Here is a 57,671-nt window from a genome sequence, read left to right as displayed (position 1 = left end):
CAGCTCGATCCGGCAGTGTTTCTGGGCAAGACGCTGGAAGCGGCTGCTACCGGTGACAAGGCTGTGGCCCGCCGTCTCGACGACATGGATACCCGCGTGCTGACCGCGATCTATGCCAGTGGGCTCGATAAGTATCCGGCCAATCCGGGCGGCGCGATCGATTTCAAAGCCGATGGCGATGTCGCGTTCGATGCGGCCAAACAGGGCATCGTGCTGCTGAAGAACGATGCGGGCGTGCTGCCGCTGGCGGCCAGCGCCAAACGCATCGTGGTGATCGGCGGCTTTGCCAGCGTCGGTGTGATGTCGGGCGCCGGATCGAGCCAGGTGCAGGGCGATCGCGGCCCCGCTTTGACAATCCCGGCGGGCGAGGATGGCCCGTTTGCCGCGCTGACCGCGCGATCATACCACCGTTCGTCGCCGCTCAAGGCGATTCGCGCGCTGGCCCCCGCCGCCACCGTGACCTATCGCGACGGCTACGAACTGTCCGATGCCGTGGCGCAGGCCCGAAAGGCCGATGTGGTCATCGTGTTTGCCACCAAATGGGCCACCGAAGGGCTCGACCAGGCCGATCTGGCGCTGCCCGAAGGACAGGACGCGCTGATCGCCGCAGTCGCCGCAGCCAACCCGCACACGGTCGTGGTGCTCGAAACCGGCAATCCGGTGACGATGCCGTGGCTCGACAAGACGGCGGCGGTGCTGGAGGCATGGTATCCCGGCGCGCGCGGGGGTGAGGCGATCGCCTCTGTGCTGTTCGGCCAGACCAATCCTTCGGGCCATCTGCCGGTGACGTTCCCGGCCGGCACCGACCAGTTGCCGCGCCACGACATCGATGGCTATGCCACGCTCGAACCCAATTTTGCCGGTGATCCGCCAACGCCCGATGCCAGGCTGTCGGCCAATTACGACATCGAAGGGTCAGATGTCGGCTATCGCTGGTTTGCCCGCACCGGGGCAAAGCCGCTGTTTCCGTTCGGCTATGGCCTCAGCTATACCACATTTGCCAGCAGCGGGCTGACCGTCGATGGCCTCCATGCCAGCCTGACCGTGACCAACACTGGCGCCAGGGCCGGGGCGACAGTGGCGCAAGTCTATCTGGTCAGCCGCAACGGCGCGGCCAAACAGCGCCTGGTCGGGTTTCAGCGGGTCGACCTGGCCGCCGGTGAAAGCCGCAAGGTCAGCCTGACCATCGATCCGCGCCTGTTGGCCGACTGGACCGCCAAGGGGTGGCACCTGAACGCTGGCCGCTATGGCTTTGCAATGGGAGACGATGCCGCGCATCTGTCGGCACCGGTCACCGCGACCGAGCCTGCCCGTACCTGGCGTGATTGAACCGCCGCATCGTCAGGCGGGTTCGATCGGCAAAGTGCGGCCCAGCCGCGCCGAGACTATGGCGGTGTCGAGCACGGTTTGCACCGCCAGGATCTGATCGGGGGTGGTCGGCGGCGCGCCCTGGCCCAGACAAGCCTGCGCCATCATCGCATAAAATGTCGGCTGGCATCCGCGCGGGGCCATGATCATGTGCCGGGCCCCGGCGGCATCCCAATGGTGCAGGGGTTCGGGATCGCGGCCCCAATCGGGCGCATCGGGGGTAAGCCCGGCGACCGATTGCGCCTCTTGCGGGTCGAGGCCATGCTTGATCAGCGAACCGGCCAGCCCGTGCACGGCAAAGCGGGGCGTGCCGCCTGCCACGCACATGCTGGCCCCCAGCACCACCCGCCGGTCGGGATAGTGCAGCGTGACGTGCGCCCAGTCGTCGGCGCGCCCACCGGGGCGCAGCGCGGCCAGATCGGCGGTGACGGCGGTGGGAGTGCCGAACAGCAACAGCGCCTGATCGATCAGATGCGGCCCCAGATCGACCCATACGCCCGATCCTGGCCCGCCATTTTCGCGCCAGCGGTCGCGCGGGGCGGGGCGAAACCGGTCGAACCGCGATTCGAAATGCACCACGGGGCCGATCAGGCCACTGGCGATGGCCGCGCGCACCGCCAGGAAATCGCTGTCCCAGCGGCGGTTGTGAAACACCGCCGCGATGCGCCCGCGCGCGGCGGCAAGTCCGGTCAGTGCGCGGGCTTCGTTCAGATCCTGCGCAAACGGCTTTTCCACCACCACATGCCGCCCGCTGTCGAGCGCACGCCGCGCCAATTCGGCATGGGTGCCGCTGGGCGTGGCGATGACCACCAGTTCGATTGCCGGATCGTCGAGCAGCGCCGCGATATCGTTGACCAGCGCAACCCCGGGCACCGGCGCGGCGGCATCGGCGTGCCGCGACACCACCGCGCGCAGATCGAGCGCCGGCACCGCGCGGATATAGGGCGCATGGAACACCCGTGTGGCCATGCCATTGCCCACGATCCCGACCCCGATCCGTTTCACGAAAGTGCCTCCTTGTTGTCGAGCCGCCGTGGGGGCTTTTATGAGTGGTGCTGTCCGGTATCATCTGTGTGCCGATACTGGTAGCCGCGATGGCCGTGCGGATGGGTGAAGGAGCGCGTTAATGGGCAGGCGGTTGCTGCGGTGGGGCTTGATCATGCTGGCGGTTGTGGCGCTGGTGGTGGGCCTGCGGGTCTATGTCGAACAGGCGCGCAAACCCGATTATGCCAATCTTGCCTATGGTCGCGCATCGCCCGGGCAGCGTCTCGACATCTATCTGCCGCAAGGGGCAGGGCCATTTCCCGCGCTGATATTCGCCCATGGCGGTGCCTTTGCGTTTGGCGACAAACGTCTGTCGGGGCGCGGCTTTCGCGATGACGTCAATGCCCTGAACGCGGCGGGCATCGCGCTGGTCAGCATCGATTACCGGATGAGTGGCGAGGCGCATTTTCCGGCGGCAGTGCGCGACATGAAATCGGCGGTGCGCTTCGTCAGGGCCAATGCGCCGCGCTATCGCATCGATCCCGCGCGGATCGCGTTGTGGGGCCAGTCGGCGGGGGCCAATATCGCGCTCGATGCGGGCATGAGCCATGGTGTCGGCCTGTTCGACGATCCCGCCGCGCGCGCGCCCGGCGCCGATGACCGGGTCAGCGCGGTGGTGTCGATGTATGGCCCGACCGATTTTCTGGCGATGGACCCGCAATTGCGCGCCGCCGGGTGCAAGGCGTCGGCCCAGACCCACAGCGCTGCCGACAGCCCGGAATCGCGCTATCTGGGCGGCCGTATCACCGCCGTTGCGCTCCTGGTGGCGCAGGCCAATCCGCTGACATACGCCAATCGCGCCACCCCGCCGCTGTTGTTGCAGCATGGCAGCGCCGATTGCGTCGTGCCTCCGCTGCAAAGCCGCATTCTGGCCGACCGGGTCAACGCCGTGGCGGGGCCGGGACGTGCCATTCTGCAAGTGCGCACAGGCGCTGTCCATGCCGACAGCGCATTCGACACGCCCGCCAACATGGCGGTTGTGATCGATTTCCTGCGGCGGGCGTTTGCCGCGCAGCCTGTCGGTTGATGTTTATTGCCCCGCCAGCAACCGCTGTCGATGCTGCATGACCAGATCGCCGAGCCAGGCCTTGAACACTTGCACGCGGGCCAGATTGTGGGTGTCCTTGTGCGTCACCAGCCAGAACGTGCGGGTGATCAGGCGTTCGGGCAGCACCGGGCACAGTGCGGGATCGGCATCGCCCAGGAAACAGGGCAACACGCCGATGCCCGCGCCGGCGGCGATCATGCGCTGTTGTGTCAGCACCGATGTCGATCGCACGGTTGCCGCCATGCCCGGCTGAAACTCGGCCAGATAGCGCAGTTCGGGCGCATAGAGCAGATCGGGCACATAGCCGATCAGGGTGTGATCGCGCGCCAGCGCCGCCGGGCTGTCGGGCATGCCGCGCGCCTCGCAATAGGTGCGCCGGGCATAGAGCCGCAAGGTATAGTCCGACAGCTTGCCCGCGATCACCGGCCCGGCGCGCGGGCGCGACAGCGTGACGGCCAGGTCTGCCTCGCGCTTTGACGGGCTGAGCAATCCGGTCGAGGCGACCAGATCGACCATCAGGCGGGGGTGGCTGGCCGCAAAATCGCCGATTGCGGGGGCAACGATGGCGGCGGCAAACCCCTCGGTCAGGCTGACCCGCAACAGCCCGGCGGGGCCTGCGCCGACTGTCACGTTGTCGGCAATGCGGTTGGCGGCCTGCGCCATTGCCTCCACTTCGGCCAGCAGCGTTTCGCCCGGTTCGGTCAGGATCTGGCCCTCGCGCGTCTGTTCGAACAAAGTGACGCCCAGCCGCGCCTCCAGCCGCCGCAAACGACGCCCGACCGTGGCCGCATCGACCCCCATCGCCACTGCCGCACGCGCCATCTGACCGGCGCGCGCGATGGCCAGAAAGGCCTGATAGTCGTTCCAGTCGGATACTTGCATAATTGCAAGCATGAGTGGCATTTTCAGGGCTTGCGTGCAAGTCTGGGCGCGTGCAGGCAGCATCTGGCGCCGTGACGGCGGGAGAGAAGGAATTCGATATGCGCGTGATCGATCATTTCATCGCCGGCGGCACCGGCGGCCATTCGGGCAGCCGTCAGGCCGAGGTGTTCGATCCCAATACCGGCGCGGTTCAGGCGCATGTCGCGCTGGGTGATCAGGCCGTGCTCGATCGCGCAGTGGCGGCGGCCGAGGCGGCGCAGCCGGCCTGGGCGGCGACCAATCCGCAGCGGCGCGCGCGCGTGATGTTCCGGTTCAAGGAACTGGTCGAGGCCGAAATGGACACGCTTGCCCATCTGTTGTCGAGCGAACACGGCAAAGTGATCGCGGATTCGAAGGGCGATATCCAGCGCGGGCTGGAAGTGGTGGAATTCGCCTGCGGCATCCCCCACGCTCTGAAGGGCGAATATACCCAAGGCGCCGGGCCGGGCATCGATGTCTATTCGATGCGGCAGCCGGTCGGCATCGGTGCGGGGATCACCCCGTTCAATTTCCCCGCGATGATCCCGCTGTGGATGTCGGCGGTGGCGATTGCGTGTGGCAATGCGTTCATCTGCAAGCCTTCGGAACGTGATCCTTCGGTGCCGGTGCGGCTGGCCGAACTGTTCATCGAGGCCGGACTGCCCGAAGGCATCTTCCAGGTCGTGCATGGCGACAAGGAAATGGTCGATGCGATCCTCGATCATCCTGCGATCGGCGCGGTCAGCTTTGTCGGATCGTCGGATATTGCCAACTATGTCTATCAGCGCGGCGCGGCCAACGGCAAGCGGGTCCAGGCGATGGGCGGGGCCAAGAACCATGGCATCGTCATGCCCGACGCCGATCTGGATCAGGTGGTCAAGGATCTGGCGGGCGCCGCGTTCGGTTCGGCGGGTGAACGCTGCATGGCGCTGCCGGTGGTGGTGCCGGTGGGCGCCGACACCGCCGACCGGTTGCGGTCCAAACTGATCCCGGCGATCGAGGCGCTGAAAGTCGGCGTGTCGACCGATGCCGAGGCGCATTATGGCCCGGTGGTCACCGCCGCGCACAAGGCCAAGATCGAAAGCTGGATCGCGCGCGCGATCGAGGAAGGCAGCGAACTGGTTGTCGATGGACGCGGGTTTGCCTTGCAGGGCCATGAAAACGGCTTTTTCGTCGGGCCGACATTGCTCGACCATGTCACGCCCGACATGGACAGCTATCACAACGAGATTTTCGGCCCCGTGCTGCAGATCGTGCGCGCCGATGATTTCGAGACGGCTGTCTCGCTCGCCAGCAAGCACCAGTATGGCAATGGCGTGGCAATCTTTACCCGCAACGGCCATGCCGCACGCGAATTCGCCGCGCGGGTCAATGTCGGCATGGTCGGCATCAACGTGCCGATCCCGGTGCCGGTGGCCTATCACACGTTTGGCGGTTGGAAGCGTTCGGCGTTTGGCGATACCAACCAGCACGGCATGGAAGGCGTCAAGTTCTGGACCAAGGTCAAGACGATCACGCAGCGCTGGCCCGACGGGTCGGTCGATGGCGGCAACGCCTTCGTCATCCCGACCATGGCCTGATCGCGCAGGACATCCCCAGACAAAGGCCGCCAGACATGCGTATCGGGTTTATCGGATTGGGCAACATGGGCGGCGGCATGGCCGCCAACCTGGTCAAGGCCGGGCATGCGGTGCAGGCGTTCGACCTGTCGGCCGAGGCCCTGGCGCGGGCACGCGAAGCGGGTTGCACCACGCATGATGCTGCCGCCGACGCGGTCGCCGATGCCGATGTGGTGTTGACGATGCTGCCCAACGGCGCAATCGTGCGCGCAGTCTATGCCGACGCAGTGCTGGGCAAGGCCCCGGCAGGCGCGCTGCTGATCGATTGTTCGACAATCGACGTGGCCAGCGCGCGCGATGTCGCAGGCGCGGCCACCGCGCAGGGGTATCGCTTTGTCGATGCCCCCGTTTCGGGGGGCATCGCGGCGGCCAATGCCGGCACGTTGACCTTCATGGTCGGCGGCGCGGCAGACGATTTCGCCGCCGCGCAACCCGTGCTGGCGGAGATGGGCAAGGCGGTGATCCACGCCGGGGATGCTGGCGCGGGGCAGGCGGCCAAGATCTGCAACAACATGCTGCTGGGCGCCTCGATGGTCGCGACGTGCGAGACGTTCGCCATGGCCGAAAAGCTCGGGCTCGACTTGCAGACCTTTTTCGACATTTCGTCAAAGGCGTCGGGACAGTGCTGGTCGATGACGAGCTATTGCCCGGTGCCCGGCGTCGGCCCGGTGACACCCGCCGACAACGCCTATCAGGGCGGATTTGCCAGCGCGCTGATGCTCAAGGATTTGCGGCTGGCGATGCAGGCCGCTGGCGATGTCGGCGCAACTGTGCCAATGGGCGAAAAGGCCGAGGCGCTCTATGCCGCATTCGTTGAATCCGGCAAGGCGGGCCTCGATTTTTCGGCGATTATCGAGACCTTTTGACACGATGACGATACCCTGGGATCAACCCGCGACGATGATCGATCTCGACGGCAAGACGCCGATCATCGGCACCATCCGCGATTGCGTGATGCATTTTGCGCTGTTCAAGCCGTTTGCCCGCGAACAGGCGCGCATCCTGTTGACCCAGCCCGTGGCGCGCGCGGGTCGCAAGACGCGCACCTGGATCCTTAACCCCGACGAGATCGAGGCGCTGGTTGTGCGCATGCAGGCCGAGCGCGAAAGCCTGAACTAGCACGCCTGATCCTCCCCGGCACGGGGAGGATCAATCCGCGTCGGGCTGGTTGGCCGGGTGGGCGCGTTCGAATGCGGGCAGATGTGCGCAGTGGGCGTCGATGGCGCGGATGCGCGGAAAATCCTTCAGATCGACGCCAAACCGGCGCGCGGCATAGATTTGCGGGATCAGGCAGCAATCGGCGATCGTCGGCGTATCACCATAGGCGAAACGGCCGCCATGACGCGCGATCAACGTTTCGATGGCGGCAAAGCCGGGCGCCGCCCAGCGGGCAATCCAGGCGCGGACTTGGTCTTCATCCGCACCAAGGTCCTGGCGCAAACTGTTAAGCACACGCAGGTTTCCCAGCGGATGCAAGTCGCAGGCCACGGTCAGCGCGATGCCGCGCACATGGGCTCGGGCGGTCGGATCGGCGGGTAGCAGCGGCGGATCGGGATAGCGCTCTTCCAGCCATTCGAGCATCGCCAGTGACTGGGTGAGCACCGCGTCATCAACGATCAGCGCGGGCACCATGGCTTGCGGGTTGATTGCGCAATAGGCGGCATCGGCCTGTTCGCCCCGGCGCAAGTCATGCGCGACATCGCGGTATTCGCGCGCTTTCAGATTGAGCGCGATGCGCACCCGCCAACTCGCGCCCGAGCGCCAATAGCCATGCAGCGTGATCACCGCGCGCCCGCGATTATGCCGCGACAGGCCCCAAAACCGATGCTGCGATAGCCGTCGCGGGTGGCGCGCGCACTCAGGCCCACTTCATCGCCATCTTCGAGAAAGGCGCGTGTTTCGCCATTGGGCAGCATGATCGGCGCTTTGCCGCCGTGCGACAGTTCCATCAGGCTGCCCGCTGCCGACGGATCGGCGCCCGACAGCGTGCCGGTGCCGATCAGATCGCCCGCATGCAGATCGCACCCGCCCGAACCGTGGTGCGCAACGATCTGCGCGGCGGTCCAATACATCGCCTCGGTGGCGTGGCCCCGGCTCAGCCGGTGCGGCGGCACGCCGTTGGCGCGCATCGCTGCGGTCGACAGCGTGGCCTCCAGTGTCAGCGCCAGCGCGCCATGGTGTTGATCGTCGGCGTCGTACAAATAGGGCAGAGGGGCCGGATCATCCGCCGCGCGGGGCGGTTGGGCCACGCGGAACGGCGCCAGCGCATCGCTGGTGATCACCCAGGGCGACACGGTGGTGGCAAAATTCTTGGCCAGAAACGGCCCGAGCGGCTGATATTCCCAGGCCTGGATATCGCGCGCCGACCAGTCATTGAGCAGGCACAGCCCGCCGATGCGATCCCACGCCCCGGCAATCGGCACCGTCTCGCCCGGCGCGTTGTCGCCCGCAATCCACAGGCCGAGTTCCAGCTCGTAATCGAGCCTGCGGCACGGGGTATAGATCGGGTTGTCGGTGTCGGGCGCCTTGATCTGGCCATGCGGGCGGACAACCGGCACATCGCTGATCCGCACCGACGAGGCGCGCCCGTGATAGCCGATCGGCACATGGCGATAATTGGGCAACAGTGGATTGTCGGGCCGGAACAGCCGGCCGATCGCGGTGGCATGGTGAATACCGACATAGAAATCGGTGTAATCACCAATGCGGAACGGCAGGTGCAACGTGCAGGCATCGGCGGGGTGCAGGAACGGCAGCACGCGCAGCCGCATGCCGTCGCTGGTCAACAGCGCAAACAGCGCATGGCGCAGCGCGCGCCGGTCGGCGGCGGGCAGGGCAAACAGCGCATTGAGCGTGGGCTGGGCCAGCGCGTCGCGCACCGCGCCGGGCAAATGCTCTGCCAGCCCGGTCAGATCGAGCACCTGGTCGCCGATCGCGCTGCCTATGCGAGGCTGGCCATCAGTCAGCGCAAACACCCCCAGCGGCAGGTTCTGCACCGGAAAGTCGCGATGGCCATCGGCGCCATCGACCCAACTGCGCGCGGCCGGCGCGTGGGTGTGGTCGATCACGCCTGCGGCTCCGTGTGCAGCCAGGCGGCGTGGCGCGGGGCGCGTTTGGTCTGGCTCCATTCGTCGAGCATGCGCGGGGCCAGATCGCGCAGTTCGGCATTTTGCGCCGCCGTGCCGATGTTGCACGCCAGCTCCAGCCGGTGGCCATTGGGGTCGAAGAAATAGATCGATTTGAAAATGCCGTGATAGGTCGGCCCCAGCACATCGATCCCTTGCGCCTGCAGGTGCGCCTTGGCCGCGATCAGCGCGGGCTCATCCGCCACTTCGAACGCGATATGCTGCACCCAGGCCGGGGTGTTGGGGTCGCGGCCCATCTCGGGCTGGTTGGGCAATTCGAAAAACGCCAGCACATTGCCGCCGCCCGCATCGAGAAAGACATGCATGTAGGGATCAAATTCGCCGGTCGATGGCACATGGTCTTCGGCAAAGGCGGTGGTGTAGGCCATGCCGAGCATGCGCTGATACCAGGCGACAGTTTCGGCCGCATCGCGACAGCGATAGGCGACATGGTGGATGCGGGTAAGCGTGGGCGCGGTCATCATGCCACCCCTTCGACATGCAGCGCGCCACGGCGCATCTGGTCGCGCTCCATGCTCTGGAACAGCGCAGTGAAATTGCCTTCGCCAAACCCTTCGTCGCGCTTGCGCTGGATGAATTCGAAAAACACCGGGCCGATCTGGGTTTCCGAAAAGATCTGCAGCAACAGGCGCGGATCGCCCGCTTCGGTCGATCCGTCGAGCAGGATGCCGCGCCGCTGCAATTCCGCCACCGGTTCGCCATGGCCAGGCAGGCGCTCTTCGAGCATTTCGTAATACGTAGCAGGGGGCGCGCTCATGAACGGCGTGCCGAGGTCTTTCAGCGTGTCCCACCCGGTGATCAGATCGTCGCAGGCAAACGCGATATGCTGGATGCCTTCGCCGTTGTAGGCGCGCAGGAATTCCTCGATCTGGCCGCCGCCCTGGCGTGCCTCTTCGTTGAGCGGGATGCGGATCTTGCCATCGGGCGCAGTCATCGCGCGGCTGGTCAGCCCGGTATATTCACCCTTGATGTCGAAATAGCGGATCTCGCGAAACCCGAACACGCGCTCGTAGAAACCCGCCCAATGCGCCATGCGCCCGCCATAGACGTTGTGGGTCAGGTGATCGATGGTGTGAAACCCGGCGCCCACCGGGCGCCGGTCGACACCGGGCAGATAGGTGAAATCGATGTCATAGATCGACAGATCGTCGCCATAGCGGTCGATCAGATAGATGATCGAACCGCCGATCCCCCGGATCGCGGGTAGCCGCAGTTCCATCGGGCCGGTCTGCACATCGACCGGTTCGGCCCCGCGTTCCAGTGCCAGCGCATAGGCCCTGGCCGCATCGCGCACACGCCAGCCCATGCCACAGGCCGAAGGCCCGTGTTCGGCGGCGAAATAGGCGGCGGGGCTTTTCGGTTCGTAATTGGCGATCAGGTTGATCCCGCCCTGGCGCCACAGTTGCACGCGTTTGGCGCGGTGGTTGGCGATATGGGTAAAGCCCATCCGCGCAAACACCGGTTCGAGCATGCCCGGCTCGGGCGCTGAAAATTCGACGAATTCAAACCCGTCGAGGCCAAGCGGATTGTCGAACAGATCGGTCATGGCGTCCTCGTTCCCGGATAACTGTTATGGTGCGATGATACGGCAGACCGGGTGCAAATGGCGTGCGAAATTGGGCGAATTTCGGGTCATGATGCAATCGTGTTGCGCGTTTGACGGCAATCATGCATAATTCGTGCATGCTGCTTGACCGCTTTGATTTGCGCATCCTGGCCGCGTTGCAGGACCACGGCGACATGGGTCCGGGTGATATCAGCGCGCTGGTCAATCTGTCGCCTTCGCAATGTTCGCGCCGGATGCAGCAATTGCGCGCCTCTGGCCATATCCGCGCGGTGCGCGCGGTGCTCGACGCGGCACAATTGGGCATCGGCATCAGTGCCTATGTCATGCTGACGATGACCAGCCACGATCCGCAACGCGCCGCGCAATTCCGCGCGCGGCTGTGCGAAATGGCCGAAGTGCTGGAATGCCAGTTGCTGACCGGATCGCCCGACATGATCCTGAAAGTGGCGACGCGCGATCTGGCCTCGCTCAACGACCTGCTGACCCGGCACCTGCTCGCGGCCCCGGAGGTCGCCACCGCGCGCACCAGCATCATCCTGCAGGACGTGAAAAGCACCTCCAGCCTGCCGCTGACTTTCGCGGGTCAGAGCTGAACGGGCAGCGCCGTCGTATATTTGGTCATCGCCAGCGCGAAATGGGATGAGGCCTGCGCCACCGCCGGATGGGCCAACAGCACCTGCATCAGAAACCGGTTGTAGGCCGCAACATCGGACACCACCACGCGCAACAGATAGTCCCATTCGCCCGACATCGAAAAGCATTCGACGATTTCGCCGCGCGTGTCGACAAATGCCTCGAACGCAGAGCGGCTGTCATGCGCATGGCTGCGGATGCGCAGCGAACACATCACGTTGACGCCCAATCCGACGCGCGCGGGGTCGATCAGCCGCACCGTGCGCACCAGTATGCCCGCCGCCTCCAGCGCCTTGATCCGCCGCCAGCACGATGCGGTCGAGGCGCCGACCAGTTCGGCCAGGTCGGCATGGCTGATGTCGCCGCGTTGTTGCAGGACCGACAGGATTTTTCGGTCTATCGCGTCGATATGATCGATCTGTTCCATCATTTACGCATATGACGATCATCGATTTCGCTCAAGCCACACAATTGGCGAAATCTGGAATCCGGTGATCATCCCTTTCTGGTATAGTTTGCGCGATAATGACGGGAGAAATGCCATGGCCGTACACGCGCAGCGCCCTGCCGGGGCCGCCGTTGACTGGACAGTGCCGCAGAACCACGCGGCCTATTCCGCGCGCGACCACGCCACCTGGGATCATCTGTTCGACCGCCAGGCGCGCCTGTTACCGGGCCGGGTCGCACCCGAATTTCTCGACGGGCTCGATTTCCTGCGCCTGGCAGAGCCCGGAATTCCCGATTTCGAGGCGCTGTCCGAACGGCTGATGCGGCGCACCGGCTGGCAAGTGGTCGCGGTACCGGGGCTGGTGCCCGATGATGTGTTTTTCGACCATCTGGCCAACCGTCGTTTTGTCGCGGGCAATTTCATCCGCCGCCCCGACCAGCTCGACTATCTGCAGGAACCCGACGTGTTCCACGATGTGTTCGGCCATGTGCCCCTGCTGGCGAACCCGGTGTTTGCCGATTACATGCAGGCCTATGGCCAGGGCGGGCAACGCGCGGGCGGGCTGGGCGCGTTGACCAATCTGGCGCGGCTCTACTGGTATACGGTCGAATTCGGGCTGATCAGGGGCGGTGAGGGCCTGCAACTGTTTGGCGCGGGCATCGTTTCGTCGCACAGCGAATCGCTGTTTGCGCTCGATGATCCATCACCCAACCGCCTCGGTTTTGATCTGCGCCGGGTGATGCGCACCCGGTACCGCATCGATGATTTTCAGCAGAGCTATTTCGTGATCGACAGCTTTGAAAGTCTGCTCGATGCGACATTGAACACCGATTTCGGCCCAATCTATGCCGAACTGGCCGTGACCGATGATCTGGATGCCGCGGCAGTCTTGCCCGAAGATCGCGTCCATACCCACGGCACCCAGGCGCGCGTTCAGCGCTAAACTCAGGCGGATATGATCATATATGATCATTATGTATCGATCGGTGTCTAAATAAATCTATATTGATCACCAGATATGATCATGTTACGCCGTTTGTGTTCCGGGGGCACATCCGGACCACACGAGGATGTCTGGAGAAAACGATGAGGAAACCCACGATCGGGCTCGGCCTTGGCGTGTCGGCGTTGTTGCTGGCGGGCACGAGTGGCACCGCGCTGGCGCAAGCCGCCGATGCCAACGCAACCGACAAGAATGCCCAGGCTCAGGCCGAAATCGTCGTTACCGGCGTGTTCAGCGCCAAGCGGATCGAGGCGGCACCGATTTCGATCAACGTCGTCACGTCCAAGGAATTGTCGGAACAGAGCGCGGTGTCGTCTGCCGATCTGCTCAAGAACATTCCCGGCGTATTCGTCAATTCGGCGCTGGGTGAAATTCGCAACATCGTCTTTTCGCGCGGGATTTCGGCCAACTCGCTCGATGGTGCGACGGGTTATTACTATGTTTCGTTGCAGGAAGATGGCCTGCCGGTCGATCTGGTCACCTCAAGCAACTATGGCCCCGACTATTACCTGCGGTCCGACATCACGTTGAGCCGACTGGAAGGTTTGCGCGGGGGCACTGCGGCGATCACCGGGCCCAACGCGCCGGGGGGCATCTTCAACTATATTTCCAAGACCGGAAAATCCGATCCGGGCGTGGAAATGGACGTCAAGTTCGGTTTGCAGGGCAATGGCAAGCTGCCGTTGTACCGTACCGATCTCTATGCCGGCGGGCAACTTGCGCCCGACCTCTATTATTCGATCGGCGGCTTTTTGCGCACCGATGATGGCACGCATGATGCGGGCTATGCGCTGGACAAGGGCGGCCAGGTCAAGGCCAACCTGCTCTATGAATATGGCAATGGTTCGCTGGAATTGACCGCAAAATACTTGAACGATGCCAACGACTGGAACGAATTCACGCCTGCGCTCGGCGGCACGAAGATCGCGCCGGGATTTTCCAATGTCTCGTCGGATCTGCAACCGGCCAGCGCGGCGCATTGCGGGGCCTCGGTCTATGGCGGTTCGACCTGCTGGAACCCCACCAATCTGGTGCACAACCGCTCTTACGCGTTCGGGTTGACGTGGAAACAGGATCTGGGCAGCGGGTTCCATATCGACAACAAGCTGCGCTATTCGCACAACCAGTCTGACTGGAACACCGGCGCGGTGCTGTCGGTGGTGTCGATCAACGATCCGATCGTCAATATCCTGCTGGGAACAGCATTTCTCAGCCCCGGCACGCTGAATTATTACAACGTGCAGACCGGTGCGCTGGCGGCATCGATGAACGTCACCGGCAACGGGCCGGGCAGCCTGACCACAGCGACCAACAATCTGCCCAATCAGGGGATTGTCGCCAACAGCGGCTTTGGCGGCGCGCCCGGCGTCTATGTCGGCGCCTCTGATACGCAGAATGTCTATACCAACGAATTTGAAGACCAGTTCACGCTGACCGGCGAGCTGGGCAATCATCACCTTGCGCTCGGTGGGTTCATCGGGTTGACCAAGCTCAATCTCGATAACAGCGGCGAACCCGGCATCGGCCTGATGACCCTGCAACCGCAACCGCAGATGTTGCGCGTGACCTATACGCCAACCGGCAGCAGCAGTGTCTATCAGGTGACCGATCCGACCGGGTTCGGCACATATGGCGCACCAGAGCAGGACAGCTATTGGGGCACCCAGCGGCAATATTCGGTGTTCTTTGGCGATAGCTGGAAAATCTCCGACAAGCTGTCGCTCGAAGCCGGGGGGCGCTGGGAAGCGGTCGATTACGACATCAGCAACCAGTCGTGGAATTCCAGCCCGTTCAACGCGGTTCCGCAATTCAATGCGTCCGGTGGGGTCGATGGCAACCCGCTGACGCTGTATGACAACGCGGTCTCCTCGGTTGGCCCGGTCTATGAAACCAGGCGCGATTTCAGTTATTTCAACTACTCGCTGGCCGCCGATTATGATGTCAGCAGCAACCTTTCGACCTACATCCGCTTTTCCAGCGGGCGCAAGGCGCCGGACTTTGGCGGCATCGAAAGCATCAACACGCCGGGCCAGATTGCCACCGGTTTTCCCTCTCCGCAAAAGATCGAACAAGTCGAACTTGGCATCAAGTATTTCGCCAGCGGGGTCAGCCTGCAATTCTTCCCGTTCTATTCGTTGTTGCAGAACGTCAATGTGCCGACGATCTTCACTTATACCTCGGGCGCGCAGATCGGACAGAACTATACCGAACCGGCGTTTGACGGGCAGATCCGCACGTATGGCATCGAAGTCGCCGCCGCCGTCAGGATCACCCCGACCTTCAACGTGCATGGCAACCTGACGCTGCAAAACCCCCGGGCGAGCAAGTTCTACACCTGGACGCAAGGGCCCAGCGGCAACGGATCGGACGATACCAAGTCGCTGATCCCCAGCGGCGATGCCGACAACAACCCCAAGATCATTTTGCGCAGCGGGTTTGACTGGTCCGTCGCGCCCAAGGTCAAGCTGTTCGGCGATCTCGACTATCTGGGCAAGCGCGCGGCCAATGCCGACGATGCGTTCTATCTGCCCGGCTTTGCCACCGTCAATCTGGGCGCGGCGTGGAACGTGACCGACAAGATCAAAGTGCAGTTCAACGCCAACAACGTGTTCAATTCGGTCGGGATCATGTCGTGGTCGTTGACCGGGTTTCTGGCCAGCCTCAACCGTCAGGGTCTGACCCAGGCGCAATACAATCCGCAGGCGATCTATCCGGTCGTGCCCAGCCAGGCCCGCGCGTTTTTCTGGACCGCGTCGGTCAAGTTCTGAACCGGCAGACCCCCGATCCGCCCGTGTTGAGGCACGGGTGGATCGGGTTGCACGTTGGTCAAGAACGTTGATTTCATGCATCACTCTGTGATCTTTCGACCTGCCAGTCTTGCATGCGCACGCGCGCTGGTGCAGCGTCCGGCGCAGCAAAAAAGATTTCAAAGGGAATTGACATGAGGTTGAACGCACGTGGGGTCGGTCGGGCGGCGCTGGTTTCGGCACTGTTGGGCGGATCGATGCTGGCCGGGACGCAGGCATTTGCCGCCGATGGTCAGGCCCCTGCGGCCAGTGCCGCCACCGCCACCGATGCCAGCCCGGAAATCGTGGTGACCGCGCAAAAGCGTGCGCAATATCTGCAGGACGTGCCGATCTCGATCGAGGCGTTCAATTCCAAGAAACTGGAAGAAAACCAGATTTCCAGCTTTGACGACTATGCCAAGCTGTTGCCCAGTGTCAGCTTTCAGTCGTTCGGCCCTGGCCAGTCGCAGATCTATTTCCGTGGCGTGTCGAGCGGGTCGGACGCCAATGGCAGCCATTCGGGGCCGCAGCCGACCAGCGCGCTCTATCTCGATGAAATCCCGCTGACCACGATCGGCGGCGCGCCCGACCTGCATATCTATGACATGGAACGGGTCGAGGCGTTGTCAGGGCCGCAAGGCACGCTGTTCGGATCGTCGTCGCTGTCGGGTACGCTGCGTCTGATCACAAAGAAGCCCAACGCCGACAAACTCGAAGCCGGTTTCGACGTGACCGGCACGACCTATGGCAAGGGCAGCAATTCGTCGGGCGGAACGGTCGAGGGCTTTGTCAACGTGCCGCTGGCCGCGGGCGTGGCCTTGCGCGCATCGGCGTTCTATGAACGCGATGGCGGCTATATCAGCAATGTGCCCGGCACGCGCACGTATCAGGTGCTCGACCAGAACGGCAATCCTGCCACGTATGGGCCGGTGTCCAACGCGCAATATGTGAAGAAGAATTTCAACGACACCGAAACCGCCGGGGGCCGTGCCGCGATCGGCATTCAGCTTGGCGACTGGTATCTGGAACCTTCGGTGGTCTACCAGCACCAGAACAGCCACGGCACCTATCTCTACGACCCCAGCGTCGGCGATCTGCAAGTGCAGGACTACACGCCCGAATATGGCAGCGACGAATGGGTCCAGGCCGCGCTGACCATCAAGGGCAAGATCGGCACCTGGGACGTGACTTATGCGGGCGGCTATTTCGCGCGCACCGCCAAAGTCGTGCAGGACTATTCGGCCTATACCGTCGCCTATGATGCCGTGTCGCCGCAATATGCCACGTTCTTCGATGGCAAGGGCAACAACCTCAACCCGACGCAGAACTATACCGGCAAGGACATCTATTCAAAGTTCAACAATGAATTGCGGGTGTCGTCGCCGGCGGGCCTGGCCTGGCATGTGACCGGCGGGCTGTTTGTCGAGCGCCAGACCGACAAGATTCTGGCGGATTACACCATCCCCGGCCTGTCGGGCGAACCGACGGCGATTTCCGGAACGGGATCGGTGATCGCGGCCAACGGCAATGCCGATGCGGCCTCGGTGCCGACCTGCGGCGATGATATCTATTGCACGCGGGTCTATCGCGTCGATCGTGACTATGCCGCATTCGCCGATGGTTCGTATGATCTGACCGGCAATCTGACACTCGATGCGGGCATCCGCTATTTCATCACCCGCAATTCGCTGTCGGGCTTTTCCGGCCTGGCGGGCGCGGTGACCGACGACAGCACGCAGGTTTCACCAGGTTCGAAATGTCTGCTCGGCACCGGGGCGACCGCGCCGTGCGAATTGTTCAACCGCACGATCAAGCAGAATGGCGAGACGCACAAGGTGAACCTGAGCTGGAAGGTCCAGCCCGACAAGATGGTCTATTTTACCTACTCGACCGGGTTCCGTCCGGGCGGCACCAACCGCCTGCCCGGGGTGGCGCCATACGGTGCGGACAAGCTCGACAACTTTGAAGTCGGCGCAAAGACGCAGTGGTTTGGCCGCAAGCTGACCATCGATGGCGCGGCGTTCCTCGAAAACTGGCACAACATGCAGTTCGGGCTGGCACCGCAGGGCGATGACGGGGTTGTCGCGACGTACAATGTCGGCGAATCGCAGATCAAGGGGATCGAGGGCAACTTCACCTTGCGCCTGTTGCCGATCACCCTGTCGGGTTCGGGCACCTATATCGATGCCCAGCTCAAGACCCAGTTCTGCAACTACAATTCGGACGGGTCGCAGGATTGCGCCCCGGTCGGCACGCATCTGCCGATCCAGCCGCGGTTCAAGGGCAACCTGACCGTGCGGTATGATTTCGATGTCGCCAGCGCCAAGGCCTGGCTGCAGTTGACCGGCAGCCACCAGTCCAGCTCCAGCTCGTACCTGCTGATCGATCACAACACCGGGCAACCGTTCCTGCCCGATACGGCGGCATTCTCGACGCTCGATCTGAGCGCGGGGGCCAAATTCAGCCGCTATACGATCGAGGCGTTCATCCAGAACCTGACCGACGAACGCGGGATCATCAGCATCAATTCGATCTGCGTCCCGTCGATCTGCGGCGCCTATGCGCGCAACTATCCGATCAAGCCGCAGCAATTCGGCCTGAAACTGAGCGCGCGGTACTGATCCCGGCGGCGTCGCCTGTAAATCCTCCCCGGCACGGGGAGGGGGACCACGCGAAGCGTGGTGGAGGGGCACCGCCGGATTGCGCAGTCCGGCGGTGGTGGGATGCGCCATCGGGCATGTTTCGCGTATTTTCAAGGTCTTACCAAGCCGAAAACCCGCTCCACCACCCTTCGGGCGGTCCCCCTCGCCGTGCCGGGGAGGATTGAAAACGGCGCGGTTCGGCGCTTCGGTCGTCGCTCCAAACGAAATCAGATATTCTAATGTCTATAATTCGGAAAATGGATTGAAAAATATCTATCAAGACATTGAAAAGGATGATCTAATTTCAGGTGCGCCGCGTGACTGCGGAAATTCCGTCGGCCTTGATGGCGGCGCAGAATATGGCACGATGTTGCGATCACCATAATCCCGGATTGACACGATGCCATCTGATGAACCGCAGTATGACTATATCGTGGTGGGCGCGGGCAGCGCGGGGTGCGTGCTGGCCAATCGCCTGACCGAAGACGGCAAGACCCGCGTGCTGCTGCTCGAATTCGGCGGGTCGGACCGGTCGATCTATATCCAGATGCCGGCTGCGCTCGCCTATCCGATGAACACCAAGCGGTGGAACTGGCACTACGAAAGCGAGCCCGAACCGCATCTCAACAACCGGCAATTGCATTGCCCGCGCGGCAAAGGACTGGGCGGATCATCGTCGATCAACGGGCTGGTCTATGTGCGCGGCAATCCGCTCGATTTCGAACGGTGGGAAGAAGAGGGCGCGCGCGGCTGGGGTTATGCGCAAGTGCTGCCCTATTTCAAGCGGTCGGAAACGCGCAAGGAGGGCGGCAATGCCTATCGCGGCGGCGATGGCCCGCTGTCGACGACATATGGCACGCTCGACAATCCACTGCACCAGGCCTGGCAGGACGCCGCGGTCGAGGCGGGATATGAATTGACCGAGGATTACAACGGGTTCCGCCAGGAAGGGTTCGGTCGCATGGACATGACCGTGCGCGATGGCGAACGCTGTTCGTCGGCCAAGGCCTATCTCTATGATGCGGTCAAGCGCCCCAATCTGACGGTGATCCAGCACGCGCTGGCCACGCGCATCGTGTTCGAAGGCACGCGTGCGGTGGGCATCGAATACGAACACGGCGGACGGCGGCACGTGGCGCGCGCGGGCCGCGAAGTGATCCTGTCGGGCGGGCCGATCAATTCGGTGCAATTGCTCAAACTGTCGGGGATCGGCCCCGCGGCCGAACTGGCCGAACACGGCATTGCCGTGCTGGCCGATCGGCCCGGGGTCGGCGCCAACTTGCAGGATCACCTCGAATTCTATTTCCAGATGGCCTGCACCCAGCCGATCACGTTGTTTGGCAAGGCCAATCTGCTGGGCAAGGCAATGGTCGGGGCGGAATGGCTGCTGCGCCGCACCGGGCCTGGCGCGACGAACCATTTCGAAAGCTGCGGCTTCATCCGCAGCCGCGCCGGGATCAAATATCCCGACATCCAATACCATTTCTTTCCGATGGCGATCAATTACGATGGATCGTCGCTGGCCACCGAACACGGGTTTCAGGCCCATGTCGGCCCGATGCGGTCCAAAAGCCGGGGCACCGTCACGCTGCGCAGCGCCGATCCGCATGACAAGCCGGTGATCCGTTTCAATTACATGAGCCATCCCGATGACTGGGCGGAAATGCGCGCCTGCGTGCGGCTGACTCGCGAGATTTTCCAGCAACCGGCGTTTGCGCCCTATCGCGGGCGCGAAATCCAGCCGGGCGCCGATTGCGTGACCGATGAGGCGATCGATGCATTCATCGCCAACAATGTCGAAAGCGCATTGCACCCGTCATGCACCTGCCGGATAGGCCGGACCGATGATCCCATGGCGGTGGTCGATCCCGAATTGCGCGTGATCGGCGTCGAAGGCTTGCGCATTGTCGACAGTTCGGTGATGCCTTCGGTTACCACGGGCAATCTGAATGCGCCCAGCATCATGATCGGCGAAAAGGGGGCTGACCATATCATGGGCCGCCCGATGCTGCCGCCGTCGAACGAGCCTTATTTTGTCCATCCCGATTGGGAAACCCGCCAGCGCTAGGAAAACCACAACACATGATTGGCGAGGATATCGATATCGCGCAGGCCCTGCCGGGGGACATTCTCCACCCGCCGCATGGGGATGTGGGCACTGGCGAATTGCACCGCGAACTCGACTGGAAGGGCGCGTTCTGGGCTTCGTCGGGGGTGCCGGCGGGCGTGCTGCTGACGATGGGCGGGATTGCCGCCACGATTGGCCAGCCGAGCTGGGTGGTGTGGATCGCCTCGATCCTGATGGGGTTTGTGCAAAGCTTCGTCTATGCCGAGATTGCCGGGCTCTATCCGCACAAGTCGGGCGGGGCTTCGGTCTATGGCGCCGCGGCCTGGCTGCCCTACAGCAAATTCGTCGCGCCGGTGTCGGTGTGGGCCAACTGGCTGGCGTGGTCGCCGGTGCTGACGCTGGGCACCAGTCTGGGCGCGGGCTATATCATGGCGGCGCTGTTTGCACCCGATGCGGCGGTCAATCACTGGCAGATCCCGTTGCTTGATCTGGGTTTTGTGCGCGCCGGGCTGACCTTGCGGATCAACGCGGTGTCGCTGATTGCCACCGCGTTCCTGTTGCTGACTTTTGCCTTGCAACACCACGGTGCGGCGCGCGCGGCCTATTTTCAGAAAATTCTGGCGGTGGCCTGCCTTGCGCCGTTGATCCTGGTCGGGCTGGTGCCGCTGATCACCGGAGACTTGCCGCGCGACCACCTGTTTCCGCTGCTGCCGATGGTGCGCGATGCGGCGGGCGGATCGCATTTCGGGCGTTGGGACGGGTTTGGCCTGACACTGCTGATGGGCGCGATGTTTGGCGCCGGCTGGTCGACCTACGGGTTTGAAACAGCGGTGTGCTATACGCGCGAATTCCGCAACCCGGCGCGCGATACGCCGCGCGCGATCATTGCCTCGGGCCTGCTGTGCATCCTGATCTTCACGCTGGTGCCGCTGGCGTTCCAGGGTTCGCTTGGCCTGCAAGGGATGCTCACCCCGGCAATCTATGACGGATCGGGCGTGGCGCAGGCGCTGGCCGGGATCGTGGTCAAGGGTTTTGGCATTGTCGCCACCAGCCATATCGGCATTCTGGTGGCCAACTTGTTCATCGCCATGCTGATCCTGTCGCTGCTGCTGATCGTCATGACATCGATGATGGGATCGTCGCGCACGCTCTATCAGGCGTCGGTCGATGGCTGGCTGCCCAAATATCTCAGCCGCGTGAACAGCCACGGCGCGCCGACCGCCGCGATGTGGACCGATCTGGTGTTCAACCTGGTGCTGCTGATGGCGTCGGACTATTTCGCGGTGCTGATGATCAGCAACGTCTGTTATCTGGCGTTCAATTTCCTCAATCTGCAGGCCGGGTGGATTCACCGGATCGACCGGCCCGAGCGCGAGCGGCCGTTTCGCGCCCCGACCTGGCTGTTGACGATGGGCTGCGTGTTCGGGTTTATCAACATGGCTTTCATGGGGGCGGGCGCCGATGTGTGGGGGGCGGGTACCTTGCGCAATGGGTTGATCGCGCTGTTGCTGATCCTGCCGGTGTTTGCCTTTCGCCACTATGTGCAGGACAAGGGCGTGTTTCCGCATGCGCTGGTCGATGATTATGCCCGCGATGCGCGCGGGCGGATGACTCGCACCGCCGGTCTGTTGCCGTGGGTTGCGCTGGCGGCGTGTGCGGGGGTGATCGTGACCGCGCATTTGCTGGCACGGCTTGTCTGACCCGCCCAAGGACTGTGGCTGTTCGATCACAGACTATGTCCAAAGTGGCAGCTCACACGCTGTGGTGATAACCACCCTTCTAAGGTAAGTTTCTGATTTTTTGAAATTTATACTTGAACTCGAGGAAAGTCGGTTCGGGCTTGACCTTTGGTGCGCTTTGACAAGCCTGTGGGGTGGGCGCACAGGCGGTTCACCACTGGAATCGCAGGGTTTGTCGCGATAGCCGGACGATGAGGGAACGGGATGTCTGGTGCTCTGCCATGCGGCGGGGCCCGCGTCCATTCGTCCGAATGCGACACCAGGCAGCTTATCGGCAAATCGGCCGAAAGGTGTCGAACCCTGTGAACCGCAGGGAGGAAACATGACTACAAAGATCACACCCATTGCCCGCATCGCGCTGGCAAATTCGCTGCGCGTTGCGCTGCTGTGCGGCGCATCGCTGACCATTTCGTCGCCGGTGCTGGCGCAGGCCGCGACCACCGCTGCGCCTGCCGACACCGGCGAAATCGTGGTGACCGCTGAAAAGCGCAGTTCGACCGTGCAGAAGACGCCGATCTCGATCACCGCGCTGTCGGGTGCGGATCTGACCGCGCGCGGCGCGTCGGATTTTTCGAAGATCGCGCAGGAAGTGCCGGGCATTTCCGAACGCACCGCCGGCCCTGGCCAGACCGAATATGAAATGCGCGGACTGTCGTCTTCGGGCGGCGCGGCGGCAACCGTCGGCTTCTTCCTCGATGAAACCCCGCTGACGGCGGCTTCGTTCACGCAGAACGGCAAAGTCGTGATCGATCCCAATCTCTATGACCTGCAGCGCGTCGAAGTGCTGCGCGGGCCGCAGGGCACGCTCTATGGGTCGGGCTCGATGGGCGGCGCGATCAAGCTGATCACTGCGCAACCCAATCTCGACAAGATCGAAGCCAGCGTGAACGGCAGCGTGTCGGGCACCAAGGGCGGCGATGGCGCCAACAACGCCGAAAACGCGATGATCAACGTGCCGCTGATCCCCGGCCAGTTGGCACTGCGCCTGGTCGGTTCGGTGGGCTATACCACCGGCTGGATCGATCGCGATGTGATCGGCGTCGACAACGCCACCACCAATCCCAACGACTGGAACGAGCCGGCGGGTTCGCAGACGCGCGGCGCGCCGACCAATGAAGCGCCGACCACGGTGCATCACGATGTCAACGACACGCACACGCGTTCGGTGCGGGCCACGCTGACCTATCAGCCCGACACCGCGTTCACGATCACCCCGATGTTCATGTATCAAAAGGGCGATCAGGGCGGTTACAGCGCGTTCGACAGCGTGCCAGGCACGATGGCGCATTACCAGCCGTTCGATAACGCCGAAAGCATCAGCGACGAATTCATCCTGGGCAGCGTGGTGGCCAAGTACCACACCGACAGCTTTGACGTGACGTCGGCGACGGCCTATTGGCACCGCACCGAAAACCAGTTCCAGGATGCCTCGGAAAACCTGGCGCTTGGCGTGTTCGGCGGCAGCGTCTATCCCGACCAGGGCGGCGCGGGCGCCTCGACCAACAACGAACGCGATACCTCGAAGCAATTCAGCGAAGAATTCCGTGTGGCATCGAATGGCACGGGCAAATTTAACTGGCTGGTCGGCCTGTTCTATTCCGATTTCAAATCGCAGTTCTATCTGGACGAACCGACCGCCGGTCTGCTGGCTTTTGAATCGCCCGCGATGCAGGCGAGCGATGGCACCAATCTGATCACCATCGATGAACCCACCACGATCAAGCAGTTCGCCGTGTTTGGCGAAGCATCGTACAAGTTCACCCCCGATCTCAAATTGACCGTGGGCCTGCGCTATTACGATTTCCACACCACCGCGACCAGTTTTCAGAACGGGTTCCTGTTCGACGGCACCAATCTCTACAATTCGGCCGTGCCGCTGGCCAAATCGAACACCGGGGTCAATCCCAAGTTCAACCTGTCGTATCAGGTCGATCGTGATGTCCTGTTGTACAGCACTATCTCCAAGGGTTTCCGCCCCTCGGGCGTGAACCAGCCGACGGCAGGCTGCGGCGCCACCCCGCTGACGTATGATTCGGATTCGGTGTGGAACTTCGAAGCCGGTGAAAAGGCCAGGACGGCTGACGGGCGCATCACCTTCAACAGCGATGGCTATTACGAACACTGGAAGGGCGTGCAGAGCATCGTCGATCTGCTGTGCGGGTTCAGCTATACCGACAACTCGGCCCCGGCCAACATCTACGGTGGCGAAGCCGAAGTGTCGGTCAAAGTGATCGAGGGCGCAACGTCGCATGAAGGCCTGACGGTCGCGGGCAGCGCCGGATTCGCGCATGCGCAATATGCCGCCGACAGCCCGTCGACGTTCATCACCAATGGCGATCCGTTGCTGAACATTCCGCGTTGGACTGTCACGGGTTCGGCGACCTATGCGCAATCGCTGGGCAATGGTCTGCTCGGATCGGCCCGGATCAGCTACAACTATGTGGATTCGCGCGAAGAACTGACACTGAATGCCAGCACCAACGGGGTTCAGCCGGGCTATCAGGCGCTGCCCGGCTATGCCTTGACCGACATCCGTTTCAACCTGGGCAAGGATAGCTGGACTGTCGGCGCGTTCGTCAACAACGTGGCCAATGTGCATGCCCAACTGGCCTATCTGAACATCCTGTCGTTCAACGTGGCCGCCTATAACCGCGTGGTGACCAACCAGCCGCGCACGATCGGGATGGATCTGACGATCCGTTATTGATCACTGCGATCTGATCAACGGGAAGGGCCGGTGGCGTAAACCACCGGCCCTTTTTTCATGCGTTGTGGCGGTCGTAATCGAGCACCGCCTGCAACAGCACATTGGCGCCGCGTTCGGCCTGCGCTGGGGTGATGTTTTCGGCGATGTTGTGGCTGATGCCGTTTTCGCAAGGGATGAAGATCATGCCGGTCGGCGCGACACGCGCAGTATAGACAGAATCGTGCCCTGCGCCCGACAACATCGTACGGTGCGAATAGCCCAGCCGTTGCGTTGCCCCCGCAATCGCGTTCAGTACGCCGGGATCGAACGTGACCGGGGGCGATGACCACACCGGGGTCACCGCGATGGCCACGCCCAGATCGCCTTCGAGCGTGGCGATGTCTGCCTGCAGCGCGGCCTCCATCCGGTCGAGCCCGGCCACTTCGGGATGGCGCAGATCGACGGTCAGCCGCACTTCGCCCGGCGCGGTGTTGCGCGATCCGGGATAGGCCTGGAACAGGCCGATGGTCGATAGCGAAGCACCGGGATCGGACCGGCCGATGGCATCGATTGCCACCGCCAGCCGCGCGGCAGAGTGGAGCGCGTCGCGGCGCAGCGCCATCGGGGTTGTTCCGGCATGGCAGGTCTGCCCTTTGACCACGACATCGTACCAGCGGATGCCTTGCACCCCGCCGACCACGCCGATTTCCAGCCCTTCGTTTTCGAGCACCGGGCCCTGTTCGATATGCAGCTCGAAATGCGCCGCCATGGGATGGTCGGCGGGATCGGTTTGCCCGGCAAAGCCCGAGCGTTCGAGCGCCTGGCCCAAAGTCACCCCGTCGCGATCGACCTGGCCCAGCGCATAATCGAGGCTGAACACCCCGGCGAACACGCCCGAGGACACCATCGCCGGGGCAAACCGCGCGCCTTCCTCGTTGGTCCAGTCGATCACCTCGATCGGATGACGCGTGACGATCCCGGCATCGTGCAACGTGCGCACAACTTCCAGCCCGGCCAGCACGCCCAGGATGCCGTCGAACCGTCCGCCGGTCGGCTGGGTATCGAGATGGCTGCCGATCGCGATCGGCGCAAGGCCCGGTTCGGTGCCTTCGCGGCGGGCGCGGATCGTGCCCAGCCGGTCGAACGACACGGTCATGCCGATGTCCTCGCACGCTGCGACAAACCAGCGGCGCACGGCAGCATCCTCGTCCGACAGGGTCAGGCGGCACATCCCGCGCTCGGTTCCGGGAATGGCGCCGAACTGCGCGCTTTCGCACAGGCTGTCCCACAGGCGCGCGCCTGCGATGCGCAGATCCGCGCTCATGCCAGCGGCTCGCGGTGCAGCGGCATTGTCATGCAATGGATCGAGCCGCCGCCGCGCGCAAACATGTCGAGTGGCGGGTCGATCACGGTTACCCCGCGTGCGCGCAATTCGGCGTTGATGCGCACGCTGTGCGCCGGGCTGATCACGCGATCATCGCCCAGCGCCAGCAGGTTGCAGCTCATCGCCATGACTTCGGGATAGCTTGCCGCGACAATGTCGATGCCATGCGCCGCCAGAAACCGCGCGAAATCCTCGCCCAGCACATCGATACAGGCCACGGCCAGACGGTCGGTCGCCATGCAGAACAGCACGTCGAGGTGCAGGAAATGTTCGGGGAATTCTTCCAGCCGGGTGGTCCAGCCCTGTGCCGCGAACCATCCGGCAAACTGTTCGGCGCCCTGACGATTGGTGCGCACGCCTGAATGGCCGATGATCATCAGGCCGGGGCGCACGATGTGGATATCGCCGCCTTCGAACACGCCCTCGCTGCCGAACCGGTAAAAGCCGTCGGCGGCGAGGTGAAAATCGAGCACGGCGGCATATTCGCCGCGTCGCTGCGGCAGCGCGAGTTGCGTCAGCACCGGCCCCCATGGCGTGGTCTGGCTCGAATCGCGGGTATAGACCTGATAGGGATGGGCCGGGCTGGGGGTCAGGAAATGCGGGCGCACCCCTGCCGCAGTGATTGCTTCGAGCAGACCGTCCCACTGGCGCAGCATTTCGGCCCGGTTGAACTGCGCCGAAGAGGCCAGCGTAGAAACGGCGACGGCGTTGGTTTCAAGCCAGCGATAGTGATCGGGCGGGCACAGCAGCACATCGGTCAAAACACCCGTTTCCGAATCCACCGTCCAACGCATTGCCATCTCCCACCGGGTCAAACTGCGGCGGGTTATATCGGGCAAGGTCAGCCCGCGCTATACGCCTCACAGCGGCGACGACCGTTGGTCATCCGGTCATGATGGCGGCATAGCCCGTCGCGCCCGCGCACAGCCGCATCGGCAGACGACAGCACCGCCAGCCCGCCGAACGCCGCCTCGATCGCGCGCGGGTCCGTGCAGAAATGCGCGCAACCTGCGCAAGGCTGGGCGCGGGCAAACAGCCCCATGTCACTGCCCCAGATGTTGCCAGTACCCACCAAAGACATAGACCGACAGTACAAAGCCGAGCACCACATTGACCGCTACGCCGACCGAAAACGCGGCCAGCGGCTTTGCCCCGGTGCGGGCAAACTGGTCGAAACGGGTGGTCAGGCCGATGCTGAAAAAGCAGAAGATGAACGCCCAGGTACGCAGATCCTTGATCGGCCCGACAAATCCCGGCACCGCCACTTTGTTGTAGGCGGCCAGCGACAGCCCGGCGGTGGCGATCGACACGATTGCAGAGGCCGCCAGAAACCCGATCACGAACTTGGGAAAACGGCGCCAGATTTCGTGAACGTCGGGCGCGCCGGTGCCCGGTTCATCGCGCCAGCGGGTGGTGGCGACAATTGCCAGCACGACCGCCCAGATACCGATCCACACGTCGCGACCCAGCACTTTCATCAGCGTAAAAGCCTGCAACGCCTGTTCGGCGGTGCCGGTGATGCCAGCGACTTTGCCGGCAAACCCGCCATAGGCCTGCGCCGCCGCGATCCCGGCCGCATCGGCGAATTCCGATGTGCCGATCCACGCCCCGGCAACGCCAGTGGGCAGGAGCAATTCGCGCGACACCAGCGGCAGCGCAAAGATCATCACGATTGCCCACAGCACCACCGCCGAAATGGTGACGGAGGCGTTTTCGCGCCGCGCGCCGACCGCACCGGCAATCGCGATCGCCGCCGAGACCCCGCACACCGCGCCGCCCACGCCCAGCGTCGCGGCAAACCGGCGATCGAGTCCCAGCTTTACCGCCACTGCATAGATCACCAGGAATGTCGCGATCGACACGATCGCCGCCTGTCCGACCGCGACTGGCCCGGCCAGCACAATCAGGGTCAGCGGCACGGTCGCCCCCAGCAGGACGATGCCGGTCTTGACATACAATTCCCCACGCAGCCCCGCCGCGAACCGGTCGGGAATGCGTGTGGTGTTGGCAATGATCAGCCCGAGCAGCAGCGCGATCAGGGGTGGTTCGAGATTGTAGACCACCGCCTTGTCCCATTGCCCGATCACGAAGATGGCATAGGCGACAAGATAAAGCGGCACGAAGGCGGCCAGAAAATCGACCACGCGATAGCCCAGCGCGCGCAAGGTAGCCCCGAACACCACGGCCCAGAACGCCAGTTGCGCCAGATAGCGCGGCCAGTTGGTCGTCAGATCGGCGGTGATCTGCGCAAATTGCGTCCAGCGCGGCGGTAGCACTGCCAGCCAGCGCAACGACAGCCCCAGCCGTGCCAGCACCAGCGCGGCGATCACCAGACCAAGTCCGATGCCGATCGCCCACCAGTCTTCGTTGCGTCGCCCGCTGGCGGGTTGGATCGATTCGCCGTCCGTCATGACTCTTGTGCCCCCGTGTCGCTTACGGGCAGGCCAAATAGTCTACTATAACGATAGAGTAAAGTCCCTCATGGCTTTGGCGCGGCAAGACGCATCGCCGCACCACCGCCGGGCGCCAGCCACAGCGTCAGCACGTCGCCCTTTTTGACGTCGCGCGTGGCATAGGCAATGCGGTGGCGGCTGTCGTCGAGATAGGTGATGCCCGGCGCATCCTGATAGATCGTCGCGCGGTAGGTCTTGCCCGCGTCGAGAAAATCGAAATGCAGTGTCAGTGTGCGGGCGGTGGCGTCGTTGACGCCGCCAACATACCAGTCCGCGCTGTTGCGATCCTGCCGCGCGAAAATGGCATATTCGCCCACGCTGCCGGCGATCAGGTGGCTTTGCGCCCAGTCGGCGGGGACCTGGCGGATGAATTCCAGCTCGCGCGGGTATTGCGCCAGATGGTCGATGCTGTCGGCCGCCATCTGGATCGGCGAATAGAGCGCCAGATAGAGCCCGAGCTGCTTCGCCAATGTCGAGGCGAGCGGCACATGCAGGTCGCCTTCGAGGCTGAGCACGCCGGGGGTGAAATCCATCGGGCCCGACAGCATGCGGGTATAGACCAGCGTGGCCTCGTGTTCGGGCGGGTTGGAATAGGCGCCGTGCGCGTTGTATTCCATCCCGCGCGCGCCTTCGCGAGCGACCCAGTTGGGATAGGTGCGGCGCAGCCCGGTGTCCTTGACCGGTTCGTGGGTGTCGATGGCGATGTGGTATTTCGCGGCGGTTTCGACCACTTTGAGGTGGTGCTGGACCTGGCGCTGGCCATCGTGCCATTCCATCCGCACTTCGCCGGGCCGGTCGCCGGGCGCTTCGATCCCGCCCGCATCGGCGACATAGCCGGTCTTGACCATATTGACCCCGACCGAGGCGTAAAGCTTCATCGCATCGTCAAGCTGCGCCTCGTAATTGGCAATATTGCCGCCGGTTTCGTGGTGCCCGATCAGCTTTACGCCCTTGGCGCGCGCATAGTCGGTGACCGCCTTCAGATTGAAATCATCGGCGGACCGGGTGTAGCTGAAATCGGCGCCATGGCCCAGCCAGTTGCTGTTCCAGCCTTTGTCCCAGCCTTCGATCAGGACGCCCGAAAAGCCATGCGCGGCGGCGAAATCGAGGTATTCCTTGGCGCGCTGCGTGGTGGCGCCGTGGCGCGGGCCTTCCGCCCAGGTCCAGTCGCCCTTGAGCATGTTCCACCAGATGCCGATATATTTCTGCGGCTTGAACCACGACACGTCGCCCAGCGCATTGGGATCGTTGAGGTTGAGTTCCAGATCGTTTTCGACCAGCCCCGCCGCATCGTCGGCAATCCGCATCGTGCGCCACGGGGTGTTGAACGGCAGATCGCGTGTGACGCGCGGCCCCTGTGACGATGGCGCGAGCGTGGTGCGGAACCGTTGCCCGTCTTCGCGTTTCAGCCAATAGGCGGCATAGTCGACCAGCGCGGCCTCGTGGATGGCGATATGCGTGCCATCGTCGAGCCGCATGGTCACCGGGGTGTGCGCGGTGGCCACCGCGTCGATCGGGGTCTTTTGATAGAGCTGTTCATAGCGGTTCCATTCACCGCCGGTTTCCCACCATGCCGTGCCTTTGGGCACAACCGCGAATTCGGTCACTTCGTCGGCGATATGCAGCGTCGTCAGCGCGGCCTGTTTCGGCAATTCATAGCGAAAGCCGATGCCGTTGTCGAAGATGCGAAAGCGCACGTCCATATGCCGCGATCCCTGATCGGGGGCCTGGACCAGGTGCACCAGCAATTCGTTGTAATGGTCGCGCACATAGCGGCGCTCGCCCCACGGCTGTTCCCAGGTGTCATCGCCAGAGGCTGTTTCGCTGCCGGTGATCGTCCAGCCGCGCACCAGATTGAGCCCGTCGGTCAGCGTGAACCCCATCAGTGACGGCGCGATCAGCGGATGCCCGCGCCGATCGAGCCACCAGCGCAGCCGCGCATCGCCATCCAGGGCGACGCACAGCGCGTTGGTGCCATCGGGCGAAGACCGGCAGACAGGCGCCGTCTGCGCGGTTGCCGCGTGCGGCGCCAAGCCTGCCAGAATCAGCCCGGCGAGCGCAAACAGGTTTGCTTTCAAAGTATGGATTCCTTGGTAAAACGTACGCCCCAGGCGGGCAGATGGTGTGCGTCGGCGCCGTTGAGCGCCAGCAGCGGGGTGCCCTCGGGCGCGGCCAGCGCATGCCGATGGCGGCCGATGTTGAACGCGCAGGCGATCGCCTCATCCGCCACGCGGCGAGTGAACGTCAGCACATCGCCAGCCACTGTCAGCGCCTCGACCGTGCCGAGCCGCAGCGCCGGATGCGCGCGGCGCAGCGCCAGCATCGCGCGGGTATGCGCCAGCAACGTGGCGGGATCGCCAACTTGCGCCGAAACCGCGCGGGCGATGTTGCCCGGCGACAGCGGCAACCACGGCGTGCCGGCGGTGAAACCGGCGTTGGGGGCGTGGCTGTCCCACGGCATCGGCGTGCGCACGCCGTCGCGGCTGAGCGTCAGCGGCCAGTTGGCAATCGCTTCGGGATCTTTCAGCAGATGGAACGGGATGTCATCCTGCAACAGCCCGAGTTCCTGCCCTTGATAGAGGAACACGTTGCCGCGCAACGCCACCAGCAGCGCCATGATCATCCGTCCAAACGGCGCGCGCGCGGCATCGTCGGCCCAGCGCGACAGACAGCGCGGGGCATCGTGGTTTTCAAACGCCCAGCTTGGCCAGCCTTCGCTCTGGCCATCGGCGCCGGGGGTGCCGGGCCAGTCGCGCAGCACTTTGGCGACCAGCGCGGCATCGAGTTCGGGGGCATAGAGAAAATCAAAGCCATAAGCGCTCGACAGGCGATGGTTGCCTGCGGTGTAGGCCTTCATCAATGGCATCGCATCGTCGCCACCCACTTCGGCCACGGTGAAGATCGCGCCATAGGCGTCGCAAACCGTGCGGATGCGTTCGACAAAGCCGACCACATCGGGGTGGTTCTGGCTGAATTTCTTGACCTGAAAGTCATAGGGGCGGGTGCGCGGGCGATTGTCGGTGACCGGTGGATTGTCGGTGAATGCCGGGTCGAACATCGAGTGGTTAAGCGCGTCGAAGCGGAACCCGTCGACCCCGCGATCGAGCCAGAACCGCGTCACGTCGAGCAGCGCATCCTGCACCGCGGGCAAATGGACATTGAGCTGCGGCTGTTCCTTCAGGAACTGGTGGTAATAATATTGCTGGCGCCGCGCGTCCCAGGTCCACGCCGGGCCGCCGAACACCGATTGCCAGTTGTTGGGCGGGGTGCCGTCGGGATTGGCATCGGCCCACACATACCAATCGGCATGCGCCCCGTCGCGACTGGCGCGGCTGTCGGCAAACCAGGCATGCCGGTCGGAGGTATGCGCAAACACCAGATCGATGGTGACTTTCAGCCCCAGCGCATGCGCGCGCGCGATCAGTGCATCGAAATCGGCCAGCGTGCCGAACGTCGGATCGACATCGCGGTAATCGGCCACGTCATAGCCGTAATCGGCCATCGGGCTGGTGAAAAACGGCGAGATCCAGATGGCATCGACGCCCAGGTTCGCCACATGGTCGAGATGGGCGGTGATGCCCGGCAGATCGCCGATGCCATCGCCATTGCTGTCGGCAAAGCTGCGTGGATAGATCTGATAGATCGCCGCGCCACGCCACCATTCGCCGCCGGTTTGTGCGTCCATCGCACAGATCGGTGCTGTTTCGTTCATTTCCGGGCCTCACAAATCACATAGCCCAGCGCGGGCAGGTCGATCCGCACAGAGCCGGGGGCGCTGGCGGCGGCAGGGCAGGCTCCGGCCAGCGCGACCAGATGCGCGGTGGCGACATTCACCTCGATCTGCGCGGAAACCGGGGTGGTGGCGGTGTTGTAGGCGATCAGCACTTCGTGTCCATCAACCGGATCGAGGCGCGACACCGCAAATAGGCCGGGGCCGAGCGAACGCGCACGCACGATCTGCTCTCCGCGCCGCAGCGCGGGTGTGGCCGCGCGGATGCGCGCGAGGCTGGCGATCGTCCGGAACAGCGGATGGTCGGTACCGAAATGCGGCGTGGCGGTGGTGGTGTCGGTGCCGATCAGGCGTTCGGCGTTGTATTCGGGAACGCGTGATCCGAACTGGTCTTCGCGCGCGCGCTGGTCATCGCCCAGACCGGCAAAGCCCTGTTCGTCGCCCGCATAGATCGCCGGAACCCCGCGCAAGGTCAGCAGCATGGCATGCGCCAGCGTTTCGCGTGCCAGCACTTCGGCATCGCTCGCCTGTGGCAGCGCGCGGCGGATCGACCAGCCGATGCGGCCATTGTCATGGTTCGACACGAACGTCACTTCATTGCGCGCGCCCGCATCGCCGTTGGCATAGAGCGGGTCGGCGGCAAACAGAGCGTCGAGCGCGTCGGTTCCGCTCCGTCCGGTCACCGCGTCGATCACCCGAAAGCGAAAGCCAAAGTCGAGCGTGGCCGGAAACTGCGCCACGCGGGTCGATACCGCCTGGTTGGGTGCGTTGTCGCCGCCGCCCGCCACTTCGCCGAAAATCGCGAAATTGGGCAGGCCTTCGCCGCGCGCAATATCGCGGATGGCGGGGATGAACGCACGCCAAAATGCCGCATCGACATGTTTGGCAGTGTCGATGCGGAACCCGTCGACGTGATATCGCCGCACCCAGTCGCCATAGATGTCGATCATGCCCCGGATCACGCGGGGGTTTTCGGTCATCACGTCGTCCAGCCCGCCGAAATCGCCCATCGTCGCGCTTTCGCCGACATAAGTCGTGTTGCCGCGATTGTGGTACCAGATCGGATCGTTGAGCCAGTCGGGCACTTTCACATGCGCGTCCCCCGCATCGACATAGGGGGTATAGGCGTAGTCGGGCCGGACAAAATGCGCAAAATTGGCATCGGTGCCGATGCTGTCGCCCGCAAAGCCGGGATTGATCGGCGCGCCATCGACCCCGCCACGGCGTTGATAGGGATAATCGGCGCGGCTGTGATAGGGGCAATCGCCGGTGGGGCATTCGCGATAATGGATCACGTCGGCGGTGTGGTTGACGACGATGTCCATATAGATCTTCAGGCCGCGCGCATGGGCTTCGCGTACCAGCCGGGCAAAATCGGCATTGCTGCCGAAATGCGGATCGACCGTCGTGAAATCGGTGATCCAGTATCCGTGATACCCGGCGCTTTCATGGCCGGGCTGCCCCTGCACGGCGCGGTTGGTCATCACCGGGCCAACCCAGATCGCGGTCGCGCCCAGCGTCTTGATATAGTCGAGCCGCCGGATCACCCCGGCGAGGTCGCCCCCGTGATAAAACGCCTTGTCGGTCGGATCATAGCCGGTGTGCAACCGGTCTCCCGAAAGACCGCCGGTGTCGTTGGCGCGATCGCCATTGTCGAACCGGTCGGGCAGCAGGAAATAGATCGTCTCATCCTGCGTCGTGCGCGCCGACACTGCATCGACAGGCGGTGCACCGGCGGCAACGGCGGGCACGGCCAGGCATAGCGCGGCCAGCACGGCACCCGTGTGCATGGCCAATCTGCCCAGCGGGCCTTGCGGATGCGCCCGACCCCTCAGGGTGCGCATCGTGGCGATTTCAGGCACAATTTCTCCCTCGTTTGCAGCCTTGTGCCACCGACCGGCGGGCGCGTTTAGTTGAATACGTATACCGCCGATGCGGCAATGCTGCGCCCATCGCGGCGCGGCAATTGCCAAGCAGGGGCGGGGTCATTAGCGTTCGATCCCATCATGGACAGCAATCCCCACACCCTGCGTTCGATCGTGATTGTCGGTGGCGGTTCTGCCGGCTGGATGGCGGCGGCGGCGCTGGCCAACGCGGTCGGCACGGCCATCGCGATCACGCTGGTCGAATCCGATGCGATCGGCACGATCGGCGTGGGTGAGGCGACCATTCCGCCGATTCATTCGTTCAACGCGCGGCTGGGTATAGCAGAGGCTGATTTCCTGCGCGCGACACGCGGCAGTTTCAAACTGGGGATTGAATTCGTCGGCTGGGGCACGGCGCAATCGCGCTATTTCCACCCGTTCGGCAGCTATGGCGCCGATTTCGACCGGGTGTCGTTGCACCACTGGTGGTTGCGCGAACGGCAGCGCGGCGATGCGACGTCGTTTGACGATTACACGATGTGCTGGGCGCTGGCGCGCGACAACCGTTTCGGCCCGCCGGTCGACAATCCGCGCGATGTGCGATCGACCCACAGCTATGCCTATCATTTCGACGCCGGGCTCTATGCGCGCTTTCTGCGCGCCTATGCCGAAGCGCGCGGGGTACGGCGCGAAGAAGGGCGCGTGACCGGGGTCGGCCGCGATGGGGCCAGCGGGCTGATCACCCATGTCACGCTCGATGACGGGCGCCAGATTGCGGGTGATTTCTTTGTCGATTGTTCGGGGTTTGCCGCGCTGCTGATCGAACGCACCATGCAGGCCGGGTTTGAAAGCTGGGCGCACTGGCTGCCTTGCGACAGCGCGGTGGCGCTGCCTTGCGCCAACGCCGGCCCGATCACGCCCTATACCCGATCGACCGCGCATGCTGCGGGCTGGCAATGGCGCATTCCGTTGCAGCATCGCCAGGGTAACGGCCATGTCTATTGTTCGGCGATGATGGACGATGATGCCGCGCTCGGTGTGCTGCACGCCCACCTCGATGCCCCGGCCACCGCCGATCCGCGCGTGATCCACTTTACCGCGGGACGGCGGCGCAAGGCGTGGGTGGGCAATTGCGTGGCGATCGGGCTGTCGAGCGGTTTTCTCGAACCACTGGAATCGACCAGCCTGCACCTGATCCAGAGCGGGATCGAGCGCCTGTTGCTGGTCTTGCCCGATCGCCGCCACGATCCGTTGCATGCCGAGGAGTTCAACCGCGCCACGGCGGCGGAATATGAACGCATCCGCGATTTCATCATCCTGCACTATCATGCGCAGACCCGGCCCGAACCGTTCTGGCGGCAATGCGCGGCAGCCCCGTTGCCAGACGAACTGGCCTACAAGATCCGCCACTGGGTCGATGCGGCGCGACTGGTTTCGCCGCAGGACGAACTGTTCAAGAACCCGAGCTGGCTGGCGGTCTATCTGGGGCAGGGGATGATCCCGGCGCGATACGATACCATGGCCGATGTACGTGCCGGATCAGTCGATGCGGCCACACATTTGAGACGCTTGCGCGAGATGATGCGCGCGGCGGCGCAGACCTTCCCCGCACACGATGCGGTGCTGGCGCAATTCGCCCCGCAGCCTGCGGCCTGATCATGGTACCACGGTTGCGCGTCGAACCGATCGGTCACGAGCGTCAGCCGGTCATCGTGATCGACGATTTCGTGCCCGATCCCGCCGCCTTGCGCGCCCGCGCCGAAGCGCTGACTTATCAGCCGATGGGCCCCTATTATCCCGGCCTGCGCGCGGAAGTGGCCGCTGCCGATGTGGCGGCCTATCTGTTGCCGCTGCTCGATGTGGTGGCGCAGGTCTTCGCGCTGGCGGGGCCGCCGGGGCTGATTTCGGCGGGCTATTCGATTGTCACCACACCGCCCGCTGCGCTTGGCCCGATCCAGCGGATTCCGCATATCGACGGGCTGGAGGCGGAACGGATCGCGCTGCTTCATTTCCTGTGCCGCGAGGATCAGGGCGGCACCGCGTTCTATCGCCATCGCAGCACGGGGTTTGAAACGATCGATGCCGCGCGCCATCCCGCCTATGACGCGGCGCTGCGCCAGGATGTTGCGCGCCACGGTTTGCCGTCGCCGGGCTATATTGCGGGCGATACGCCGCTGTTCGAATGCATCGCGCGGTTTGCCGCGGTGCCCAATCGCGCGCTGGTCTATCGCAGCCATGCGCTGCATTGCGCCGATCTGCCCGCCGATCTCGATCTGACGCCCGATCCGCGCCGCGCGCGCCTGACGGTCAATACGTTTCTGATGGGGCCGCCGCGCAATGACGGCTGATCCAGGCGGCATGGTCAGGCATGTCGGCAACCAGTTTATCGACCGCGCGGCGCATCAGGCCCAGCACTTCGCCCAGTTCGGCCTCTGACGGATCGTCGGCCAGCGGGTGCCAGCCGCGCGGGTTGAGGCCTTGCCCGGCCATCACTTGCAACCAGCCGGGTTCGGAAAACAGTTCCTCGTTGAAACGGGTGATGCGGCCATTGGCGCTGAACAAGTCGATCTTTTCGCGCAAGGTATCGGGCACCGCCATCGCCGCACAATCGCGCCAGAACGGTTCGGGGCGCTGGTTGACATGGTAATGCAGGATCAGGAAATCGCGCACCCGTTCCCATTCGAAGGTGGTCTGCGCGTTGAACGCGGCAACATCGGCGGGATCGATCGCGCCAGACGGCAGAAACCGGATCAGGCGTTCGGCGGCGGACTGGACCAGATGGATGCTGGTCGATTCCAGCGGTTCCATAAACCCGGCGGCAAGCCCGGTGCCGACCACATTGTGCGCCCAGAACGCCCGCCGGCGCCCGGTGACAAAGCGGATCGGGCGCGGATCGGCCAGCGCCGCGCCGTCGAGATGGGCCAGCAGCAGATCGGCCGCTGCCTCGTCGGACAGATGTGCCGAGGAATAGACCAGGCCATTGCCGATGCGATGCTGCAACGGGATGCGCCATTGCCAGCCGGCAGCGCGTGCGGTGGACCGGGTATAGGGCTCCAATTGCGGCGCCGAAGCGCACGGCACCGCCAGCGCTCGGTCGCAGGGCAGCCAGTGCGCCCAGGATTCAAACCCCGTGCTCAGCGTTTCACCCAGCAAAAGGCTGCGAAATCCCGAACAGTCGATGAAGAGATCGCCGCCGATGCGCGACCCGTCGGCCATGACCAGGCCGGCGACATCCCCGGTTTCGCCATCGCGTTCGGCGCCCATGATGCGCCCTTCGATGCGGGTAACCCCGCGCCCCTCGGCATAGCCGCGCAGATAGCGGGCATAGAGGTTGGCATCGAGGTGAAAGGCGTGGACCAGCCCGCCCAGCGTGGGCGACTTCACCTGATCGCTGCGCGCGAAGCGCCCGGCATAGGCCGCCGCCGCGTTCAGGCAATAGGCGTCGAGCGGGGTATTGTTGCCAAGTGCCCGGCTGCGCAGCCAGAAATGCTGGAACGGCACCTGCCCGAGCTGGCGCCCGGTCGGGCCGAAGGCGTGGATATAGCGGCTGTCGGGCGTGCCCCAGCCGACGAATTCGATGCCCAGTTTATACGTCGCCTGCGTGGCGCGCATCATGGCATATTCGTCGATGCCCAGCGCCGCATTCAGCAACTGGATCTGAGGAATGGTCGCCTCGCCCACCCCGACCGTGCCGATTTCCTCGGATTCGACCAGCGTGACGGCAAACCGCGCGGGCGCCAGATAGCGCGCAAGGACCGACGCGGTGATCCATCCGGCGGTCCCGCCACCGACCACGACAATGCGATAAGGTTGGCTCATGCATGCACCATAGCGTGCGTCCGCAAAGTAAAAAGGCGACGAACGGGCATGACCCGCTCGCCGCCTCCGTTGAGGGACCGTTTGATCAGAACTTCATCGTCACGCCGAAGAGGTACTGCGCGCCGTACTGGTCGCGAATGTTGATCTCGTTCGGGTCGTTGTTCACATAGGACAGCGTCTTGGCATTGGTCAGGTTGTGGCCCTGCACATAGACCGACAGACCGTTGAGCGGACCCGACTTGAAGTCATAGCCGACTTGCGCGTCGAGCGTCGATTGCGCCTTGGTCAGGTTGGCGGTGACCTGTGCGTTGAACAGTTGATAATCGCCCAGGTATTGCCCGCGATGGGTGAACGAGGCACGCGCATTGAAGCCGTACTTTTCGAAGAAGATCTGCGCCTGGGTCACATCCTTCGACAGACCGGGCAGGGTGATCACGGCGCCGTTGGAAAACTTGATCTTGCTTGACGTGTTGGCATAGTTGCCAATCACCCCAAACCCGTCGAGCGCCGGGGTCAGCACCTTGAGCGGCAGGACGAGGCTGGCTTCAAAGCCATAGACATCGCCCTTGCCGTCGTTGATCGGCGCCGAGGCCCAGCCCTGGGTGGTCGTACCGGCACTGCCAAGCACGCCCGGCGTGTTGACCAGGGCGCTGTAGGCCGAGAAGTCATAGCCATAGGTGGTCGACGTGGTCGGGCCGCCACTGTTGACATTGCCGGTGTTGAGGTTCGAGTTCTGCGTCGCGAAATTCGAGATGTGCTTGTAATATCCCGCAATCGCGAACTTGCCCTGATCATGCGCAAAGTATTTTTCGAACGCCAGGTCGAGGTTGTCGGCAAAATAGGGGCGAATATAGGGATTGCCGCCAGATCCCGACAACAGCGGCGTATCGCCGTTGATCTTGGGCACCGTGGTGCAGCCCTGTGCGCCGCAATAGTTGACCGCGAACGACGCGTTTTCGTTGTCGAGCGTGGCGCGTGCCAAAGTGCGGCTGGCGCCAAAGCGGATATAGTTCTTGTCGCCGATTTCGAAGCTCGTGTTCAGGCTTGGCAGAAAATAGGTGTATTTTGCCCCGCCATAGCTCGGCGCGAACTGGGTAGCAGAAAGGGCGATATTGCCGATCGAACTCTGGTTGGTGTTGACGACCTGGACGCCGATGTTGCCGCGAATTTTCACATCGCCGGCAATCTGGTCGAAATTGGCCTGGGCATAGCCGGTCAACACGTGCTCGCGCACCGTCCAGTCGCGGGCGCTGTCGCTGGCCAGCGATTGCGGGGCGATACGCAGCAGGTTTTGCGCGGCAATCGGATTGACCGCGAGCAACTGCGTGCCGGTAACGCCATAAGGCGTAACCGTGCCGTCGATGATCGACTGCGGGATGGCCACGCTGGTCACCTGGGCGTTGTCGTTGCCGCAGCCGCCGACCGAGGCCGGCCCCGGCAGACAGATGTAATAGCCCGAATAGGCCGAAACCTTGTTTTCATCGCTGTAGTTGGCACCGGCCACCCAGCTCTTGAAGAAACCGTTGCCAAGATCGCCTTGGAGTTCGGCACGCAGCGCCTTGATCGAATCGGTTACGTCGGGAACGTTGTTGAAGCCGACCTGGTTCCAGCCCTGCGGGTCGGTCAGCGAGACATTGGTGGGATCGGCAAAATTGGTCCCGGAAATGTTCACGCCATAGCTGCCGTCGGGCTCGCGGGTGATCGTGGCAAGGCCTGGTGTGGCTGCGCCGCCATAGATTTCATAGGTGTTGTCATGGCGATGGGCATGCGAATAGTTCGCATCGACCACCAGCCTGAGCGAGTCCGACAGGGCCGCCTTGCCGTTCCACCCAATCGCGAACGTGTGCGCGTCGGACGTGTTGTAGTCGTTGCGCAGCACCGGAGAGACATTCCACTGTTCCGACTGCACATAGCCGTTTTTCGCGGTTTCGGTGCCGGGAACTTCGGTGTCGTGGCTCCAGCTTGCCAGCGGCATTTCCCAGCCGCGCGAATATTCGCGCGTCTTCGACTGGCTGTAGAGCGCGTCGAGCGACATTTCGAACTTGTCGTTCGGACGATAGATAACATGGCCGAACGCCGACTGGCGATAGAGCGTGTTGGTGTTGACATAGTTCTGGATGTCGTCGGGGCCGATGTTGCCGGCCGCATCCTGGCTGCCGGGGCCATAATAGTTGCCGTTGCCGCCGCCGGTCGCCCAGTGGTAATCCTGCGTCGGATCCTTGATGGCCGAAACGCCCAGCGAAACGCCGATGGTGTCGTCGGCAAACTTGTGCACATAGACCGACGAGACTTTGTAGCCCTTGTTCGATCCTTCGGGGTTGAGCGCGCCATATTGCCCGACTTCACCCTGGATGTTGACACTGAAGCTGTTCTTCGACTTCAGCGGGTCATAGGTCTTCAGATCGACCGTCCCGGCCAGGCCCTGATCGAGCAGCGTGGCCGACGGCGTCTTGATGACGTCGATTTCCTGGAACAGGTCGCCCGGGAACTGGCCATAGTCGAACCGGCGGTTGTCATCGACCGTGGCGATCATGCGGCCATTGAGCGTGGCGGTGGTGTAATCGGGGCCGAAACCACGGATCGACAGGTATTTGGCGCGTCCCGCCGCCTGTTGCACGGCCAGGCCGGGCAGGCGCGACAGCGAATCGGCGATCGACACGTCGGGCAATTTGCCCACGTCTTCGGCCGAAATCGCCTCGACCACCGAAACCGACAGTTCCTTGATACGGTTGGCGTTGGTGATCGACCGGGCATAACCGCTGACGATGATCGCCTCGTTCAGATTTTCGGCCGGTTTGGCGGTTGGCGGCGCGGTGGTCGCGTCCTGCGCCATGGCAGGGGTGATCCCTGCAACCGCCAGGGCGGCAACCCCGGTTTTCAAAAACTGCTTGAACAACGCCGTCGAGCCAGCGCTCTGGTACAGCTTGACCATGTCACCCTCCCTGAACCGGTGCGCTCGGCGCATCTCGGTCTTGCAAAACACATACGCGGTCAGATTTTGGCGCCATGATCCGGCGCTCAGGCAGTCCCCGCGATGGCACGCCCCAGCCATCTGATCCGATGTCATCGATTTGCCCGCGCGCCGCGATCATGGAAAGGAACCGACATACGTATGTCAGGATCATGCATGCATTCGGCGGCTTGGGTGTGATGTCACAGCCTCTTCCAACGCGGCCTTTGGCCTGCTAATCGTTCGTTGAAAAACAGAACCGAACGGGAGGTGTGCGCTACCGGCCATGAGCTTCAAACCGACATCGTTTGATATCGCACAGCGCGCGGGGGTTTCGCAGCCCACCGTGTCGCGCGCGCTGCGCGGGCATCCTTCGGTCAGCGAAGCGACGCGTCTGCGGATCGAGGCGATTGCTGCGCAATTGAACTATGCGGTCGATCGCAATGCCTCGCGCCTGCGATCGCGCACCACCAATACGCTGGCGCTGCTGTTTTTTGATGATCCCACGCCGGATGATTCGCATATCAACCCGTTTTTCCTGTCGATGCTGGGGTCTATCGCACGCACTTGTGCGCAGCACGGCTATGACCTGCTGACGTCATTCCAGCAGTTTTCTCGCAGCATGCACGTCGATTACGAATATAGCCGCAAGGCCGACGGCATCATGCTGCTGGGGTATGGCGATTACGAAACCTATCGCGAACGGCTTGACCAACTGGAAAACGAGGGCACGCGGTATGTGCGCTGGGGCTCGGTCACCGCCGATGCGCCGGGCATGACTATCGGGTGCGACAATCGGCTGGGCGGGGCGCTGGCGGTGCGCCACCTGATTGCGCGCGGCTATCGCCGGATTGCCTTTCTGGGTGAGGCATCGAGCCACGCGCCCGAAGTGCATGACCGCTGGCGCGGCGCCTGCGATGCCATGGTCGAGGCGGGGATCACCCCCGATCCCGATCTGGTGTTCAGCGCGGTGACAACCGATGCGGCCGGCTATGGCGCGGCGCGCGTGCTGCTGGCCCAGGGCAAGCCGTTTGACGCGGTGTTTGCCGCCTGCGACCTGATCGCGATCGGCGCGATGCGCGCGTTTGAAGAGGCGGGGCTGTCGATCCCGGGCGATATCGGGCTGGTCGGGTTTGACGACATTCCGCTGGCCGGGTTCACCCATCCACCGCTGACCACCGTGGCGCAGGATGCCACGCGTGCGGGGGCCTCGCTGGTCGAGGCGCTGATCGCGCAGATCAAAGGCCTTGAAGTGCAGAACGCCGTCCTCGCCCCGCGCCTGATCGTTCGGCAATCGACGCAGCGCGTGGCCTAGCCCCCCCCCCGGTATTCGTATGCAGTGTGATTGGCGCGCGCACGTTGGCGTGCTTCACCCCGACTGGTGCAAAAGAACGCGGGCGTGATCGATGCGCATCGGCCGCAATTCAGGGCATTGAAAATCGACCCCATCGCGCCGGTCTTGCATGTACGGGGGCAAATCGGGTGCGGTGGAAACGGAGAGCATGACAATGGAAAAGCCGCGCCGGTCGTTTTTCGGTCTGTGCCGCATCAGCATCGGCTTTTTCGGCATCCAGATCGGGTTTGCCCTGCAAAATGCCAACATGAGCCGGGTGTTCCAGTCGCTGGGCAGCGGGATTGACGACTTGTCGGCGCTGTGGGTGGCCGCGCCGCTGACCGGGCTGCTTGTGCAGCCGGTGATCGGGCATCTGTCGGATCGCACCTGGCTGGGGCGGTTCGGGCGGCGTCGGCCCTATTTTCTGGCGGGCGCGGTGCTCGCGTCGCTGGCGTTGACGGGCATGCCGCTGGCGCATGGCCTGCTCGCGGCGGCGCTGCTGCTGTGGGTGCTCGATGCCAGCATGAATGTGGCGATGGAACCGTTCCGGGCCTTTGTCGGAGACAGTCTGCATGCCGATCAGCATGCCGCGGGCTATGCGGTGCAGACCGCATTCATCGGTGCAGGCGCGGTGGTCGGCTCGATCTTTCCCTATGTGCTGACGCGTCTGGGTGTCGCCAATGTGGCGGCTGTGGGCACGATTCCCGACACCGTGCGAATCAGTTTTTACGCGGGCGCGGCGGCGCTGTTGATCGCCGTGCTGGCGACGGTGCTGGGCAATCGCGAATATTCGCCCGGCGAAATGGCCGCGTTTGGTGAAACGCAGGATCACGCCGCACCGCCGGTCGATCTGGTCGCGCGCGGCTGGTGGCCCGGCATGGCGTGGATTGCGGCGGGCATCGCGGTGCTGGGCGCGGTGTCGTTGCTGGGTTTGCAGAAAGAGGTCTATTTGCTTGGCGGCCTGCTGGCCGGGTACGGGATCGTATCGCTGATCGCCTATGCCCTGGCACGCGCCGGGCGGCAGCAGACCATGCTGGCGAGCATTGTCGGCGATTTTTCGGGCATGCCGCCGCTGATGAAACGGCTGGCGGTCGTGCAATTTTTCAGTTGGTCGGCGCTGTTCGTGATGTGGATCTACACCACGCCGGTGGTGGCGCAGGCGTTTTACGGCACCGCCGATCCGGCCAGCGCGGGCTATCAGGCAGCAGGCAACTGGGTCGGTGTGCTGTTCACCTGCTACAACGGGTTTGCCGCGCTGTTTTCGCTGACCGCGCTACCCTGGTTGGCACGACGGTTGGGCAACACGCGTGCGCATGCGCTGTGTCTGGTCGCCGGTGCGCTGGGGCTGGGCAGTTTCATGGTGCTGCACGATCCCGCGCTGTTGCCGTTGAGCGAGATCGGCGTGGGCATGGCCTGGGCCTCGATCCTGGGTCTGCCCTATGCCATTCTGGCCTCCAGCCTGCCGCAGGCCAAGCTGGGCGTCTATATGGGGCTGTTCAACATTTTCGTGGTCGTGCCGCAATTGCTGGTGGCGACGGTGATGGGATCGATCCTGAAGCTGGCCTTTCCGGGCCAGCCGGTGTGGACAATGGCATTCGGCGCAGGCGCATTGATGATCGCGGCAGCGTTTTCGCTGCGCCTCAGCCCTTCCGCCTGATCAGCGCGGTGCGGGTGCACGACAGCACCTCTTCGCCGCGCTGGTTGGTCAGCCAGTGGCGGAATGTCACCACGCCGGCCTCTGGCCGCGATTTGCTGGGCCGTGTGTCGATCACTTCGCTGTGACAGGTCAGCGTGTCGCCGATGAACGTGGGTTTGGGCGTGACCACTTTGTCAAAGCCCAGATTGGCGACCAGCGTGCCGACCGTCGTGTCACTCACCGACAGCCCGACGCACAGCGCGAAAGTGAACGTCGAATTGACCAGCATCTGGCCGAATTCGCTCGCCCGCGCGGTTTCGGCGTCGAGGTGCAGCGGTTGCAGATTGTGCGTCATCGCCGAAAACAGCAGGTTGTCGGTTTCGGTCACCGTGCGGCTGGGCTGATGCGTGATGCGCGTGCCGATCGTCCAGTCTTCGAAATGGCGTCCGGGCATCAGTCCTGATCCTTTTCCACGCGCACCAGCAGCGCCTCGGCACCAACTTGTTGCCCCGCCGTCACCGGCAATTCGGCGACCAGACCGTCGAGCGGGCTCTTGATCGCCTGTTCCATCTTCATCGCTTCGAGCGTCAGCAGCGTCTGGCCTTTGGCGACACGCTCGCCCACGGCCACCATCACCGCCGTCACCAGTCCGGGCATCGGCGCATGCAGCGCGCCCGCGCCTTCGGCAGCCTCGGCCCCGGCAGGACGCCACGGGCGGATCAGCCAGGTTGTGCCCGCTTCGCTGGCCAGAACGCCGCGCGGCGCTGGTTCGATCGATCCGGCGGCGGGCCCGTCGAGCGTCACGGCATGGACGATTTCGCCATCATCAAGTCGCATCACCACTGGCACGGGGGCGGCATTGAGGCGCCAGCCGGTCAGCGCGGGCAGCGGCCCGACCAGATGCCGCGCGACCGCCTGCAACAGCGCCGCGCCGGGCGCGGGTCGCGCCGCCCATGCATCGCCGCGCCGCCCGACCAGTCCGGTGTCGAGCCGTCCGGCCACGACATCGTCGTCGCACAGCGCGTGCGCGACAAAACTTGCATTGGTGCGCACGGGCCAGCATTCGACCGCGCGCGCCATCCCGGCCAAACCCGCCAGGGCTTCGCTCCGCGTGGGCGCGTGATGGATCAGCTTGGCCATCATCGGGTCATAGAACGGGCTGATGCTGTCGCCCTGTTCCACCCCACTGTCGATCCGGCCCGTCTGCGGCAGGCGGAAATGATCGAGCCGCCCCACACTGGGCAGGAACCCCGCTGCGGGATCTTCGGCATAGAGCCGCGCCTCGACCGCATGACCGGCCATGGTGATGGCATTCTGCATCAGCGGCAGCGGCTCGCCGCTGGCCACGCGCAATTGCCATTCCACCAGATCGATGCCGGTAATCGCCTCGGTCACCGGGTGTTCGACTTGCAGCCGGGTGTTCATTTCCATGAACCAGATGCGATCGGCATTCAGCGCGCCGGATCCATCGGCGATGAATTCGATCGTGCCCGCGCCGCGATAGTTCACTGCCTTTGCCGCGCGCACCGCCGCGGCACACAGCGCGGCCCGCGTGGCAAGATCCATACCGGGGGCAGGGGCTTCCTCGATCACTTTCTGGTGACGGCGTTGCAGCGAACAGTCGCGTTCGAACAAGTGCACCACATTGCCGTGGGTATCGCCGAACACCTGCACCTCGATATGCCGGGGCGACAGGATATATTTCTCGATCAGCACATGGGCATTGCCGAACGATGCAGCGGCCTCGCGCTGGCACGAGGCGAGCGCCTCGGCAAAGTCCCCAGGTGCCTCGACCAGCCGCATGCCCTTGCCGCCGCCGCCCGCCACCGCCTTGATCAGCACCGGATAACCGATTTGCGCGGCTTGTTCTGCCAGATGGTCGGCGTCCTGGTTTTCGCCCAGATAGCCCGGCGTGACCGGCACGCCCGCTTCGGCCATCAGACGCTTGGCCGCGTCTTTCAGCCCCATCGCGGTGATGCTGGCGGGATCGGGCCCGACCCACACCAACCCTGCATCGATCACGCTTTGCGCAAAGGCGGCGTTTTCCGACAGGAAACCATAGCCGGGGTGGATCGCCTCTGCCCCCGTTTCCAGCGCGGCGGCGATGATGCGCGCGCCCACCAGATAGGATTCGCGCACCGGTGCCGGGCCGATCGCCAGTGCCGCGTCGGCCATGCGCACATGCAGCGCGCCGGAATCGGCGTCGGAATAGACCGCGACCGTGTGGATGCCCATGGCCCGCGCGGTGCGGATGATGCGGCAGGCGATTTCGCCGCGATTGGCGACAAGCAGCGAGCGGATCATCGGTTACATCCTGAACACGCCAAAGCGTGCCTGATCGGGGAAGGGGGCCTCCAGTGCGGCGGCGAGCGACAGGCCAACCACATCGCGGGTCTGCACCGGGTCGATGATGCCATCGTCCCACAGCCGCGCGGTGGCGAAATAAGGGCTACCCTCGGCCTCGAACCGGTCGCGGATCGGCGCCTTGAACGCTTCGGCTTGTTCGGCGCTCCACGTTGCGGCATCGCGATGCACGGTGGCGAGCACGCTGGCCGCCTGTTCGCCGCCCATCACCGAAATGCGCGCATTGGGCCAGGTGAACAGGAAACGCGGGTCATAGGCGCGGCCGCACATGCCGTAATTGCCCGCACCGAACGACCCGCCGATCAGTACGGTGATCTTGGGCACGCTGGCGGTGGCAACCGCCGTCACCAGCTTTGCGCCATGGCGCGCGATCCCTTCGGCCTCGTACTTGCCGCCGACCATGAAACCGGTGATGTTTTGCAGGAACAGCAACGGGATGCGCCGCTGACAGGCCAGTTCGATGAAATGCGCGCCCTTGGTCGCGCTTTCGGAAAACAGCACCCCGTTGTTGGCCAGGATCGCCACCGGCATGCCGTGGACATGGGCAAACCCGGTGACCAGCGTGGTGCCATAGAGTGGCTTGAATTCGTGAAATTCACTGCCGTCGACAATCCGCGCGATCACTTCGCGCACGTCATAGGGCGCACGCACGTCGGCGGGGATCAGGCTGTAGAGATCGTCGGCGGGGTATAACGGATCGGCCGGCGCGCGGCGGTTGACCGGTGCGGTCTGCGGCGGGGGCAAAGTGCTGACGATATCGCGCAGGATCGCGATGGCGTGGTCGTCGCTGGCGGCCAGATGATCGGCCACCCCCGATTTGCGCGCGTGCAGATCGCCGCCGCCCAGGTCTTCGGCACTGATATCCTCGCCCGTCGCGGCCTTGACCAGCGGCGGCCCGGCCAGAAAGATGGTGCCCTGCTGGCGCACGATCACCGTCTCGTCGCTCATTGCGGGCACATAGGCGCCGCCGGCCGTGCAACTGCCCATCACGCAGGCGATCTGGGCAATCCCTTGCGCCGACATCTGCGCCTGGTTGAAGAAGATCCGCCCGAAATGCTCGCGGTCGGGGAACACTTCGGCCTGATGCGGCAGGTTGGCCCCGCCTGAATCGACCAGATAGAGGCAGGGCAGGCGGTTTTCGGCGGCCACGGCCTGCGCGCGCAAGTGCTTCTTGACGGTCATCGGGTAATACGTGCCGCCCTTGACCGTGGCGTCGTTGGCCACGATCATCACCTGACGCCCCGCCACGCGCCCGATGCCGGTGATCAGCCCGGCACCGGGCACTTCGTCGTCATAGAGACCGTTTGCGGCCAATTGCGCCAGTTCGAGAAACGGCGTGCCGGGATCGAGCAGGCGCTCGACACGTTCACGCGGCAACAGTTTGCCCCGCGCGGTGTGCCGGTCGCGCGCCTTTGCGCCGCCGCCTTGCGCGACGCGGGCGACATGCGTGCGCAAGTCGGCCGCCAGCGCGCGATTGTACGCCTCAAGGGCCTGCGCCTCGGGGCTCGCGCGATCGAGCGTGGTGGAGATGACGGGCGCCGTCACGCAAACATCCTCCCCGAAATGGGGAGGGGGACCAGCGAAGCTGGTGGAGGGGGCGTGCCGCCGGGTGCAACATTGCGGATGTGGGCGCTTGGGGCCAAGCCCCTCCACCACGCTTCGCGCGGTCCCCCTCCCCATTTCGGGGAGGATTTCAGGGGCTGGGTCATCCTCTGGCTCCGATCAGCTCGCGGCCGATCAGCATGCGGCGGATCTCGTTGGTCCCGGCGCCGATGTCGAGCAGTTTGGCATCGCGCAGATACCGTTCAACGGGCCAGTCTTTGGTATAGCCCGCGCCGCCCAGCGCCTGCACCGCTTCGCCTGCCGCGCGAAAGGCGTTTTCGCTCGCCAGCAGGATTGCGCCCGCCGCGTCGAACCGTGTGGTCTGTCCCTTGTCGCAGGCGGCGGCGACCGCATAGACATAGGCGCGCGCCGATTGCAGCGCGACATACATGTCGGCGATCTTGGCCTGCATCAACTGGAACGATCCGATCGGCTGGCCGAACTGGCGCCGGTCGCGCACATAGGGGATCACCGTGTCGAGACAGGCCTGGATGATCCCCAACTGGATACCCGACAGCACCACGCGTTCATAGTCGAGCCCGCTCATCAACACGCCGACCCCGCCGTGCAGCGGGCCCATCACCGCATCTTCGGGCACGAAGCAGTCGTCGAACACCAGCTCGGCCGTGGGCGATCCGCGCATGCCCAGCTTGTCGATCTTTTGCCCGATCGAAAACCCGGCAAAGCCCTTTTCGATCAGGAACGCGGTGATCCCGCGCGACCCGCCCTCGGGCGCGGTCTTGGCATAGACCACCAGCGTGTCAGCCTCTGATCCGTTGGTGATCCAGTATTTGGTGCCGTTCAGCCGGTATCCGCCGGGCACCGCCTCGGCGCGCAGTTTCATGCCCACCACGTCGCTGCCGGCGCCCGCCTCGGACATTGCCAGCGCGCCGACATGATCGCCGCTGATCAGCGCGGGCAGGTATTTCGCCTTTTGTTCAGGCGTGCCCCAGCGGCGGATCTGGTTGATGCAAAGGTTCGAGTGCGCGCCATAGGACAGCCCCACGCTGGCGCTGGCGCGGCTGACTTCCTCAACCGCAACGACATGGTCGAGATAGCCCAGGCCCAGCCCGCCATCGGCTTCTTCCACGGTCAGGCCATGCAGCCCAAGCGCGCCCATTTCGGGCCAGATCTCGCGCGGGAAACGGTCTTGCGCATCGATCGCGGCGGCGATCGGCGCGATCCGGTCATCGGCAAAGCGCGCAACGCTGTCGCGCAGCATCACGGTCTGTTCGGACAAGCCGAAATCGAAGTCGGGTGTCGCGCGCATGGCATCCTCTGATGATTGTTGGCGCCTGTTTACCGCATGCGGCGATGGGCGGGAAATTGAAATTGGGCGCGTCTTCATATAGGTTCTATCTATGATAAAGCGCCATCACATCCGCCAGTTCCTTGGCGTTGCCGACGCGGGCAGTTTCGTCCAGGCGGCGGCACGTCTGCATATTACCCAGCCATCGCTGTCGGCGGGGATTGCCGAACTGGAACGGCTGGTCGGCACGCGTTTGTTCGTGCGCAACCGCCGCCATATCCGCCTGACCGAGGCGGGCGGCGCGTTTCTGACCATCGCGCGCGATCTGGAGCGCGGGTTTCGCGCCGCCGACAGCTTTGGCCGGGGCACCATGCCCGACTGGCCGACGCTGCGGCTTGGCACGTTGCGCACGGTGGCGGCGCGCGATCTGCGCGCGGTGGTCGAACCATTGCGCGATGCCTTCGGTGTCGAACTGATCGAGGGCACCGATCACGAATTGCGCGGGGCGCTGGCCAGCGGGCGGATCGCCTGTGCGCTGACGCTGTTGCGCGACAAGGAACAGGGCATGGTCGCGCACCCTTTGTGGGACGAGGCCTATCGCATGATGGTGCCTGCCACGCATCGGCTGGCGGGCGCAGGGCAAGTCGCGCCGGAAGATCTGGCCAGCGAAATCATGATCGCGCGGCGCGCCTGCGAAGTGCTCGACGACACCAGCCGTTTTTTCACGGCCGCCGGGGTGCGGCCGCGCTTTGCCTTGCGCAGCGACAGCGACGAACGGTGTCTGGCGATGGTCGCGGCGGGGCTGGGGATCACCACCGCGCCGGTGTCGCTGGCGATTGCCGGGACCGTGCCGATCGATGTGGCGGGCTATGCCTTTCACCGCACGATCGGGCTGCTGTGCGATGCAGATTTCGCCGCAGATATCGCATCCCGCGACATTTTGCGCACAATTGCTGCACGTCTTAACGTGGTAAAAAGTGCAGCAATCGTATGATGCGCAGCGAACCGGATCGTGCCGTGCGGGATTCCCGCCAGAGCTCGCGCGGTATGATCGGGCCGCTTTCGCAACCCCTTTTGGTGCGGACAGACCGGAGAAATCGCACGTGGCACTTTCGCGGCGAGACTTGATCAAGGCATCGGCCACTTTCGCGCTGGTCAGCCCGCGTGCGGCGGGTCTACGGCTGGCGATGGGGCCGATCCTGGGTACGTCGGGCGATTATGATCCGGTCGCGCTGGTCGATCCGATGGTCGGCACCGGCGCGCATGGGCACACGACGCCTGCCGCGTGCCTGCCCTATGGCATGGTCCAGCTTGGCCCCGATACCGACACCGGGCGCTGGGATGCCTGTTCGGGCTATCACCATGACGATGCCACGATCATGGGATTTTCGCACAACCATCTGAGCGGCACCGGGGCGAGCGACCTGATGGACGTGCTGGTGGTGCCGCGCACGGGGCCGCTGGTGCTCGATCCCGGCACGCGCGAACGGCCAGAGGGCAGCTATCGCCAGGCGTTCGACCACGCCGATGAACGGGCCGAGCCCGGCTATTACGCGGTGCGCCTGAAAGACAGCGGGATCGCTGTCGAACTGACCGCGACCGCGCGCACCGGTATGCACCGCTATCGCTTTCCGGCGGCGGGCCATCTGCTGATCGATCTGACGCATGGCGCGCGGCCCGCGCCCGATCCCATCAGCCTGCGCGATGATCCCGCGCGCGATACCGACGTGACGGAGGCGATGTTGCAGATTGCCGGACCCGACCTGATCGTCGGCAGCCGTCACGTGCACGAATGGGCCGACGGGCGGCAGATCCATTTCGCCATGCGCGTGTCGTGCGCGCTCGATCAGGTGCGGTTTTTCAACGCCGATGTCGAAGCGCCTGCCGGCACGCGCGGTATCGCCGGTGCCCTGCTGAAACTGGCGATCATGCTGCCCGATGCGGCCACTGCGCCGGTGCTGGTCAAGGTGGCGCTGTCAGGCGTCGATGTGGCGGGCGCGATCGCCAATCTCGATGCCGAAGCGCCCGATTGGGATTTCGACCAGGTGCGCCGCGCGGCACGCGGCACCTGGACCGCGCAACTGGGACGGGTGCGGGTGTTCGGCGGCACGGCGGAACAACAGGGCACGATGGCCAGCGCGCTCTACCACACCGCGATCGCCCCCAATCTGTTCATCGACAGCGACGGGCGCTATCGCGGGATGGACAGTGCGGTGCATTCCACGACGCAGGCGGTCGGCAATTTCAGCGCCTATTCGCTGTGGGACACTTATCGCGCGTTTCATCCGCTGCTGACGCTGGTCGATCCCGAACGGTGCGGGCAGTTTGTACGCAATCTGGTGACGATGGCGCATGAAAGCCCGTTCGGTCTGCCGATCTGGCCGCTGCAGGGCATCGAAACGCATTGCATGATCGGCTGGCATGTTGTGGTGGTGATTGCCGAGGCGCTGGTAAAGGGTGTGAAGGGCATCGATGTCGCGGCGTTGTGGCCGATCGTGCGCAGCCTGGCGTTCGACGATGATGGCCATGGCCTCGAACCCTATCGCCGGCTGGGCTATATTCCCGCCGATACGGTGCGCGAAAGCGCCAGCAAGACGCTGGAATATGGCATCGACGACTGGGCCATGGCGGTAATCGCCGATGCCGCAGGGGCGCATGACGATGCCGCGAAACTGCGCGCGCGGTCGCACAACTGGCGCACGCTCTACGATCCGCAGACCGGCTTTGTGCGACCCCGGCTGAGCGATGGCACCTTTGCCGAACCGTTCGATCCGCGCGCGCTGGGGCATGACAGCCGGCACTGGCGCGATTTCACCGAATGCAACGCGTGGCAGGCGACGTTTCTGGCGCAGCACGATGTTCCCGGCATGATCGCGGTGATGGGCGGCGATGCCGCGTTCGAGGCGCGGCTCGACGCGCTGTTCGCCGCCGACAGCACGCTGTTGCCCGATGCGCCGCCCGACATTTCGGGCATGATCGGGCAATATGCGCAAGGCAACGAGCCGAGCCACCATGTTGCCTATCTCTATGCCTGGTGCGGCGTGCCGTGGAAGACACAGGCGCGTGTAAGGGCGATCATGGACACGTTGTACAATGCCACGCCCGCCGGTTTGCCGGGCAATGACGACTGCGGCCAGATGAGCGCGTGGTATGTGCTAAGCGCGCTCGGCATCTATCCGGTCGATCCGGTCAGCGGCATCTGGATCTTTGGCACACCGCTGTTTCCGCGTGCCGAAGTCATGGTCGGCGGTGGACGATTGGTGATCGAGGCGCCGGGGGTGGGGCCCGATGCGATCTATGTGCAAAGGGTGCACTGGAATGGCCGGGTCTGGAATCGCAGTTGGATTGCGCACGCAGAGCTTGCACGCGGCGGCCATCTGGTGTTCGAAATGGGCAGCCATCCCAATCGGGATTTCGGGCGCGCGCCCGAGTCCCGGCCACCCCGTTTCGAGTCGATTGCGTTGCCGTGAACCTGTCCCTTGCCGTTCCTCATGATCGTCGCCTGTTTCTGAAACGCCTTGGCACGGCTGGCGCGGTGGCGCTGGCCGTGGCCGAGGGCCTGGGCGCGCTGCCCCAGGCGGCGCCGCGCGTGCAGGCGGCCGAATTCGTCTCGCGACGTCCGTCGCCGGGCGACCGGCGCTTTGTCAGCCCGGCGGTAGAGGCCGAAATCGCGCGGGTGACCGCGCAGATCGCCGATCCCGAACTGGCCTGGCTGTTTGCCAATTGCTATCCCAACACGCTCGACACCACGGTCGAGGTGGGGGCGATGGGCGGGCGGCCCGATACGTTCGTGCTGACCGGCGACATTCCCGCGATGTGGCTGCGCGACAGTTCGGCGCAAGTGTGGGGCTATCTCCATCTCGCGCGCAGCGATCCGGCGTTGCAACGGCTGTTTCGCGGGGTGATCGGGCGGCATGCGCGCTCGATCCTGATCGATCCTTATGCCAATGCCTTTGGCCGCGATCCCAATGCGGCCAAATCGCCGCTGTGGTGGGTGGCGCAGGATGCCACCGCGATGCGCCCCGGCGTGGCCGAGCGGAAATGGGAAATCGATTCGCTGTGCCATCCGGTGCGGCTCGCCTATGGCTATTGGCGTGCGACGGGCGATACGGTGCCGTTCGACAGCGAATGGCACCGCGCCGCGCAAGTGATCGTGGCCACCTTGCGCACCGAACAGCGCATGGACGGCACCAGCCCCTACCGGTTTCAGCGCAACACCACCAATCCCGAAGACACGCTGATGCTGAACGGGATGGGGGCGCCGACGCGCAAGGTCGGGCTGATCCATTCGATGTTCCGCCCCTCCGATGATGCCTGCGTCTATCCGTTCCTGATCCCTGCAAACCTGTTTGCGGTGCAGGCGCTGCGCTGGCTGGCCCAGATTGCGGGCACCGTGCTGCACGATGCCACGCTGGCGCGCGATGCCGTGACGCTGGCCGACGATGTCGCGGCGGCGCTGGTGCGTTATGGCCGGGTCAGCGATGGCAGCGTGTGGGCCTATGAAGTTGACGGGTTCGGCAACACGCTGTTCATGGACGATGCCAATGTGCCCAGCCTGTCATCGCTCGCCTATCTGGGCGTGGTGGCGCGCGACGATGCGCTGTTCCGCCGCACCGAGGCGCGCTGCTGGAGCACCGCCAACCCCTATTTCTTTGCGCAAGGCGGGCACACCGGGATCGGCGGGCCGCATGCCGGGGTGGGGATGATCTGGCCGATGTCGCTGATGGTGCGCGCGCTGTCGTCCGATGATCCGCACGTGGTCGCGGCATGCCTGGCCCAGCTCAAGACCAGCGATGCGGGCACCGGCTATATGCACGAGGCGTTCGAGGCGGGCAATCCGACGCATTACACCCGCCCCTGGTTCGCCTGGGCCAATGGCCTGTTCGGCGAAATGGTGATCGATCTGGCTGGGCGCATGCCGCGCGTGCTGGCGGTGCCGCCCGCGCTGAAGCCGGGATAACGATCGCGGCGCCCGCAAGATTGCGTTTGCGCGGGCGGATTGTTGCAGGCACGATGTCCGGCAGCAGGGGGTGTTGTGATGCGACCATATTCCATGACCGTGTTCGATCGGATCTATTGGGCGATGATTGTCATCGGACTGGTTGGCGGCGCCGTCAACTGGCAGGCGGCGATGACCACGATGACCACCAATCCGGGGCTTGGCATGCTCGGCAACGGGGCCGTGATGGGCATCCTGATCGGATCGGTGCTGCTCGGCTTGGTGATCAATGTGCTGCTGTGGTATTTCATTTCCCGCCGCGTCAGCAACACCGCGCGCTGGATCTGGGTGGTGCTGGCGGCGATCGGGTTGCCCGGCAGCCTGCGCATCATCTTTGCCGGGAATACGCAGATCACGCTGCCCGGGGCAGGGCGCGCGATCGTCGCGATCAACATCGTGCTGCAGATTGCGGCGGCGGTGATGCTGTTCCGCGCGGAATCGCGGGCCTGGTTTGCCAGGGGCGGTGCGGCGGTCGATATCGACGCGTTCAACTGATCGCGGGCAGTTCGGCCATTCCCGGCAAGCGATCGGTCGTGATGTGCGCGCGGCAGAAATCGGCAAAGGCCGCCGCCGCGCGGGTCTGGCGCAAGGTGCGGTGGGTCAGCAGGCCAAGTTCCATCGGCGGGACCATGTCGGCCAGCGGTAGATAGACGAGCGCGCAGCCATTGGCGGCCACGCGACTGGCCGGGCGTGCCGTCATCAGTGACCAGCCGAGCCCCGCGCCGACCATCGCGCGGATCGTTTCAGGCTGATCCGACCGGGCGGCGGGCGCCATCGCCACCCCGGCCAGATCGAACAGCGAACGGAAATAGTCGCGGCTGACCGGCATATCGAGCAGGATGAACGGCTCTGCGGCAAGATCGGCCAGTGCCAGGCTGGGCCGATGGGCCAGCGCATGCCCTGCGGCCAGCACGATATAGGTCGGCAACAGCGCCAGGCGTTCAAACACGATATCGTCGGCAGCTTGTGCATAGCTGAGCGCCAGATCGATTTCACCGCGGCGCAGTCGGGCGGCAAGGTCGGCCTCGTCATCTTCGACCATCGTAAGCATCACGCGCGGGTTGGCGGCGGCAAAGCCTGCGACCAGTTCGGGCAGCACCAGTGCCGACAGCGTGCGGAATGCGCCCACGCGCAACGGTCCGGCGATGCCCCCGGCGATGTCGCGCGCCAGATCGCCCAGATCATCGGCGGCGCGCAAAAGGTCGCGCGCGGCGATCAGCAGGCGCTCGCCCGCAGCGGTCAGCGACAGGCCCTGCGCATGGTGGCGCACAAACAGTTGCACATCGAACTGCGCCTCCAACTGGGTGATGGCGGCGGAAATCGACGGGGGCGAGATATGGACGCGTTCGGCGGCCAGCGTGACGCTGCCGGCTTCCCCGGCGGCGACAAAATAGCCCAGGTGTTTCAGCGTGAACCGGCTCACAGGTCGCCCGGCACGCCATAGCTGGGCGCGCCGGCCGGATCGAGCGCGCGGGTAACATAGGCATCCATCTGCGGCTGCCACAGCGTCCACAACGCGCGCAAGTCGGCAATTGGTGCCGGGGCCCAGTCGACCCGCAGATCGACCAGCGGCCAGGCTTGTTCTGCCACCACCAGCAGCCCGGCGGAATGGACCGGGCCTTCCTCGCCACCCGCCGCCAGCGCCGCCTCCAGCGCCAGCACCAGCCGTTCGCCCAGTGGCGCATCGGGCGCGGCGGCAAACGCATCGAGCATGGCGGGCAGGACGTGGTCGCTGGCCAGCATGTTGCCCGCCGCCACCGCACCGGGCGCTATCACGTGCCCGTTGCGCCCCAGCGCCTGTGCCCCGCTGAACGCCGCGCCGCCTCCTGCATCGATCACGGTGACTTGTCGCCATGCGGCATGCGCGCCTGCCTTGGCCTCCAGCCTGGCGACCACGGTCTGTGCATCGTCGCCGCGCGCCAGCATGTCGAGCCCCAGCGGGCCAAGGCGTGGATCGGTGACATTCTGCGTCGCCACCGCGCCCACCCCCGCGCGCGCATGGGCACAACGCGCCGCCACGGCGGGGCTCGACGATGACAGCGCCACGCCGTACTGCCCGCTGCGCGGACAATGTCCGACAATCGAAAAGGTCATGGAATTACCGCCGTCGCCTCGATCTCGACTAGCCATTCCGGCCGCGCCAGCGCCGAGACGACCAGCCCGGTCGACACCGGAAATACGCCCTTCAGCCAGCGGCCCATCTCGCGATAGACATCCTCGCGATAGCGGATGTCGATCAGATAGACGACCACCCGGCACACGTGGCTGAGGTCGCCCCCGGCCTCGTTCATCAGCAGCGCGATGTTTTCCATCGCCTTGCGCGTCTGCAAGGTGGCATCACCCACATGCAGGCTTTCGCGCGTGTCGAGGTCTTGCGCGATCTGCCCGCGCACGAACACCATGCGCCCGCTGGCGACCACCGCCTGGCACAGATCGTTGTCGAGTTGCTGTTCGGGATAAGTGTCCCTGGTGTTGAACGGGCGAATGCGGGTGTGGACGGGCATCGGGGCTCCTTCAAGCGGTGATCGGTGCGGCGGCGCGGGCGGCGATATGCTCGGCCAGATGGGCCGCATCGTGCCACACCCCCCAGATGAATGACGAGGCACGGCGTGACAGGCCGGGCAGGCCAAGGAAATGCAGCCCTGGCACATCGCTGACCCCGCGCCGGTGACGCGGGCTGCCATCGGGATTGAACACGTCGAGATCGATCCACCCGAAATCCATTGCATAGCCGGTGGCCCAGACCACGGCGGTGATCCCGGCGGCGCCCAGATCGAGTTTGCGCAGCGGATCGGTCACACAGGCGGGATCAGGCCCGATGCGCCAGGCCTCGGGCTCTTCGGGCAGATCGAGGTGCTGCGCTTGCGCATAAGCATCGGCCTCGCGCAAGGTGGCCAGATAGTCGGCATCGCCCGCCGCGATGTTGGCAGCCAGATCGTTCGAAAAAGTCAACGCGCCTTGCGCATAGCCGGTGGCGCGGCCCACCAGTGTGATCCCGGCCTGGGCCAGGTCGCGAAAATCGACCGTCTGCCCACCATGCGCGCCGCTGACCGCAATGGTCACGTGCGTTCCGCTGGTCTGTTCGGGGGTCTGGTCCCATTTGCCTAGCGCGCCCAGCCACCATACGAAATCTTGCCCGCGATAGCGGCGCGGCGGGCGGCTGTGCGGCCCCACCGCCAGCCAGGTGCGCCGACCCGACCGGTTGAGTTCATCGGCGATCTGCACCCCCGACGATCCCGCGCCGATCACCACCACGCCGCCGGGGGGCAATTGGCCGGGGTTGCGATAGTGTGCGGAATGGATTTGCGTGATCCCCGCCGTTGCGGGGATCAGTGGCGGGATCACCGGGTTCTGGAACGCGCCCGTGGCGACTATCACATTGCGCGCGACGATTGAGGCGCCATCGCCGGTTTCGGCCACGAAAGCCCCATCGGCCCGTCGACGCAGCCGCGTGACATTGACCCCGGTGCGGATCGGCCCGGCAAAGGTCGCGGCATAGCGTTCGAGATAGTCGGCCACTTCCTCCTTGGGCGCAAAGCCTTCGGGGGCGGTGGCCTCGAATGTCTGGTGGGGAAACCGGTCGTGCCAGG

The 57,671-nt window shown here is 64.3% G+C and carries 44 protein-coding genes (2 of these 44 cut by a window edge); 20 read left to right on the top strand and 24 right to left on the bottom strand.

Annotated features, from left to right (window positions below; translation table 11 throughout):
- On the top strand, positions 1-1,329 hold the 3' portion of the coding sequence (locus AQZ49_RS18125; RefSeq protein ID WP_067619060.1) for a beta-glucosidase family protein. It extends 867 nt beyond the left edge of the window; only the last 1,329 of its 2,196 coding nucleotides appear in the window; its start codon lies off the left edge, out of view; the stop codon is at positions 1,327-1,329.
- A gap of 12 nt (positions 1,330-1,341) precedes the next feature.
- Here the strand turns inward: AQZ49_RS18125 and AQZ49_RS18120 are convergent, their stop codons facing one another.
- Complete coding sequence (locus AQZ49_RS18120) at positions 1,342-2,373, bottom strand: oxidoreductase (protein ID WP_082701900.1); 1,032 nt, start codon at positions 2,371-2,373, stop codon at positions 1,342-1,344.
- A gap of 121 nt (positions 2,374-2,494) precedes the next feature.
- Here AQZ49_RS18120 and AQZ49_RS18115 point away from each other — a divergent pair, with 121 nt between their 5' ends.
- A complete protein-coding gene (locus AQZ49_RS18115) occupies positions 2,495-3,439 on the top strand; it encodes an alpha/beta hydrolase (protein WP_067619056.1) in 945 nt (314 codons plus the stop codon).
- Between the two features lie 3 nt (positions 3,440-3,442).
- Here AQZ49_RS18115 and AQZ49_RS18110 read toward each other — a convergent pair whose 3' ends face one another.
- The gene (locus tag AQZ49_RS18110) at positions 3,443-4,354 is read right to left on the bottom strand and encodes a LysR family transcriptional regulator (protein WP_231739298.1); all 912 of its coding nucleotides are present in this window, start codon (positions 4,352-4,354) and stop codon (positions 3,443-3,445) included.
- A gap of 86 nt (positions 4,355-4,440) precedes the next feature.
- Here AQZ49_RS18110 and AQZ49_RS18105 point away from each other — a divergent pair, with 86 nt between their 5' ends.
- The 3 genes from AQZ49_RS18105 to AQZ49_RS18095 are packed head-to-tail and all read left to right on the top strand — an operon-like array spanning position 4,441 to position 7,098.
- Positions 4,441-5,940 carry a CoA-acylating methylmalonate-semialdehyde dehydrogenase gene (locus tag AQZ49_RS18105; protein ID WP_067619052.1) on the top strand — a complete coding sequence of 500 codons (1,500 nt, stop codon included), beginning with the start codon at positions 4,441-4,443 and terminating at the stop codon, positions 5,938-5,940.
- Entirely contained in the window at positions 5,940-6,845 is a 906-nt protein-coding gene (gene mmsB, locus AQZ49_RS18100; RefSeq protein WP_231739303.1) for a 3-hydroxyisobutyrate dehydrogenase, read from the top strand. The genes AQZ49_RS18105 and mmsB overlap by 1 nt, the downstream gene beginning before the upstream one ends.
- Positions 6,846-6,849: 4 nt before the next feature.
- Positions 6,850-7,098, top strand: a complete 249-nt coding sequence (locus tag AQZ49_RS18095) for a hypothetical protein (RefSeq protein ID WP_067619044.1) — start codon at positions 6,850-6,852, stop codon at positions 7,096-7,098.
- A gap of 30 nt (positions 7,099-7,128) precedes the next feature.
- On the opposite strand, the gene maiA is transcribed toward AQZ49_RS18095, so the two are convergent.
- The 4 genes from maiA to hppD are packed head-to-tail and all read right to left on the bottom strand — an operon-like array spanning position 7,129 to position 10,671.
- Entirely contained in the window at positions 7,129-7,764 is a 636-nt protein-coding gene (maiA, locus tag AQZ49_RS18090; protein WP_369819152.1) for a maleylacetoacetate isomerase, read from the bottom strand.
- Positions 7,761-9,047 carry a fumarylacetoacetase gene (fahA, locus tag AQZ49_RS18085; RefSeq protein WP_067619042.1) on the bottom strand — a complete coding sequence of 429 codons (1,287 nt, stop codon included), beginning with the start codon at positions 9,045-9,047 and terminating at the stop codon, positions 7,761-7,763. Before fahA ends, maiA begins: the two co-directional genes overlap by 4 nt.
- Entirely contained in the window at positions 9,044-9,586 is a 543-nt protein-coding gene (locus tag AQZ49_RS18080) for a VOC family protein (protein ID WP_067619133.1), read from the bottom strand. Before AQZ49_RS18080 ends, fahA begins: the two co-directional genes overlap by 4 nt.
- Entirely contained in the window at positions 9,586-10,671 is a 1,086-nt protein-coding gene (gene hppD, locus AQZ49_RS18075) for a 4-hydroxyphenylpyruvate dioxygenase (protein WP_067619039.1), read from the bottom strand. The genes AQZ49_RS18080 and hppD overlap by 1 nt, the downstream gene beginning before the upstream one ends.
- A 137-nt stretch (positions 10,672-10,808) precedes the next feature.
- On the opposite strand from hppD, the gene AQZ49_RS18070 reads away from it, so the two are divergent.
- Entirely contained in the window at positions 10,809-11,285 is a 477-nt protein-coding gene (locus AQZ49_RS18070; RefSeq protein WP_067619035.1) for an Lrp/AsnC family transcriptional regulator, read from the top strand.
- Here the strand turns inward: AQZ49_RS18070 and AQZ49_RS18065 are convergent.
- Positions 11,276-11,752, bottom strand: coding sequence for an Lrp/AsnC family transcriptional regulator (locus AQZ49_RS18065; protein ID WP_156428387.1), 477 nt, complete (start codon positions 11,750-11,752; stop codon positions 11,276-11,278). The two genes, AQZ49_RS18070 and AQZ49_RS18065, sit on opposite strands and share 10 nt — an antisense overlap.
- 115 nt (positions 11,753-11,867) lie before the next feature.
- Between AQZ49_RS18065 and phhA the strand changes: the two genes are divergently transcribed.
- The 6 genes from phhA to AQZ49_RS18035 all read left to right on the top strand — a co-directional run bounded on the left by phhA (position 11,868) and on the right by AQZ49_RS18035 (position 24,718).
- On the top strand, positions 11,868-12,716 hold the full coding sequence (phhA, locus tag AQZ49_RS18060) for a phenylalanine 4-monooxygenase (RefSeq protein WP_067619030.1): 849 nt from the start codon (positions 11,868-11,870) through the stop codon (positions 12,714-12,716).
- Positions 12,717-12,859: 143 nt separating this feature from the next.
- On the top strand, positions 12,860-15,544 hold the full coding sequence (locus AQZ49_RS18055) for a TonB-dependent receptor (protein WP_067619027.1): 2,685 nt from the start codon (positions 12,860-12,862) through the stop codon (positions 15,542-15,544).
- Positions 15,545-15,717: 173 nt separating this feature from the next.
- Positions 15,718-18,183 carry a TonB-dependent receptor gene (locus AQZ49_RS18050; RefSeq protein WP_082701897.1) on the top strand — a complete coding sequence of 822 codons (2,466 nt, stop codon included), beginning with the start codon at positions 15,718-15,720 and terminating at the stop codon, positions 18,181-18,183.
- Between the two features lie 421 nt (positions 18,184-18,604).
- Positions 18,605-20,272, top strand: a complete 1,668-nt coding sequence (gene betA / locus AQZ49_RS18045) for a choline dehydrogenase (RefSeq protein WP_067619022.1) — start codon at positions 18,605-18,607, stop codon at positions 20,270-20,272.
- A 14-nt stretch (positions 20,273-20,286) separates the two neighbouring features.
- Entirely contained in the window at positions 20,287-21,972 is a 1,686-nt protein-coding gene (locus tag AQZ49_RS18040; protein ID WP_082701896.1) for a trimethylamine N-oxide permease, read from the top strand.
- A 361-nt stretch (positions 21,973-22,333) separates the two neighbouring features.
- Positions 22,334-24,718: a TonB-dependent receptor gene (locus tag AQZ49_RS18035; RefSeq protein ID WP_067619018.1), complete on the top strand. Its 2,385-nt coding sequence runs from the start codon at positions 22,334-22,336 to the stop codon at positions 24,716-24,718.
- 55 nt (positions 24,719-24,773) lie between these two features.
- Here AQZ49_RS18035 and AQZ49_RS18030 read toward each other — a convergent pair whose 3' ends face one another.
- From AQZ49_RS18030 to AQZ49_RS18000, 7 genes are all read right to left on the bottom strand, one after another.
- Positions 24,774-26,021, bottom strand: coding sequence for a M20 family metallo-hydrolase (locus AQZ49_RS18030; RefSeq protein ID WP_067619013.1), 1,248 nt, complete (start codon positions 26,019-26,021; stop codon positions 24,774-24,776).
- Positions 26,018-26,875: a dimethylarginine dimethylaminohydrolase family protein gene (locus AQZ49_RS18025; RefSeq protein WP_197411111.1), complete on the bottom strand. Its 858-nt coding sequence runs from the start codon at positions 26,873-26,875 to the stop codon at positions 26,018-26,020. The genes AQZ49_RS18030 and AQZ49_RS18025 overlap by 4 nt, the downstream gene beginning before the upstream one ends.
- Before the next feature lie 47 nt (positions 26,876-26,922).
- Positions 26,923-27,123, bottom strand: a complete 201-nt coding sequence (locus AQZ49_RS18020) for a hypothetical protein (RefSeq protein ID WP_067619007.1) — start codon at positions 27,121-27,123, stop codon at positions 26,923-26,925.
- A 1-nt stretch (position 27,124) separates the two neighbouring features.
- Positions 27,125-28,492: a YeiH family protein gene (locus AQZ49_RS18015; protein WP_067619002.1), complete on the bottom strand. Its 1,368-nt coding sequence runs from the start codon at positions 28,490-28,492 to the stop codon at positions 27,125-27,127.
- A gap of 68 nt (positions 28,493-28,560) precedes the next feature.
- Entirely contained in the window at positions 28,561-30,612 is a 2,052-nt protein-coding gene (locus tag AQZ49_RS18010; protein WP_082701895.1) for a glycoside hydrolase family 97 protein, read from the bottom strand.
- Positions 30,609-32,246: an alpha-glucosidase gene (locus tag AQZ49_RS18005; RefSeq protein WP_067619000.1), complete on the bottom strand. Its 1,638-nt coding sequence runs from the start codon at positions 32,244-32,246 to the stop codon at positions 30,609-30,611. The genes AQZ49_RS18010 and AQZ49_RS18005 overlap by 4 nt, the downstream gene beginning before the upstream one ends.
- Complete coding sequence (locus tag AQZ49_RS18000) at positions 32,243-34,054, bottom strand: alpha-amylase family glycosyl hydrolase (protein WP_067618998.1); 1,812 nt, start codon at positions 34,052-34,054, stop codon at positions 32,243-32,245. The genes AQZ49_RS18005 and AQZ49_RS18000 overlap by 4 nt, the downstream gene beginning before the upstream one ends.
- Before the next feature lie 216 nt (positions 34,055-34,270).
- Between AQZ49_RS18000 and AQZ49_RS17995 the strand changes: the two genes are divergently transcribed.
- Positions 34,271-35,785, top strand: coding sequence for a tryptophan halogenase family protein (locus AQZ49_RS17995; RefSeq protein ID WP_067619122.1), 1,515 nt, complete (start codon positions 34,271-34,273; stop codon positions 35,783-35,785).
- A 2-nt stretch (positions 35,786-35,787) separates the two neighbouring features.
- Positions 35,788-36,477 (top strand): DUF6445 family protein, encoded by a 690-nt coding sequence (locus tag AQZ49_RS17990; protein ID WP_067618995.1) that lies wholly within the window; start codon positions 35,788-35,790, stop codon positions 36,475-36,477.
- Here AQZ49_RS17990 and AQZ49_RS17985 read toward each other — a convergent pair.
- Together AQZ49_RS17985 and AQZ49_RS17980 are read right to left on the bottom strand one after the other, a co-directional pair.
- Positions 36,437-37,948, bottom strand: coding sequence for a tryptophan halogenase family protein (locus tag AQZ49_RS17985; RefSeq protein ID WP_067618993.1), 1,512 nt, complete (start codon positions 37,946-37,948; stop codon positions 36,437-36,439). The two genes, AQZ49_RS17990 and AQZ49_RS17985, sit on opposite strands and share 41 nt — an antisense overlap.
- An 85-nt stretch (positions 37,949-38,033) precedes the next feature.
- Positions 38,034-40,880: a TonB-dependent receptor gene (locus AQZ49_RS17980; RefSeq protein ID WP_067618990.1), complete on the bottom strand. Its 2,847-nt coding sequence runs from the start codon at positions 40,878-40,880 to the stop codon at positions 38,034-38,036.
- Positions 40,881-41,184: 304 nt separating this feature from the next.
- Between AQZ49_RS17980 and AQZ49_RS17975 the strand changes: the two genes are divergently transcribed.
- Entirely contained in the window at positions 41,185-42,213 is a 1,029-nt protein-coding gene (locus AQZ49_RS17975; RefSeq protein ID WP_067618988.1) for a LacI family DNA-binding transcriptional regulator, read from the top strand.
- 193 nt (positions 42,214-42,406) lie between these two features.
- Entirely contained in the window at positions 42,407-43,888 is a 1,482-nt protein-coding gene (locus AQZ49_RS17970; protein ID WP_067619119.1) for an MFS transporter, read from the top strand.
- On the opposite strand, the gene AQZ49_RS17965 is transcribed toward AQZ49_RS17970, so the two are convergent.
- From AQZ49_RS17965 to AQZ49_RS17950, 4 genes are all read right to left on the bottom strand, one after another.
- Positions 43,872-44,321, bottom strand: coding sequence for a MaoC family dehydratase (locus AQZ49_RS17965; protein ID WP_067618982.1), 450 nt, complete (start codon positions 44,319-44,321; stop codon positions 43,872-43,874). The two genes, AQZ49_RS17970 and AQZ49_RS17965, sit on opposite strands and share 17 nt — an antisense overlap.
- Positions 44,321-46,171 carry an ATP-binding protein gene (locus tag AQZ49_RS17960; protein ID WP_067618981.1) on the bottom strand — a complete coding sequence of 617 codons (1,851 nt, stop codon included), beginning with the start codon at positions 46,169-46,171 and terminating at the stop codon, positions 44,321-44,323. The genes AQZ49_RS17965 and AQZ49_RS17960 overlap by 1 nt, the downstream gene beginning before the upstream one ends.
- Before the next feature lie 3 nt (positions 46,172-46,174).
- Entirely contained in the window at positions 46,175-47,776 is a 1,602-nt protein-coding gene (locus AQZ49_RS17955) for a carboxyl transferase domain-containing protein (protein WP_067618979.1), read from the bottom strand.
- A gap of 160 nt (positions 47,777-47,936) precedes the next feature.
- On the bottom strand, positions 47,937-49,103 hold the full coding sequence (locus AQZ49_RS17950; protein ID WP_067618977.1) for an acyl-CoA dehydrogenase family protein: 1,167 nt from the start codon (positions 49,101-49,103) through the stop codon (positions 47,937-47,939).
- 91 nt (positions 49,104-49,194) lie between these two features.
- Here AQZ49_RS17950 and AQZ49_RS17945 point away from each other — a divergent pair, with 91 nt between their 5' ends.
- The 4 genes from AQZ49_RS17945 (at position 49,195) to AQZ49_RS17930 (ending at position 54,576) form a co-directional block, all read left to right on the top strand.
- Positions 49,195-50,076 carry a LysR family transcriptional regulator gene (locus AQZ49_RS17945; RefSeq protein WP_067618973.1) on the top strand — a complete coding sequence of 294 codons (882 nt, stop codon included), beginning with the start codon at positions 49,195-49,197 and terminating at the stop codon, positions 50,074-50,076.
- Between the two features lie 193 nt (positions 50,077-50,269).
- A complete protein-coding gene (locus AQZ49_RS17940) occupies positions 50,270-52,552 on the top strand; it encodes a GH92 family glycosyl hydrolase (protein ID WP_082701901.1) in 2,283 nt (760 codons plus the stop codon).
- Positions 52,549-54,042, top strand: a complete 1,494-nt coding sequence (locus AQZ49_RS17935) for a glycoside hydrolase family 125 protein (RefSeq protein WP_082701893.1) — start codon at positions 52,549-52,551, stop codon at positions 54,040-54,042. Before AQZ49_RS17940 ends, AQZ49_RS17935 begins: the two co-directional genes overlap by 4 nt.
- Before the next feature lie 93 nt (positions 54,043-54,135).
- Positions 54,136-54,576 carry a hypothetical protein gene (locus AQZ49_RS17930; protein ID WP_067618963.1) on the top strand — a complete coding sequence of 147 codons (441 nt, stop codon included), beginning with the start codon at positions 54,136-54,138 and terminating at the stop codon, positions 54,574-54,576.
- Here the strand turns inward: AQZ49_RS17930 and AQZ49_RS17925 are convergent.
- The 4 genes in view from AQZ49_RS17925 to AQZ49_RS17910 are tightly spaced (at most 10 nt apart) and all read right to left on the bottom strand, a layout consistent with a single transcriptional unit that may run on beyond the window.
- Positions 54,569-55,504 (bottom strand): LysR family transcriptional regulator, encoded by a 936-nt coding sequence (locus AQZ49_RS17925; protein ID WP_067618959.1) that lies wholly within the window; start codon positions 55,502-55,504, stop codon positions 54,569-54,571. The genes AQZ49_RS17930 and AQZ49_RS17925 overlap by 8 nt on opposite strands.
- Positions 55,501-56,175 (bottom strand): DUF1028 domain-containing protein, encoded by a 675-nt coding sequence (locus AQZ49_RS17920; RefSeq protein ID WP_067618953.1) that lies wholly within the window; start codon positions 56,173-56,175, stop codon positions 55,501-55,503. Before AQZ49_RS17920 ends, AQZ49_RS17925 begins: the two co-directional genes overlap by 4 nt.
- Positions 56,172-56,585, bottom strand: coding sequence for a RidA family protein (locus tag AQZ49_RS17915; protein WP_067618949.1), 414 nt, complete (start codon positions 56,583-56,585; stop codon positions 56,172-56,174). The genes AQZ49_RS17920 and AQZ49_RS17915 overlap by 4 nt, the downstream gene beginning before the upstream one ends.
- A gap of 10 nt (positions 56,586-56,595) precedes the next feature.
- Positions 56,596-57,671: the 3' portion of a flavin-containing monooxygenase gene (locus AQZ49_RS17910; protein ID WP_067618945.1), read on the bottom strand. 169 nt of this gene lie beyond the right edge of the window; 1,076 of the gene's 1,245 nt are visible here — the last part of the coding sequence; the start codon falls outside the window, past its right edge; the stop codon is at positions 56,596-56,598.

Source organism: Novosphingobium sp. FSW06-99 (assembly GCF_001519065.1).
In the GTDB taxonomy this organism is placed as follows: Bacteria; Pseudomonadota; Alphaproteobacteria; order Sphingomonadales; family Sphingomonadaceae; genus Novosphingobium.
Note: the sequence above shows the minus strand (reverse complement) of the source record. Positions and strands in the feature narration are given on the sequence as shown.

Excerpts from the sequence above, each read along its gene's own strand:
- AQZ49_RS17980 (WP_067618990.1), bottom strand. The coding sequence starts at position 40,880 with ATGGTCAAGCTGTACCAGAGCGCTGGCTCGACGGCGTTGTTCAAGCAG.
- AQZ49_RS18105 (WP_067619052.1), top strand. The coding sequence starts at position 4,441 with ATGCGCGTGATCGATCATTTCATCGCCGGCGGCACCGGCGGCCATTCG.
- AQZ49_RS17995 (WP_067619122.1), top strand. The coding sequence starts at position 34,271 with ATGGACAGCAATCCCCACACCCTGCGTTCGATCGTGATTGTCGGTGGC.
- AQZ49_RS18000 (WP_067618998.1), bottom strand. The coding sequence starts at position 34,054 with ATGCACACGGGTGCCGTGCTGGCCGCGCTATGCCTGGCCGTGCCCGCC.
- AQZ49_RS17915 (WP_067618949.1), bottom strand. The coding sequence starts at position 56,585 with ATGCCCGTCCACACCCGCATTCGCCCGTTCAACACCAGGGACACTTAT.
- AQZ49_RS18025 (WP_197411111.1), bottom strand. The coding sequence starts at position 26,875 with ATGCGTTGGACGGTGGATTCGGAAACGGGTGTTTTGACCGATGTGCTG.
- AQZ49_RS18020 (WP_067619007.1), bottom strand. The coding sequence starts at position 27,123 with ATGGGGCTGTTTGCCCGCGCCCAGCCTTGCGCAGGTTGCGCGCATTTC.
- AQZ49_RS17945 (WP_067618973.1), top strand. The coding sequence starts at position 49,195 with ATGATAAAGCGCCATCACATCCGCCAGTTCCTTGGCGTTGCCGACGCG.
- AQZ49_RS18115 (WP_067619056.1), top strand. The coding sequence starts at position 2,495 with ATGGGCAGGCGGTTGCTGCGGTGGGGCTTGATCATGCTGGCGGTTGTG.
- AQZ49_RS17930 (WP_067618963.1), top strand. The coding sequence starts at position 54,136 with ATGACCGTGTTCGATCGGATCTATTGGGCGATGATTGTCATCGGACTG.
- AQZ49_RS18005 (WP_067619000.1), bottom strand. The coding sequence starts at position 32,246 with ATGAACGAAACAGCACCGATCTGTGCGATGGACGCACAAACCGGCGGC.
- AQZ49_RS17975 (WP_067618988.1), top strand. The coding sequence starts at position 41,185 with ATGAGCTTCAAACCGACATCGTTTGATATCGCACAGCGCGCGGGGGTT.
- phhA (WP_067619030.1), top strand. The coding sequence starts at position 11,868 with ATGGCCGTACACGCGCAGCGCCCTGCCGGGGCCGCCGTTGACTGGACA.
- AQZ49_RS18070 (WP_067619035.1), top strand. The coding sequence starts at position 10,809 with ATGCTGCTTGACCGCTTTGATTTGCGCATCCTGGCCGCGTTGCAGGAC.
- AQZ49_RS18055 (WP_067619027.1), top strand. The coding sequence starts at position 12,860 with ATGAGGAAACCCACGATCGGGCTCGGCCTTGGCGTGTCGGCGTTGTTG.
- AQZ49_RS18035 (WP_067619018.1), top strand. The coding sequence starts at position 22,334 with ATGACTACAAAGATCACACCCATTGCCCGCATCGCGCTGGCAAATTCG.
- AQZ49_RS18080 (WP_067619133.1), bottom strand. The coding sequence starts at position 9,586 with ATGACCGCGCCCACGCTTACCCGCATCCACCATGTCGCCTATCGCTGT.
- AQZ49_RS18040 (WP_082701896.1), top strand. The coding sequence starts at position 20,287 with ATGATTGGCGAGGATATCGATATCGCGCAGGCCCTGCCGGGGGACATT.
- AQZ49_RS18030 (WP_067619013.1), bottom strand. The coding sequence starts at position 26,021 with ATGAGCGCGGATCTGCGCATCGCAGGCGCGCGCCTGTGGGACAGCCTG.
- AQZ49_RS17965 (WP_067618982.1), bottom strand. The coding sequence starts at position 44,321 with ATGCCCGGACGCCATTTCGAAGACTGGACGATCGGCACGCGCATCACG.
- hppD (WP_067619039.1), bottom strand. The coding sequence starts at position 10,671 with ATGACCGATCTGTTCGACAATCCGCTTGGCCTCGACGGGTTTGAATTC.
- AQZ49_RS17940 (WP_082701901.1), top strand. The coding sequence starts at position 50,270 with ATGGGGCCGATCCTGGGTACGTCGGGCGATTATGATCCGGTCGCGCTG.
- AQZ49_RS17950 (WP_067618977.1), bottom strand. The coding sequence starts at position 49,103 with ATGCGCGCGACACCCGACTTCGATTTCGGCTTGTCCGAACAGACCGTG.
- AQZ49_RS17960 (WP_067618981.1), bottom strand. The coding sequence starts at position 46,171 with ATGATCCGCTCGCTGCTTGTCGCCAATCGCGGCGAAATCGCCTGCCGC.
- AQZ49_RS18095 (WP_067619044.1), top strand. The coding sequence starts at position 6,850 with ATGACGATACCCTGGGATCAACCCGCGACGATGATCGATCTCGACGGC.
- AQZ49_RS17920 (WP_067618953.1), bottom strand. The coding sequence starts at position 56,175 with ATGACCTTTTCGATTGTCGGACATTGTCCGCGCAGCGGGCAGTACGGC.
- AQZ49_RS17985 (WP_067618993.1), bottom strand. The coding sequence starts at position 37,948 with ATGAGCCAACCTTATCGCATTGTCGTGGTCGGTGGCGGGACCGCCGGA.
- AQZ49_RS18015 (WP_067619002.1), bottom strand. The coding sequence starts at position 28,492 with ATGACGGACGGCGAATCGATCCAACCCGCCAGCGGGCGACGCAACGAA.
- AQZ49_RS17990 (WP_067618995.1), top strand. The coding sequence starts at position 35,788 with ATGGTACCACGGTTGCGCGTCGAACCGATCGGTCACGAGCGTCAGCCG.
- betA (WP_067619022.1), top strand. The coding sequence starts at position 18,605 with ATGCCATCTGATGAACCGCAGTATGACTATATCGTGGTGGGCGCGGGC.
- AQZ49_RS18050 (WP_082701897.1), top strand. The coding sequence starts at position 15,718 with ATGAGGTTGAACGCACGTGGGGTCGGTCGGGCGGCGCTGGTTTCGGCA.
- AQZ49_RS17970 (WP_067619119.1), top strand. The coding sequence starts at position 42,407 with ATGGAAAAGCCGCGCCGGTCGTTTTTCGGTCTGTGCCGCATCAGCATC.
- AQZ49_RS18065 (WP_156428387.1), bottom strand. The coding sequence starts at position 11,752 with ATGGAACAGATCGATCATATCGACGCGATAGACCGAAAAATCCTGTCG.
- AQZ49_RS18110 (WP_231739298.1), bottom strand. The coding sequence starts at position 4,354 with ATGCTTGCAATTATGCAAGTATCCGACTGGAACGACTATCAGGCCTTT.